The sequence below is a fragment of the Variovorax paradoxus genome, assembly GCF_030815975.1.
Taxonomy (GTDB): Bacteria; Pseudomonadota; Gammaproteobacteria; order Burkholderiales; family Burkholderiaceae_C; genus Variovorax; species Variovorax paradoxus_N.
Genome location: NZ_JAUSXL010000002.1, coordinates 2,758,474 through 2,816,144, shown reverse-complemented (window position 1 = coordinate 2,816,144; position 57,671 = coordinate 2,758,474). Strand labels below are relative to the sequence as shown.

Genomic DNA, 57,671 nt, shown 5'->3' with positions numbered 1-57,671 from the left:
CGCGCGAGATCGTCATCACGGTGGCGCCGGGCGAGCTCACCCGCGTGAGCAACGTGCAGATCAGCTACGGCGGCGCAATTGCCAACGACCCTACGGCCGAGGCCCAGCGCGATTCGATCCGCACCGCTTGGGCGCTGCGCGCGGGGCCAGCCTTTCACGCAGCAGGGCTGGGACAACGCCAAGACCATCGCCTTGCGCGGTCTCATCGCGAAGCGCTTTCCCACCGGCAGCATCGAGGTGAGCCGGGCCGAGGTCGATGCCGACCGGCAGGAGGCCCGGCTCAGCGTCACCTACCAGTCGGGCCCGGCCTACCGTTTCGGCCCCCTTGTGCTGCGCGGCACCGAGCGCTACGACGCCGACGGCGCACGCCGCATCGCGCAGCTTCCCACCGGCGCCGACTACGATCAACAAAAGCTGCTCGACGCCCAGCAGCGCCTGGCCAGCAGCGGCTACTACGACTCGGTGTTCCTCACGCTCGACACCGAAAGCGGCACGCCGCTGGCAGCCCCCGTGATCGCGCAGCTGCGCGAAGCCCCGATGCAGAAGGTGGTGCTGGGCGCCGGCTTCACCACCGACAACGGCCCGCGGCTGTCGGTGGACCACATCCACAACCGGCTGCCGCTGCTCGGCTGGCGCGCCGTGTCGCGCCTGTCGGTCGACCGCGACATCAAGTCGCTGAGCACCGAGTGGAACGCCATTCCCGATGACCGCGGATGGCGATGGTTCTCGGGCGCCGGGCTCAAGAGCGAAACCTCCGGCAGCTACGTGGTCGACAGCGGACGCCTGCGCGGCGGGCGCAGCAAGTCGAGCGGCCACATCGACCGCAGCTACTTCCTGCAGTACGACTACGCGCAGAACCGCGGCACCAACGCCCCGCCCTCGGCCTCCGCCGTGACCGCCAACTGGGGCTGGACCGGCCGCTATTTCGACGACAACGCCGCGCCCACGCGCGGCTTCGGCCTGGCGCTCGAGCTTGGCGCCGGCTACACGCTGACCGGCGAGCGCCTGCCCTTCACGCGCACCTATGCGCGCTGGCTCGCCGTGCTGCCGCTGGGCTTCGCCGAAGGCCGCGACGCCGCCACGCTGGCGCGCCGCAGCCGGCTCCAGCTGCGCGCCGAAGCCGGCGCGGTGGCCGCCAAGGACAGCGCGCAGATCCCCTCCACGCTGATGTTCCTGACCGGCGGCGACACCACCGTGCGCGGCTACAGCTACCGCCAGATCGGCACCGTGCGCAGCGACGGCCAGATCGTGGCGGGCCGCTACCTCGGCGTCGTCAGCCTCGAATGGCAGCGGCCCTTCGTCTACAAGGACAAGCTCACCGAATGGGAGAGCGTGGTGTTCGTCGACGCCGGCGCCGTGGCCGACAAGCCCGGCGAGCTCAAGCCGAAGGTCGGCGTGGGCGTGGGCGCGCGCTGGCGCAGCCCGGTCGGGCCGGTGCAGGCCGACCTTGCCTATGGCGTGGACACGCGCAAGTTCCGCCTGCACTTTCGCCTCGGCTTCACTTTCTGACCGCTCACCCATCGATGCAGACCGACGCCGAACCCCAGCCCAAGCCTCCTGTGCGCGCACGCCGCTCGCGCACGCGGCGCGCGCTGCGTGCGCTGGGCTGGACGGCAGCGGGCCTGCTCGCGCTGGTGCTCGTGATCGGCGCGGGCGCGTGGTGGTGGATCGGCTCCAACCAATCGCTGGCCTTCGCGATCGCCAAGGCCGCGCGCTACCTGCCGGCCGGCCAGACGCTCGAAAGCCGCGAAGTCACGGGCTCGCTGCGCACGGGCGGACGCATCGGCTGGCTGCGCTGGCAAAGCGAGAAACTGGCGGTCGAGGTGCAAGAAGCAAGCGTCGGCTGGCAGCTGGCGCCGCTGTTCCAACGCAAGCTGCAGCTTGGCGAGGTGCATGCGGCGCGGCTGCTGATCGAGCGCCGCGGCCCGCCGAGCGACACGCCCACCGAGCCGCTCGAACAGCTCGCGCTGCCGATCGAGGTCGAGCTGCCGTTCCGCATCGACGAGCTGCGCTGGGCCGGCCCGCCAGCGCTCCAGGCCCACCAGCTCAAGGGCAGCTACCGCTACACCGGCGCGGAGCACCAACTGGAGGTCAAGGGCGTCGACATTGCCGACGGCCACTACAGCGCGCGTGTGAAGCTGCAAGGGCCGGCGCCCATGGCGCTCGACGCCGCGCTGGACGGCCGCGTGAAGGCACCGCTGGCCGAAGGCCGCAGCATCGAGGTGCTGGCCCAAGCCGCCATCAAGGGCAAGCTCGCGGGCACCGAGGCGCGGCTGCAGGTGGCTGCCGAGCTGAAGCCGGCCGAGCCCGATGCCGAGGCCCCCATGGAAGCCAGGCTGCAGGCGAACATCGCACCCTGGCTGCCGCAGCCGGTCATCGATGCCAAGGCCGATCTGCGCAACGTCGACGCGGCCAGCCTCTGGCCCGGCGCGCCGCGCACCCGCCTGACCGGCACGGTCGAGCTGCAGCCCGACACGGCCACCGGCCCGGCCGCCTGGCAGGCCTCGGCCAGCATCCGCAACGCGCTGCCGGGGCCCTGGGACAAGGGCGCGCTGCCGCTCGAACAGGTCGAGGCGCGCGTGGGCTTCGACGGCACCAGCTGGACCGTGCCCGAAGCCACGCTGCGCGCGGGCGGCGGGCGCATCGAGGCCGAAGGCCGCTGGAGCCCCGCGCCCGCGCCGTGGCAGGCGCGCGCCACCGTGCGCGGCGTGCGGCCCGGCCTGCTGCACAGCGAGCTGTCGGGCGCGCCGATCAGCGGCACGGCCACGGCGCAGCAGCGCGAAGACACCATCGGCTTCGAACTGGCGCTGCGGGCCGAGGGCGGCGCCGGCAGCGCGGCCATGCCCGGCTTCGGCCTCGACCGCGTGCTCGCGCAGGGCCAGTGGAAAAACCAGGTGCTGGACCTGCGCACGCTGCGTGTCGAAGCCGAGCGCGCCAGCATCGAAGGCAAGCTCCAGGTGCGCGTGGCCGAGCAGGCCGCGAGCGGCAAGCTCGACCTGGCACTGCCGGGCGGCGGCGCGCAGTTCGAAGGCCGCATCGCGCCGGCCCAAGGGCGTGGCGACATCAAGGCACGCATCGACGATGCCGAAGCCGTGCAGCGCTGGATCGAAGGCCTGCCCGAGCTGTCGAAGCTGTTCGCGGGCAAGACCGCCAAGGGCTCCGCGCGGCTCGACGGCAGCTGGCAGGGCGGCTGGCAGACCATCCAGCGCCGGCTCGAGAACCCCGGAGCGCCGGCCCAGCGCGGCGCCGTGGAACCCAGCCTCAAGGCCACGCTGGGCGTGCCGCGCCTGGAGCTGCGCATGCCGGCTGCCAATGGCAATGGCAACGGCAATGCCGCGGCCACCACGGTCCAGCTGAAAGACCTGCGCGCAGACCTGGCCGGCAGCCTGGCCCAGGCCACGCTCGCGCTGCAGGGCGAAGCCGCCACCGGCACGCAGAAGCTCACGCTCGACGCACGCGCCAGCGGCGGCCTTGCGGGCACCAACCAGTGGCGCGCGGCGCTCGCCCGCCTGCACCTGCAGGCCCAGGACAGCGCGCGGCCCGCCACCGCCAGCGCGCCCTGGACACTGGAGCTCGGCCGCGAGGTCGCCGCCACCCTCAAGACCAGCGGGAGCGGCAGCACCAGCCGCCTCGACCTCGAAGCCTCGGCCGCCGCTGCCACGCTGCGTGGACCGGCGCCCGGCACGGTGCGCATCGAGTGGCAGCCGCTGCGCTTCACCCGAAGCGGCGTGGCGCCCAACCAGGCCTTTCGCGTGCAGTCGCAAGGCAAGCTGCAGGGCCTGCCGATGGCCTGGGCCGAAGCCTTCGGCGCCAGCGCCACCTTCAACGAGATCGGCGTGAGCGGCGACCTCATGTTCGACGGCGACTGGGACATCGACGCCGGCGACACCCTGCGTGCCCATGCGCGGCTCGCGCGCCAGAGCGGCGACATCCGCGTGCAGGCGGGCGAGGCCGCGCTGGTCACGCGCATCACGAGCCGCGGCACCGGCACGGCGAGCGAGCGCACGATGAACTCCGCCACCGCGCAGGGAACGGCCGCGCCCAGCACGCCGGCTGGCCTGCGCCAGGCCGAACTGCGCCTCGACGCCCAAGGCGAGGCGGTGCGCGCCACGCTGGCCTGGGACAGCGAACGCGCGGGCAAGATCAACGCCGAGCTCGACACGCGCATGCAGCAGCGCGCGGGCGGCTGGCAATGGGCGCCCGATGCGCCGCTGGCCGGCAACATCAAGGCCACGCTGCCGAACCTCGGCGTGTGGTCGATGCTCGCGCCGCCCGGCTGGCGCGTGGCGGGCACGCTGGATGCAAACGCCGCGCTCTCGGGCAACCGCGCGGCGCCGCGCTGGAACGGCACGCTGGGCGCCGACAAGCTCGCGCTGCGCGCGCCGGTCGAAGGGCTCGATCTGCGCGACGGCCGCCTGCGCGCCACGCTCACCGGAGAGCGCATCGAGATCACCGAATTCGCGCTCAAGGGCGGCACCGGCAGCACGGTGCGCATCGGGGGCCAGAGCGGCAACCGCAGCACCGCGGCCAGCCAGGCCGCGAGCGACGGCGGCTCGCTCTCGGCGCGCGGCGACATGTCCTGGGGCGCGGCGGGTGCATCGGGCACGGGCATCCGCATGGCGCTGCAGGCCGACCTGCGCGCGCTGCGCGTGCTGGTTCGCACCGACCGGCAGCTCACGCTCTCGGGCAACCTGCAGGCACGGCTCGACAGCGGCCAGTTCAACGTGCGCGGCAAGCTCAGGACCGACCGCGCGGTGATCATCCTGCCCGACGAGACCGCGCCGAGCCTCGGCACCGACGTGGTGGTGCGCTCCGCCGCCAAGGACCGCGAAATGGCCGAGCAGGCGCGGCGCGATGCCGAGCGCAACGAGGCGCAGGCCGCCAAGCCGCAGACCGCGAAGCCGCCCGACATCGTGGTGAACTTCGGCCTGGGCGACGACTTCGCAGTGCAGGGGCGCGGCATCACCACGCGGCTCGAGGGCGACCTGGAGATCCGCAGCACGCGCCTGGGCGCGCCGCCGCGCATCACCGGCGAAGTGAAGACCGTGAAGGGCCAGTACCGCGCCTACGGCCAGCAGCTCGACGTGGAAACCGGCGTGGCCCGCTTCAACGGCCCCTTCGACAATCCCGCGCTCGACATCCTGGCCATCCGGCCCAACATCTCGCAGCGCGCCGGCGTGCAGATCACGGGCACCGCGCAGTCGCCGCGCGTGAAGCTCTATTCCGAGCCCGCACTGTCCGATGCGGAGACGCTCTCGTGGGTGGTGCTCGGCCGCGCCTCGGCCACCAGCGGCGGCGAATCGGCGCTGCTGCAGCAGGCGGCGCTGGCATTGATCGGCCATGTCAGCAAGGGCACGAGCGGCGGCAGCCTGGCCAGCCGCTTCGGCCTCGACGAACTCGGCTTCAAGGGCCCCGGCAGCGGCGGCGACCTGCGCGAGTCGGCCGTCACGCTCGGCAAGCGGCTGTCGAAGGATTTCTATCTCACCTACGAACGCAGCCTGGGCGGCACCTTCGGCACCATCTTCATCTTCTACGACCTGACGCAGCGCCTCACGCTGCGCGGGCAGGCCGGCCAGACCAGCGGGCTCGACCTGATCTACACGCTCAAGTACGACTGAAGCTCCGGGTCTGCCGCCTTGACCGCGGAAATCCGCAGGGTTAAAAATCGTTAACGCCCTTCTAACAAGGAATGACGATGCACGAAGATGGAGACAAGGGCGAGTGTTCCATGCTGGACCGTCAGAAGTACGACCCACCGGGCTACTCGCGAACCACGTTCCTGCGCCACGCGCTCCAGTGCGTGATGGCGGTCATCGCCATCGGCGCCGCGGTGGCATCCGTTCCCTACTGGGGCGGCGATGACTTTCCGCTGATGAGCCTGATCATCTACGTGGCCGGCATGGTGTTCGTTGCCATGCCGCTGTGCCTTTATTACGAGTCGCGGCTCCAGTCGCACGAAGAGCGTGTGGAGCGTGCGAGGCACACGCTGGCAATCTGAAACCTAATCGGCCGGCTTGGCCTTGACCACCTGCCGCAGGCCCGCGAGCGCAGGGTCCACGATGGCGGCGTCCGCCCCCACCGCATACACCGCATAGGCCGGGTAAAGAAATTCCGGCGTGCCGGGCACGCGGCGCAGCCGGCCCGATTCGAGGTGGCTGCGCACCACGTCGAGCCGAAAGTAGCCGGTGCCGCCCGCGGCCAGCAGATACTCGCGGCCGAGCGGCCCCAGCCCGGCACTCACCGCGGCATTGGAGAGCTCGGGAAACGCAAGGCCATGCTGCGCCGCGAACTCCGGCCCCCAGTCCACATACACATAGTCCGCCGGCCGCGGCACGCGCGGGCGCTGCGCGGTCGTGACCATGACCAGCTTCTCCTCGATGAGCAGTTCCACGCGCAGGCCGGGCCGCTGCTGCGGCGCGTAGGCAATGGCAATGTCGAGCACGCCCGCAGCCACCTTGTCGAGCAGGTCGTGCGGAAAGCCGACCTCGGTGCGAAGGGCCAGCTGCGGCGCGGCCGTGCGCATCCACAGCAGCCATTGCAGCAGCAGCGGATCCCACAGGCTGATCTCGCATCCAATGGCAAGCACCGCGCGGCTTCCGCTGGGCACAGCGACCTGGTGGCGGGCGCGCTCCCACACCTGCACCAGCGTGGTGGCGTGCGGCAGGAACTGCTCGCCGGCCGCGGTGAGCACCGCACCCGCCTTGTTGCGGACGAAGAGCGGCCGGCCCAGCAGTTCTTCGAGCGTTCGCACGCGCGCGCTCACCGAGGTCTGCGTGACGTGCAGCCGCTCTGCGGCGCGCTGGAAGCTGCGCGTGTCCACGATCTCGAGGAAAGTCCGGGCCAGGTTGATGTCCATGCCGCGTCCAGTTTGAATGCATTAATTTTGCATTCAACTGGCAATTAATATCGTTTTACTTGATGCGAACGCAGGCCCAAGATGAAGGCATCCAAAGCAACCAGGAGTTGATCGATGCCCACTCTTCGCGAACCGTTCCATGCCGGCGCAGCCGAAGGTTTTCTTGACGCGTTCAAGGCGCTCGTCGACGAAACCCTGATGCTCGCCGAAGCCCTGCTGAGCCCGAACAGGATCATCGGCGAGGTGGAGCAGATGCGTGCGCTGCAAGTTGCGGCCGACGACATCGAGTCCACCGATCCGGCGCAGGCCGAGCTGCTGCGCTCGCGCGCCTCGCGCATCGGCCTTCGCTGAACGTGGTGGCCTGTTGCGAACTACGAGGAAAGCCGGCTCTGCTCGATGTGCTTGCGCCGCATCGGGCGCAGCACGAACCACGCCATCAGCGCCGCAGCCGCATTGACCACGCTGGCGGCAATGAACACGGCCTGCCAGCTGCCGGTGGCGGCCGCAAGCACGCTGGACAGCGGCACCAGCAGCGAGGCCGTGCCCTTGGCGGTGTAGAGCATGCCGGCATTGGATGCCGCGTACTTGGAGCCGAAGGTGTCGGCGCAGGTCGAAGGAAAGAGGCTGTAGATCTCGCCCCAGGCAAAGAACACGATGCCGGTGAGCACCACGAAGAGGATCGGGTTGTGGCCGTAGTGATAGAGCATCAGGATGCCCACCGACTCGAGCGCGAACGCAATGAACATCGTCTGCTCGCGCCCGATCTTGTCCGACACCCAGCCGAAGAAGGGCCGCGTGAGCCCGTTGAGCACGCGGTCGATCGCGAGCGCGAAGGTCAGCGCGGGCAGCACCAGGCCCATGATGTTGACCGGCACGTCCATGATCTTGAAGTCCTGCGCAATCGGCGCGAGCTGGGCCGTGGCCATGAGCCCGCCCGCGGCCACCATCACGAACATCGCGTACATCACCCAGAACACGGGCGAGCGCAGCACCTCGGAGGGCGCGTAGTCGCGGCCCGCCTGCTGCACGTTGCGGCTGTTCGATGCCTTGGAGTGGCTGGGCGCGCGGGCCAGCATCCATGCGAGCAGGAACACGATGAGTCCCTGCCCGATCCCAAAATACAGGAACGCCGATTCATAGCCGCTCGACTTGATCATCGCGGAGATCGGGATGATCGTGAGGGCCGAGCCGGCGCCGAAGCCCGCGGCGGTCATGCCCGCGGCAAGCCCGCGCCGGTCGGGGAACCACTTGAGCGCGTTGCCCACGCAAGTGCCGTAGACCGCCCCTGCGCCGATGCCGCCGACGGCCGCTGCGATGTACAGCAGCGGCAGCGTGTCGGCCACCGAGTTGATCACCCAGCCGAGCCCGCACAGCACGCCGCCCACCAGCACCACGGGACGCGGACCGAAGCGGTCGACCAGGTAGCCCTCGATGGGCACCAGCCACGTTTCAGTGAGCACGAAGATGGTGAACGCCACCTGGATCGCGGCGCGGCTCCAGCCGTGCTTCTCGGCAATCGGATTGACGAAGAGCGTCCATCCGTACTGCAGGTTGGCGATCATCGCCATGCAGACGATGCCGATCAGCAACTGTCCCCATCGAAACGCCTCGGATCGGGTCGCGGTGGCGCCATAGGTTTCGGGCGGGGGGTACATCGCGGGGCTGGAACCTGCGAGCGTGGAGGTGGGCCGAGTCATGGAGTTGTCCTAAGTGTTTTCGTTGAAATCCGACAGGCTTCGTATACGGAGCAATCAGTCGAGCGGTCGATGCGCATCGACAGGCGACGAGGCTTCTTTTGACATCGCTGAACGGCGTTGGGATCACCGGTTTCTGCGCGTGAATGAATGTCGGACCGAGCGGCTCAAAAACTCTTGACCGCAGTCAAGTTCGCACGAATCGCGCGCTCGCGGAACCCCCGTGGTATCCCTAGCGCGAGGCCTCGACACGCGCGCGCGCACTTCGCGTGTGTCGAGGCCGCTCGAAATGCACGGCGATGCGTGCGCGCATTGCGCTGCATGCGATGCGCGATGCGCGCCGCTCGCATCCCGCGCGAAGTGCTCCAGCAGCCGGCGCAATGCGAATACCCGTCTGCGGCCGAAAAAATTGACCTGGGTCAAGAAACGCAAAAATGGCGTTTGCGCTCGTCTAGGGTAAACCCTAAAATCAAGGGTAATCCCTTCGGTCTTTTCGATTCAATCTTCCTGGAGTCCCCATGAGCCACACCACCCTGAATTCCAGCGCCCTGCGCGCCCCCTCCTCGTCGTCGACCGCCAACGACGCCATGCGCGAGCTGTTCGCCGCCATGCCCATCGTGATCTTCTACAAGGCCGCACGCGCCGCGCTGATGCAGCGCCGTCCGGCGGCCGTGCAGCGTTGAGCCGCCGCACCGGATTCACTCTCTACAAAGAGCGCGCGCGAGTTACTCGCCGCGCTCTTTTTCATTGGGGCCTTCGAACGGCACGATCTGCGAGATGAGCGCCGCCCCATCGGCCAGCAGAAAGTCCTTGAAGGCCTGCGCCACCGGCGGCAGCCGCTTGCTGCGGCGATGCACCACGTACCAGTTGAGCATCAACGGAAAGCCCTGCACATCGAGCACGCGCAGGCTGCCGGCGCGCATCTCCTGGCTGATGGTGTGGGCCGACACGAAGCTCACGCCCATGCCCGCGATCACCGCCTGCTTGATGGTCTCGGTGCTGCGGATCTCCATCGCGATGTTGATGCCGCGCAGGTCGCCGCCAAAGCCCTCCTCCATCGAATGCCAGGTGTCCGAGGCCTTCTCGCGCACCACGAAGGGTTCGCGCATGAGCCGCGCCAGCGGGATGCGCGGCACGCCCACCAGCGGATGGCCGGGCGCGGCAACGATCACGTAGGGATGCGGCGCGAACGGCTGGTTGACGGTATCCAGGTCGGTCGGCGGGCGCACCATGATCGCCAGGTCGGTGAGGTTCTCCGCGATGTGGGTCATGAGCCCTTCGCGGTTGTGCACGGTGAAGTTCAGCGTCACGCCGCGATGCCGGCTCGCAAACTCCACCAAGAGGCGCGGAAAGAAATAGTCGCCCGCGCTGATCACGCCCACGTTGAGCTTGCCGCCCGAGACGCCGTTGAACTGCAGCATCGCGTTCTCGGCCGCCTCGAACTGCTGGATGATGGCGCGGCTGATCTGCAGCAGTTCGGTGCCCGCGGGCGTCAGGTAGATCTTCTTGCCGAACTGCTCGAACAGCGCATTGCCCGCATGCTCTTCGAGCTTGCGCACCTGCGTGGAAACGGCCGGCTGCGTCAGGTGAAGCTCTTCCGCCGCGCGCGAGAAGCTCAGCAACCGCGCGACCGCCTCGAACACTTTCAACTGGCGCAGGGTCGCGTGCTTCATTCGGGAAAGGATGGCTGCTGCAATCGAGCGGGCATCGTACTGCGCCCGAGGCCGCTCCCAGGAAGGGTCTAGGGTATGCGCGCGACGTGCAGCAGGTTGGTCGTTCCCGAAAGCCCGAACGGCAGGCCGGCGACAACCACCACGTCATTGCCGGCGCTCGCGAAGCCTTCGGTGCACGCGTTGCGGCAGGCGCACTCGATCATCTCGGCCACATCGTGCACGTCGTCGACCAGCACCGCATGCACGCCCCACACCATCGCCATGCGGCGGGCAGTGGCGACATCGGGCGTGAGGCTGATGATGGGCACGGCCGGCCGCTCGCGCGCGGCGCGCAGGCTGGTGAAGCCCGACGAGGTGTAGGTGACGGTGGCGGCAGGCGCCAGCAGCGCAGCCACCTGGCGCATCGACGCGCACACCGCATCGGCCGTGGTCGACAGCGACGCTTCGTGCGTGGCGTCGATGCCGATGCGGTAGGACGCATCGGCCTCCACGCGCGAGATGATGCGCTCCATCATGCTCACGGCCTCCAGCGGATACTTGCCGGAGGCGGATTCGGCCGACAGCATCACCGCGTCCACGCCGTCGTAGATGGCGGTTGCAACGTCGGACACCTCGGCGCGCGTGGGCACGGGTGCGGCAATCATCGATTCGAGCATCTGCGTGGCCACCACCACCGGCTTGCCGCGCTTGCGGCAGGCACGCACGATGAGGCGCTGCAGCTCGGGCACGCGCTCGGGCGGCAGCTCCACGCCGAGGTCGCCGCGCGCCACCATGACGCCGTCGCACAGGTCGACGATCGCGTCCAGGTGGTCGATGGCCGCGGGCTTCTCGAGCTTGGCCATGATCCATGCGCGCGTGCCGATGATGGCGCGCGCCTCCTCGATGTCCTCGGGCCGCTGCACGAAGGACAGCGCCACCCAGTCCACGCCCATGGCCAGGCCGCAGGCCAGGTCGTCGAGGTCCTTGGGTGTCAGCGGCGAGATCGGCAGCACCACGCTCGGCACGTTGACGCCCTTGCGGTCGGAGATCGGCCCGCCAACCAGCACCGTGGTCTCGGCAAAGTCGGCGCCGTAGCTGTCCACGCGCAGCCGCAGCTTGCCGTCGTCGAGCAGCAGGTCGGTGCCCACCTGCAGCGCCGCGAAGATCTCCGGGTGCAGCAGCGGCGCGCGGCGCGCATTGCCGCTGGTGGCGTCCATGTCGAGGCGAAATTGCGACCCCGCATCGAGCTGCGCGCGGCCGCCTTCGAAGGTGCCCAGCCGCAGCTTCGGCCCCTGCAGGTCGAGCAGCACGCCGATCGGTCGGCCGAACTCCTTCTCGAGCCGCCGGATGGTGTCGAGGCGGCGCGCATGGTCATGCTGCGTGCCATGGCTGAAGTTGAGCCTGAACACGTCCACGCCGCGCTCGAACAGCGCTCGAATGGCCGGCTCGTCGGTGGTGGCCGGGCCCAGCGTGGCAACAATTTTCGCGCTGCGTGTACGTCGCATCATCGGTTCCATTTCATCGATCGATCACAGCGCACGACCGGCGCACCCTCGGCGCAAAGAATTCGTCGCATGGGTGGCGCTAGCCCGCCATCTCGTGAAGGCAAACCCGGCCGCGCTGTTCTTCCATCGTACGCGCCAGCAGCTTGACGAGCGAATACACGGTGTCGATGTGCGGTGTTGGCGTGTCGGTGAGCCGGGCCAGTTCGACCACGGCGCCCACCAGTGCATCGATCTCCGGCGCACGTCCGGCTTCCACGTCCTGCAGCATCGAGGTCTTGTGCTTGCCGACCTTTTCGGCACCCGCAATGCGCTTGTCGAGCGTCACGCGGAACTCGATGCCCAGCTTGTGCGCCACCGCCTGCGCCTCGCGCATCATCGCGGCGGCCAGCTCGCGCGAGGGCGGGTACTGGCAGATGTCGACCAGCGTGGAGTGCGACAGGCTGCTGATCGGGTTGAAGGTCAGGTTGCCCCAGAGCTTGAGCCAGATCTCGGCGCGGATGTTGTCGAGCACCGGCGCCTTGAAGCCGGCCGCGCCCAGGCAGGCCGCCACGCGGTTCACGCGCTCGCTCGACGCGCCGTCGAGCTCGCCGACCGGAAAGCGGTCGCCTTCGATGTGCTTCACCACGCCGGGCGCCGTGAGCTCGGAGGCGGGATACACCACGCAGCCGATGACGCGCTCGGCCGGGATCTTCGCGGCCACCAGGCCGGTCGGGTCGACGCTGCGCACGGGCGTGCCCGCCAGTGCGCCGCCGTGCTTGTGGAAGTACCAGAACGGGATGCCGTTCTGCATGGTCACCACCACGGTCTCGGGCCCGAAGAGCCGGGGCACGTCGTTCGCCACCGCCTCGACCTGGTGCGCCTTCATCGCAAGGATCACGATGTCCTGCGGCCCGGCCTGGTCGTAGCGGTCGGTGGCCTTCACGTTGCGCGCGACCTGTTCCGTGCCGTCGGCCCCGATGAGCTTGAAGCCGTTGGTGGCGATGGCGTCGAGATTCTTCCCGCGCACGATGAACGTCACGTCCTCGCCGGCCAGGGCGAGCTTCGCGCCCACCAGGCCGCCGATGGCGCCCGCTCCGATGACTGCTATCTTCATGTCGATCCCCAAGGTTGTTGATTCTTTGCGCGGCCGGTTCAGCCGAAGCGGTTGCCGAGCCTGCCGATGCCGCCGATCTCCACTTCGACCAGGCTGCCGGGCTTCATCGAGCCGACGCCGATGGAGGTGCCGCACAGGATCACGTCGCCGGGGTGCAGGGTCATGTCCCGGGAGATCAGGCTCACGAGTTGCTGCACCGAAAAGCGCATGTCGCTGATCGGGTAGTTCTGCCGCACTTCGCCGTCGAGCCGCGTGGTGACGGTGAGCGTGGCGGGGTCGAGGCCGGTGGCCACCACCGGGCCCATCGGGCAGAAGGTGTCGAAGCCCTTGGCGCGCACCCACTGGGCGAACGAGGCGTCGCGGTTCAGGATGTCGGCCACGGTCACGTCGTTGGCGCAGGTGTAGCCGAACACATGGGCGAGCGCATCCGCCTCGGATACGGCCGTGCATGCCTTGCCGATGACGATGCCGAGCTCGCCCTCGAACACCACCTTGCCATCGCACAGCGGCTTGCGGATGGCCGCGCCGGGCGCGAGGTAGGAGTTGGGCGCCTTCAGCAGGTACAGCGGCTCGGCCGGCACCGGCAGTTTCAGCTTCTCGCCGAGCGCATGGAAGTTGTTCCACAGCGCGATGACCTTGGTCGGCTCGGTGGGCGTGAGCAGCCGCACGCCGGAGAGCACGAACACGCGGCCGGTCGGCTCGGGGCGGTCGAACATGTTGCCGCGGTGCTCGTGCACGGCGTCGCCCTCGAGCGTGCCGAAGCCCGTTTCGCCGCCGTGTTCGAAACGGACCCACCGTTGCTGTTGTTGCTGTTGCTGCTGCATGTCTCGCCTTCCTTGGTTGCTGTTGGAGTGGTTCTGTGTTCAGTCGAAGGGCAGGTAGTCGGGGATCACGAGTGACGCGAGCAGCTTTCCCATCTCGGCCGGGTTGTGCGTCACGTGAATGCCGCACTCCTTCATCACGGCCAGCTTTTGCTGCGCCGTTCCCCTGCCGCCCGAGACGATGGCGCCCGCGTGGCCCATGCGCTTGCCCGGCGGCGCGCTAGCACCGGCAATGAAGCCGACCACGGGCTTTCGCATGTGCTCGCTGATCCAGCGCGCGCAGACTTCCTCGTCGCTGCCGCCGATCTCGCCGACCATGATCACGGCGTCGGTGCGCGGGTCGTCGTTGAACATCTTCAGCACGTCGATGTGCCGCAGCCCGCCCACCGGATCGCCGCCGATGCCGACCACGGTCGACTGCCCGATGCCGAAGCTCGCGAGCTGGCTCGCGGCCTCGTAGGTCAGCGTGCCGGAGCGCGACACGACACCGATGCGGCCCTTCTGGTGGATGTGACCGGGCATGATGCCGATCTTGATTTCGTCGGGCGTGATGAGGCCCGGGCAATTGGGGCCGAGCAGCAGGGTCTTGCTGCCCTCCATGCGGTGCCGGGTGCGGATCATGTCGCGCACCGGAATGCCTTCGGTGATGCACACGACAAGCTCAAGCCCCGCGTCCACCGCCTCGTCGATTGCCGCGGCCGCGAAGGGCGGCGGCACGTAGATGACCGACACGGTGGCGCCGGTCTCGGCCTTGGCTTCTTTCACAGTGCCGAACACCGGAATGCCGTCGAAGGACTTGCCTGCCTTCCGGGGGTTCACGCCGGCGACGAAGCACTTCTGGCCGTTGGCGTAATCGCGGCACATGGCGGTGTGGAACTGGCCGGTCTTGCCCGTGATGCCCTGGGTGATGACGCGGGTGTGCTTGTTGATGAGGATCGACATTTCAGCCTCGCTGTTGTTCTTGTTCGGGGCGCGTGCACAGGGCACCGGGTACTCCCCTCCGCGAATGTCCCCCGGCTTCGCCTCCTCCTTTATTTCGCTGCGGGGAGCACCCGGTGCCCTGTGCACAAGAGGCGCGGCTGTCGTGCCGGGTGATCACCCCCCGCTCTGACCAACGATCACGTCGATGGGGTGCCTTGCGCAGCGAAATCAAGGAGGAGGCCGCAGGCCGGGGGACATTCGCGGAGCAGAGCACCCCGTCGGCGGGATTGCGCCCTGAATGCCCCAAGAAGCGACGAACGGAAAAGCAGAGTTCCATAGTCCTAGGCCCCCCGCCGCGCCGCAGCCACGACCAGCCCCGCCGCATCCGCCATGTCGTCCGCACTGATGATCCGAAGGCCCGACTGCCCGAGGATGGTCTTGCCGAGGCTCTCGTTGGTGCCCTTCATGCGCACCACCAGCGGCACAGCCAGTTGGACCTCGCGCGCGGCGGCAATCACGCCGCGTGCGATCACGTCGCACTTCATGATGCCGCCGAAGATGTTGACCAGAATCGCCCGCAGGTTCGGGTTGCGCAGCATCAGCTTGAAGGCCTCCGCCACCTTCTCGGCCGTGGCGCCGCCGCCCACGTCGAGAAAATTGGCGGGCGATCCGCCGTAGAGCTTGATCGCGTCCATCGTGGCCATCGCAAGGCCCGCGCCGTTCACCAGGCAACCGATGTCGCCGTCGAGCGCAATGTAGGAAAGATCGAACTTCGACGCCTCGACCTCGGCCGGGTCTTCCTCGTCGAGATCGCGCATCGCTGCGATCTCGGGCTGGCGGAACAGCGCGTTCGGATCGAAGTTGAACTTGGCGTCCAGCGCCATCACGCGGCCGTCGCGCGTGAGGCCCAGCGGGTTGATCTCGGCCAGCGATGCGTCAGATGCGTCGAAGGCCTGGTAGAGGTTCTGCACCAGCGTGCGCACCTGCGGCAGCAGCTTGCCCGAGAAGCCGATGTCGCGCGCCAGGCCGTCCGCCTCGGCCGCCTTCACGCCCGTGGCGGGGTCGATGAACAGCTTGCGGATTTTTTCCGGCGTGCGCGCCGCGACGTCCTCGATGTCCATGCCGCCTTCGCTCGAGGCCATCAAGGCCACGCGGCGCGATTCGCGGTCGACCGCCATGCCGAGGTAGAACTCCTTTTCGATCTCGACGCTCTCCTCCACCAGCAGCCGTCTCACCAGCCGGCCTTGCGGGCCCGTCTGGTGCGTTCGCAGGGTCATGCCGAGCAGTTCGTCAGCATGGCGCCGCACTTCGGCCGCCGACCATGCCAGCCGCACGCCGCCGGCCTTGCCGCGGCCGCCGGCATGGATCTGCGCCTTGACCACCCAGGCCCGGCCGCCGAGCCGCGCGGCGGCATCGGCCGCTTCGTCGGGCGAAAAGCATGCATATCCACGCGGCGTGGGAACGCCGTATTTGCGCAATACGTCCTTGCCCTGGTATTCGTGGATATTCATGGCGGCTTTCAGGCGCCGAGTTCGGCGCCGCGGGTTTCGGCCCAGTTGAAATAGCGCCTTCTCAGGACGCCGGCATCGAGTTCGCGCTTTTGATGCTCTTCCTTCTTCTGCTCGATCACCTCGGCCAGGAATTTGGCGTCGTAGGCACGCAGAAGATGCGGCTGATGGGTGTTCAGGTATTGGCAAACCCGCTCGACGCCATCCTGGCTTTCGCGCAGCAGCTGGCAATAGACTTCGCGGTCCCAGTGCCAGCGGAATCCCAATTCATAGAACGCCGCGTTGTAGGCATTGCGTTCGGTTTCGCTGCTCCAGTATTGAGCGGGCAAATCATCGATCATGAAATTTCTCCTAGAAATTGAATGCCGGGCGTCAAATGGTTTGCGGATCGGCATGATCAAAATGTAGATTCGATGATCGATAAATAATAGTTAAACTATTTTATTAAATGCATTCACGATAAGTTATACATAAAAGGCCGCAATTTTCCTTTTGCAGGCATTGCACTCCCGCACTCCGTTCTATTACCGCACCGCCCAAACGCCCCCCGACCCCATACCAGGAACACCGTGGAACCGGCTCCGCCGGGCCACCGGTGTTGCCCCCTCGCGGGGGAGGCGGCTACACGAAGTGAGCCGCTTCGGGGGTGGTCATATGACGCCCTCGGCGCGCAGCGCCGCCACGTCGCTGGCGGTGTAGCCCAGTTGCATCAGCACCTCGTCGGTGTGCTCGCCCAGCAGCGGCGATCGCGTGACCTCGGTCGGGCTGTCGGACATCTTGATGGGGTTGCCCACCGTCAGGTACTTGCCGCGCGTCGGGTGGTCGACCTCGACGATGGTGCCGGTCTCGCGCAGCGACGGGTCGGCGGCGATTTCCTTCATCGAGAGAATCGGCCCGCACGGAATGTCGTACTGGTTGAGGATGTCCATGGCCTCGAACTTGGTCTTGGTCATGGTCCATTGCTCGATGCGCGCGAAGATCGGCTTCAGGTGCAGCAATCGTGCGGCCGGCGTGGCGTAGGCCTCGTCGGTGATCCAGCCTTCCTCGCCGATGACCTTGCACACCGCGGGCCACACCGCCCCTTGCGTGATGAAGTAGATGTAGGCGTTGGGATCGGTCTCCCAGCCCTTGCACTTGAGGATCGAGCCCGGCTGGCCGCCGCCCGAGGCATTGCCCGCGCGCGGCACCGCATCGCCGAACTTGCCGTCGGGGTACTGCGGGTATTCGTGCATGGTGCCGGTGCGCTCGAGCCGCTGCTGGTCGCGCATCTTCACGCGGCACAGGTTGAGCACCGCGTCCTGCATGGGCGCGAGCACCTGCTGGCCGCGGCCCGTGCTGTTGCGCTGGTAGAGCGCCGCCACGATGCCCAGCGCCAGGTGCAGGCCGGTGCCGCTGTCGCCGATCTGCGCGCCCGTGACGACCGGGGGGCCGTCGTCGAAACCGGTGGTCGAGGCCGCGCCGCCGGCGCACTGGGCCACGTTCTCGTACACCTTGCAGTCCTCGTACTTGCCGGGGCCGAAGCCCTTGACCGACGCCACGATCATGCGCGGGTTGAGTTCCTGGATGTGAGCCCAGGTGATGCCCATGCGGTCGAGCGCGCCGGGCGCGAAGTTCTCCACCAGCACGTCGCAGGTCTTGATCAGCGAGTCGAGCACCTTCTTGCCCCTGGGTTTCTTGGTGTCGAGCGTGATCGAGCGCTTGTTGTGGTTCAGCATCGTGAAGTAGAGGCTGTCCACGCCGGGAATGTCGCGCAGCTGGCCGCGCGTTGCGTCGCCTTCGCCGGCGCGCTCCACCTTGATCACGTCGGCGCCGAACCACGCCAGCAGCTGGGTGCAGGTGGGGCCGGACTGCACATGGGTGAAATCGAGAATGCGAACGCCCTCAAGTGCCTTGCTCATCAGCTGTCTCCTTTGATCGTGGCCTCTGCTTCTTGCAGACGAGCGCGCAATTTACGCTCTTCGGCGAAACGGACGGTTTCGTCGCGCACGATGGCGACGATGCCCGTGACTTCACGACTCTGCGAGAACAGCATCGACACCGTGAAGGCGATCGACAGCGTGTGCCCGTCCTTGTGCAGCGCCGGCACGCGCAGCAGGTCGGCACCGTACTTGGTGATGCCGGTTTCCATGGTCTTCTGATAACCGTCCCAGTGCCGCTGGCGCTGCCGCTGGGGAATGATCATGTCGAGCGACTGGCCCAGCGCCTCGGCTTCGGTGAAGCCGAAGATGCGCTCGGCCGCGCGGTTCCAGAGCGTGATCGCCCCTTGCGCATCGCACACCATGATCGCGTCGCCGGCGCCTTCGACGAGCTGCTTGAAATCAACGTTCGCTTGCATGTTTACCTCTGGCGCTTCATGTCGATTTCCCGGCATCGCCCGCCTTCGAACGGGCGACGCCGGGGAGCCGCTACACGGCTTTTGCTTCTTTCAGGTTGTCGATCTGTTGCTTGGTATAGCCCAGTTCCGCCAGCACCTCGTCGGTGTGCTCGCCCAGCAGCGGCGAGGCGGTGACCTCCGGCTTGAGGTCCGAGAACTTGATCGGGCTGCCGATGGTCCAGTAGCTGCCGCGCTCCTTGTGCGGCACTTCGACGATGGAGCCGCTCTTGCGCAGCGACTCGTCGTGCAGCAGTTCCTTCATCGACAGCACCGGGGCACAGGGAATGTCGTGCTTGCGGAAGATGTCCACCGCTTCGAACTTGGTCTTGTCCTTGATGAAGTCCTCGATGGTGGCGAAGATCTGGTCGATGTGCGGCTGGCGCGCCTTGGGGGTCATGTAGTCCGGATCGGTCTTCCACTCGGGCTTGCCGAGCGCGTCGCAGATCGGGTCCCAGGCATGGCCCTGCACCGTGAAGTAGATGTAGGCATTGGGGTCGGTCTGCCAACCCTTGCACTTCAGGATCCAGCCCGGCTGGCCACCACCGCCCGCATTGCCGCCGCGCGGCACCACCTTGTCCTTGAAGGCCTCCATTTCGTGCGGGTACTGGGGGTATTCCTCCAGGTAGCCCACGCTGTCCAGGCGCTGCTGGTCACGCATCTTCACGCGGCACAGGTTGAGCACGGCGTCCTGCATCGAGCAGGCCACCCTCTGGCCCTTGCCGGTCTGCTGGCGGCCGATGATGGCCGTCAGGATGCCGATGGCCAGGTGCATGCCGGTGTTGGAGTCGCCCAGCGCGGCCGCCGAGATCGTCGGGGCGGAGTTCTCGCCCTTCCACCAGCCGGTGGTGGAGGCGGCGCCGCCGGCGCACTGCGCCACGTTCTCGTAGACCTTCAGGTCCTCGTAGTGGTGGCCGTCGCTGAAGCCCTTGACCGAGGCGACGATCATCTTGGGGTTCAGTTCCTGGATGCGCGCCCAGGTGAAGCCCATGCGGTCCAGTGCGCCGGGGCCGAAGTTCTCGACCAGCACGTCGGATTCGCGGATCATCTTTTCGAGCACGGCCTTGCCTTCGGGCTTCTTCGTGTCCAGCGTGATCGAGCGCTTGTTGCTGTTGAGCATGGTGAAGTACAGCGCGTCGACGTTCGGAATGTCGCGCAGCTGGCTGCGGGTGACGTCGCCGGCGCCGGGGCGCTCGACCTTGATCACGTCGGCGCCGAACCAGGCCAGCATCTGGGTGCAGGCCGGACCGGCTTGCACGTGCGTGAAGTCGATGATCTTGATGCCGTTGAGGGGTTTGTTGCTCATATGAGGTTCTCCTTGATGATGCTGGGTTACTTTTTCTTCGCCGTGCTGGGGTTCAGACTGGTGATGCGCCCGCTCTCGGTGCCGGCGGTCTCGTCGATGACGGCGTTGATCAGCGTGGGACGGCGCGAGGCGACGGCTTCGGCCAGCGCCTTCTGCAATTCATCCGCGGTGGTGGCGTTGACGCCCACGCCGCCGAAGGCTTCCATCAGCTTGTCGTAGCGCGCGTTCTTCACGAACACGGTGGGCGCCACGTCGGGCGTGCCGCTCGCGTTCACGTCGGTGCCGCGGTAGACGCCGTTGTTGTTGAACACGACGATGCAAATGGGCAGGTTGTAGCGGCAGATGGTTTCCACCTCCATGCCGCTGAAGCCGAAGGCGCTGTCGCCTTCGATGGCGATCACCGGCTTGTCGGTAACCACCGCGGCCGCCACGGCAAAGCCCATGCCGATGCCCATGATTCCCCAGGTGCCCACGTCCAGGCGCTTGCGCGGCTCGTACATGTCGACGATGCTGCGCGCGAAGTCGAGCGTGTTGGCGCCCTCGTTCACCACGATGGCATCGGGCCGCGCCTTCACCTGGTCGCGGATCACGCTGAGCGCGCTGTGGAAGTTCATCGGCGAAGGCCGCGCGGCCAGCGTCGCGGCCATCTTCGAGAGGTTCTTGTCCTTGCGCTCGGCGATGGCGCCGGTCCATTCGGCCGGCGGCTTGGCCCACTTGCCGTCGATGCCGCCCAGCAGCGCCGCCACGCATGAGCCGATGTCGCCGATCACCGGCGCGGCAATGGCCACGTTGCTGTCGATCTCGGTCGGCGCGATGTCGATCTGGATGAACTGCTTGGCGCCCTTGTCCTCTGCCCAGGTCTTGCCCTTGCCGTGCGAGAGCAGCCAGTTCAGGCGCGCGCCGATCAGCATCACGACGTCGGCTTCCTGCAGCACGTAGGAGCGGGCGGCGGCGGCCGACTGCACGTGCGTGTCGGGCAGGAGGCCCTTGGCCATCGACATCGGCAGGTAGGGAATGCCGGTCTTCTCGACCAGCGCGCGGATGTCGGCATCGGCCTGCGCGTAGGCCGCACCCTTGCCCAGCAGGATGAGCGGCTTCTTGGCGCCCTTGAGCAGGTCGAGCGCGCGCTTCACCGCGTCGGGCGCCGGAATCTGGCGCGGCGCCGGATCGACCACCTTGATCAGCGACCGGCGGCCGGCCTCCGCATTCATGGTCTGCGCGAACAGCTTGGCCGGCAGGTCGAGGTACACGCCGCCCGGGCGGCCCGACAGCGCCGAGCGGATCGCACGGGCGATGCCCACGCCGATGTCCTCGGCACGCAGCACGCGAAACGCCGCCTTGCACAGTGGCTTGGCGATCGCGAGCTGGTCCATCTCTTCGTAGTCGCCCTGCTGCAGGTCGACGATCTCGCGCTCGCTCGAGCCGCTGATGAGAATCATCGGGAAGCAGTTGGTGGTGGCATTGGCCAGCGCCGTGAGGCCGTTCAGGAAGCCGGGAGCCGACACCGTCAGGCAGATGCCGGGCTTCTGCGTGAGAAAGCCGGCCGCAGCAGCGGCGTTGCCCGCATGCTGCTCATGGCGGAACGAGATGACCCGCAGGCCCTCTGCCTGCGCCATGCGCGTGAGGTCGGTGATGGGAATGCCCGGCAGGCCGAAGATGGTGTCGATGTCGTTCAGCTTCAGCGCATCGATGACCAGGTGGAAGCCGTCGATCGTCGTTTCGTGCGCCGGTGCTGCTTCCTCCGTGGTCTGCTTGAGCGCGAGCACGACCGCATCGCCGTCGTTGGCCCGATTCTTGGGCTTGAGGGCGTCGTCCAGGGTGGTGGATGCCTCTTTGTCCGTTCTTACTGAAGACATGTCTCTCCTTCTTGCTTGGGTGAATGGCCGAGGCCCGAGCCGGGACTATGATTCGGGGGCATGCTTTCAGGCGTTGACCTCGGTCAACTTTCCGGAAAACGGCACCGGCCAGATGAACCTGAAGTTGTTGTAGTTGCGCATTCGAGCAAGACGGGACCCATGACGCTGTTGGAAAACCACCCGGAGAAGAACATCATTCGCGCGCAGCTCCGGCAGAACATCCTTCTCAAGGACCTGAGCGAGAGCGATCGCGCCGAACTGGAAACCCATCTCGTCATCGTGGACGGCAACAAGGGCGACTTCCTGCTGCACCAGGGCGTGCGCGAGATGGAGCAGTACTTCATCCTCGACGGCATCCTCAAGCGGGTGGTGAGCAACCCGGAAGGCAAGGAAATGATCCTGCGCTTTGCCGATGCGCACGACATGGAAACCAGCTATGCGGCGCTGCGCCTGGGCACGCCCACGCCTTACGGCATCGTGTGCGTCACCAAGGCCCGCGTGGCCAGCCTGCCGCTGAAGGAGTGGATCGCGTTCCTGAACCGCCACCCCGAGACCAAGGAGCTGTTCGAGTACTGCGTGATGCGCGGCATGAGCGAGATCATGGCGCACACCATCACGCTTCACTTGCTCGACGCGCCGGGCCGCGTGCACCGCTTCATGCGCAAGCACCCCGAGCTGGAAGACCGCATTCCCAGCAAGGAACTGGCGTCGTATCTCAATCTCTCCGCAGAAACCCTGAGTCGCCTGCGCAAGCGCGGAAAGATTTAGCTCGCCTGCTCTTTTTCAGGTCTGCTTGGCCGACGCGAAGCGGCGCGGAACGGTCATCAGGCGCAACGCGTTGTCGATGCCGCTCACGCCGTCGACCCTGGACGCCACATCCTCCGTGAGCAGGCGCTCCTGGGCATCGAGCACGATGCCGCGCAGCGTGACCCTGCCCTGGTCGGCCTCGACGGTCACGCGGATGTCGGCGGTCGCATGCTCGTCCTTGAGCGCCGACTTCACCCGCGCCGCGAGCGCCATGTTGGCCAGGAGCGCGCGCGAGGCCGGTGTCTCGGCGAACTCCGGGCGCTCCACCAGCGCGCGGATCTGCGCCACGCAGCTGTTCACCGAAAGGCGGTCCGTGTTGAGCACCAGGTCGTAGAGCACCGGGTCGCCCCATGTCACACCGAACTGCGCATGCATGCGCGCCGCGTGCGCATCGTCGCTGCGCCGGATCTCGGCTTCGGCGAACTCGGCATCGTCGGTTTCCAGGTGCGCCATCAGCCATTCGACCCGCTTCTTCATCGAGCGCGTGATGCGCACGCACACCACGTGCGGCACCGGCCGCAGCAGGCAGGTCGCGCCCCAGCCGCGCAGCACCACGTTGCCGCGGTCGGCCAGCGCGAAGAGTTCCTCGGCCGTGTAGAGCGCGAGGCTGCGCCGGTCGGCCGTGAGCCGTTCGACGAAGCCGGCCTTGCCGTCGCGCAGGCGGCCGATGAAGCTGGTCGGCACCTGCATGCGGTCGGCCACGCGCTCGATCGTCTCGTGGCGCATGACCTCGAGGCCGAGCGTTTCGGCAAGCCGAAGCGATACATCCTTGGCAAGGGAACCCATCTCCTGGGTGAGTGCAATCACTGGCATGGTGTTGTTCTCCGTTCAGTCGACCGGCCGCTCGACAGCGAACTCGTCGTGCTTCTTGGGCTTGACGAGCGCCACCGCCTTGGCGATCAGCGGCCAGAACAGCAGCAAGAGTGCGAGGGTGGTGATGCCGCCGACCAGCGGGTTCGAGAACATGATCATCACGTCGCCCTGCGAAACCAGCATGGCCTGGCGGAACGAGTCTTCCGCCTTGTCGCCGAGCACCAGCGCCAGCACCAGCGGCGCCAGCGGGAAGTCGAGCTTCTTGAACAGGTAGCCCACCACGCCGAAGCCGAGCATGAACCAGATGTCGAGCATCGCGTTGTGCACCGTGTAGGCGCCAATGGCGCAGATCACGATGATCACCGGCGCAATGATCGAGAACGGAATGCGCAGGATCGAGGCGAACAGCGGCACCGTGCTCAGCACCACGATCAGGCCCACGATGTTGCCCAGGTACATGCTGGCGATCAGCCCCCAGACGAAGTCCTTCTGCTCGACGAACAGCAGCGGGCCGGGCTGCAGGCCCCAGATCAAGAGGCCGCCCAGCAGCACCGCGGCGGTGGGCGAACCCGGGATGCCGAGTGCCAGCATGGGCAGCAGCGCGCTGGTGCCGGCCGCATGCGCCGCCGTTTCGGGCGCTACCACGCCTTCCATCTGGCCGGTGCCGAACTTGGAACCGCGCTTGGACATCTTCTTGGCCAGGCCGTAGGCCATGAACGAGGCCGGCGTGGCGCCGCCGGGCGTGATGCCCATCCAGATGCCGATCAGCGAGCTGCGCAGCGAGGTCACCCAGTACTGCGGCAGCTGCTTCCAGGTCTGCAGCACCACCTTGGGATCGATCTTCGCGCTCTTGCCCGAGAACTTCAGGCCCTCTTCCATCGACAGCAGGATTTCGCCGATGCCGAACAGGCCGATCACCGCAATCAGGAAGTCGAACCCGCGCATCAGCTCCGACTGGCCGAAGGTGAGCCGCAGCTGGCCCGTGACCGTGTCCATGCCCACGCTGGCCAGCGCGAAGCCGAGCGCCATCGACGCCAGTATCTTGAACGGCGACCCCTTGCCCATGCCCACGAAGCTGCAGAAGGTCAGCAAATACACCGCAAAGAATTCGGGCGACCCGAACTTGAGCGCGAACTTGGCCACCAGCGGCGCCAGGAAGGTGATCATGATCACCGCCAGCAGCGCACCGACGAACGACGAGGTGAAGGCCGTGGTCAGCGCGGCGCCCGCATTGCCCTGCTGCGCCATCGGATAGCCGTCGAAGGTGGTGGCCACCGACCACGGCTCGCCCGGGATGTTGAACAGGATGGAGGTGATGGCTCCACCGAACAGCGCACCCCAGTAGATGCACGACAGCATGATGATCGCCGAGGTCGGCGACATCGTGAACGTGAGCGGCAGCAGGATCGCCACCCCGTTGGCGCCGCCCAACCCGGGGAGCACGCCGATCAGCACCCCCAGGATGATGCCGACGAACATCAGGCCGATGTTCATCGGCGTGAGGATTACCGAGAAGCCCTGCATCAGGGCACTGATTTCATCCATTTCGCATTTGCTCCGTGAGATTCAGTAGCCGAGAAAGCGGAGGGGATCGAGTGCGCCCTTGAACAGCGGCACCTTGAACCACACCTCGAACATGCAGAAGAACACCGTGTTGACCGCCAGCGCCGCAATGACGCTCTTCACCCACGAGTACTTGCCCAGGAACACCATGAACAGTGCGATGTAGATCGCCGATGCCACATAGAGGCCGAGCAATGAAATCGCCCCCACGTAGACCGTGGCCGGCACCAGCACCGACAGCACGCGCTTGAGCTGCACCGAGTCGACGAAGACCTCGGTCTTCCTGTTCTTGCCCAGCAATGCCTGGTACAGGATGCCGGCGCCGGAAATGGTGATGATCACGCCGATGTAGAAGGGAAAGTACCCCGCGCCAGGACCGTCGCTGGTCCAGCCGGAGCCCAGCCTCTGGCTCTCGTAGATCACCACCAGCCCTATTGCCACCAGGACCAGTGCCACCACCGCCTCGACCACATGGGTCGCTACGCCCGTGCGTGCCGGACCGTCTGCTGAATTCTCGTCGTGCTCCATGGAGTCCCCATCGTTCGTGTGTATGCCGTGAAAACCAAAATGCAGCGCTCCGCCCGCCGCCCCTGCGGGCGGCCGTCATCTCTTCAGGCAAGGAGCGCCGCGCGACGCTCGATGATTGCTACTTGTTGCTCGCCAGGAAGCCAGCTTCCGTCATCAGCGTGCGGTGCGTGGCTTCCGCTTCCGTGAGCCATTTGGTGAACGCGTCGCCGCTCATGAAGCTCGGGTTGAAAGCACCCTTCTCCATGTATTCCTTCCAGTCCGGCGTGGCGGCGATCTTGGTCAGCAGGTCCACGTAGAACGCAAGCTGGTCGGGCGTCACGCCGGCGGGCATGAAGATGCCGCGCAGCATGGTGTACTTGGTGGGAACGCCTGCTTCCTTGCAGGTGGGGATATCGTTCCACGACTGCGTCTCGGTCACCTTGGCCTTGAACGGCATGCGGTGGTCGTCGAACACGCACAGGGCGCGCAGCTTGCCCGCGCGCCACTGGGCCACCGCCTCGATCGGGTTGTTGACCGTCGATTGCACATGGCCGCCCACCAGCTGCACCGCCACCTCGCCGCCGCCCTTGAACGGCACGTAGATGAACTTGGTGCCGGTGGCCTTCTCGAGCGCCACCGTGATGATCTGGTCTTCCTGCTTGGAGCCGGTGCCGGCCATCTTGAACTTGCTCGGGCCCGCCGCCTTGGCCGCCGCAATGAACTCGGAGGCGTTCTTGTACGGCTGCTCGGCGTTGGTCCACAGCACGAACTGGTCGAGCGCCATCATCGCGACCGGTGTCATGTCCTTCCAGTTGAAGGGCACGCCGGTGGCCATGGGCGTGGTGAACAGGTTGGACAGCGAGATGATGATCTTGTGCGGATCGCCCTTGGCTTCTTTCACCGCAAGGAAGCCCTCGGCGCCCGCGCCGCCCGACTTGTTGACGACGATCAGCGGCTCCTTCATCAGCTTGTACTTGATGACGATGCCCTGCAGCAGCCGGCCCATCTGGTCGGCGCCGCCGCCGGTGCCCGCCGGAATCACGAACTCCACCGGCTTGGTGGGTTCCCATGCGAAAGCCGGCGTGGCAACCGCGAGCGCCAACATGGCCGCGGTGAAGACCTTGGCCCGACAAGCGCGGGGGCGCGAAAAGAAGTTCTTCATCATGTTGTCTCCTGTGTAAGGTGCGCTCTTTTTTTTGATCGATCTGAGCCGAGATGCGAACAGGGGCGATGGTGCGCGCAGGAAGAACTCAGCCTGCTTGACCATGGTCAACTTTTCAAAGATTTTGTCTTGGGGTTAGCCCGCGCCGAGCGACGGGCGAGCGAGGCTTTGCCCTGAGAACCGTCGAGGGGAACGGCACGCAAACGAACGCATGCAACAGCACCGATGGCGTGCACCTTTCCCTTGCATCCAGGGAGGATTCGGGTAAACCCTAGAATGGCGGTTATTTCCCGATCAACCCCATCCCAGGAGTTTCCGTATGTCTACCCTTGACCGATCGTCCGGCACGAGCGCATCCGGTGGCTTGGCTGGCGCGCTCAAGGCGCTTGCCGAAGAGGCCAGCGTGCTCGTTCAGGCCCTGCTGCGTCCGGGCAAGGTGATCGACGAAGTCGAACAGATGCGCGCGCTGCAGCTGCGCGCCAACCGCATCGAGGCCTCCGACCCGCTGCGCGCCGACGTGCTGCGCTGGCACGCCTCGCGCATCGGCCTGCGCTGAGCAGCAGCAACAGCAGGCTGCGCGGCGGCACTCCGAACTGGTAAAGTCCGGGCCGCCCTCCGTCTTCGTAGTTCAATGGATAGAACGGGGTCCTCCTAAGACTCAGATACAGGTTCGATTCCTGTCGAAGGCACCAAGAGACCGAATCACCCTGTCTCACCCAGCATCAAAACCCGCACGTTTCCCCAGCGTAGCGGGTTTTTCTTTGCCTCAGGCCGTCGCACGGCGTAGCAGGTCATCGCAGAGAAATACCAACATTTTTGTTGGTATCTCCAGAAGCTCGAAAGCCAGATACCAACAGTAAGGCGGCGATGGAACTCAACGACACCCGCGTGCGGCAACTCAAGCCCCTGGGCGCGATGAGCGGGGAGAAGTACGCGGACGGGCGCGGCCTGTACCTGCACGTCACCGCTACCGGAAAGTACTGGCGGCTGAGCTATCGTTTCGCTGGACGGCAGAAGACCCTGGCTCTCGGGGTCTACCCCGATGTCACCCTTGCCAAGGCTCGCGCTCGGCGCGACGAGGCCAGGATCCGGCTGGCCGACGGCATCGATCCCGTCGCCGCCAAGCGAGAGGACAAGGAGCGCAAGGCCGACGCCGCCGCGAACACCTTCGAGAAGGTCGCCCGCGATTGGCTCGCCAAGACGGCGAACAAGCGCGTCGCCATCACCCAGGCCAAGGTCACCAGCTGGCTCGCAGGGGGTAGGTCATCCATGACGAGGCAGACGTTCAGTGCGCAGCTGTGTCTTGACATTCGCTCTGGCACTTTGGGCACGCGCGATCAATGCATCGCCGCGCTCGAGGTGCTGGTCGAGCTGGGCGAGTGCTTCGCCCTTGCGCGCCGTCCTGCCACCCTCGCGAGATCACCAGCGCATCTTCACCCCCACGCTCGCATTGACCCCGCTCTTGATGCGTGCGTCGCCGCCAGAGCCCCACAGCTTGCCCAGCTCCGCATACACGCTCATGTTCTCGGCCAGCTGCAGCGTGGCCCCTCCTGCCAGCTCGGTGCTGGTGCCACCGGTGCGCGTGGCGATGTCCGTGAAACCGGCTGGGCCGATGAAGCGAGTGACGTCGGTACCGCTGCTGCTGCGGTAGACGTTGACCCGCACATAGGGCTGCAGCAGCCCGACGCCGGTGGCGATCTCGCCCTTCACGCGCACGCCGGCGCGTGCCAGCCAGCCGTTGTGGCTGTCCTGCTGCACGAGGGCGCCGGGGATGCCCACGTCATCCAGGCTCACCCGCTGGTGCACCAGTTGCACCTGCGGCTCGATGGTCCAGTGCTCCGCAATGGCGAACGACTGGCCCACCTCGATGGACGCCAGCAGGCTGTTGCCCTTGCCGCGGCTGGAGATGCCCAGCGTGGGCGATGCCGTGTCGCGGTGGCGGCCGGCCTGCAGCACGCCGTCGACGTACAGGCCGCCGTCGTTCTTCCAGGTGGCATAGGCGCCCAGGTACTGGCTCTTCAGGTTGTTGGTGCCCACCGCGAGGTTCGGCAGGCCGCTGGCGAAGCCGTTCACGCGCATGTCGCCCTCGAGCTCGCCAACGTACAGGCCCGCGCGCCAGTTGGGGTCGGCCCACAGGTCGGTGCCGGCCTGGAAGCCTGTGAGGCGGCCCTTGCTGGTGGGGCTCACTGTGCCGCCCTGCGAGATGGTGCGGTCGGTGCTGATGATGCGGCCCCAGGCCTGGCGATAGCCTTGCGCCGGCGTGGAAGTGTTGTTGACGCCGGCCGCAAAGTCGTCGCCCGTGCGCTGGTGCATGTTGCCGAGCATCGCCAGGCTGGACTGGCGCAACTGCTCTGGCAGCGCCGCGTACAGCGGCACTTCGGCGCGATAGGTGGGAACGAGCACGCCGCCGGTGCCGCCACCGGCCGGCGGAACGGCTGGCGGGACGGCCGGAGGAACGGCCGCGGCGGTCGAGCGCAGGTACCAGTTCTCGCCCGCGCCGCTGGCGTCGGCGGCGTACAGCCGGTACTCGTAGGCGCCCGCGTCGACATGGGCGCCGGCCAGGCTGAACGCGCTTCGGGTGGTCTGCGCGGTGGTGGTCGCGCCGTTGATGGCGCTGATCACCTCGATGCCGTTGCCCGCGGTGAGCGCGCCCAGGCCGCCCAGGTTGGTGATCTGCACGTTGGTCGTGCCGCTGGCGACGGCGGTGGCGCCGCTCAGAATGAGCCGGTCGCTCGCGCTGGCGCTGCCGCCCAGCGCGGTGCCCAGGCGCAGCGTGCCGCCGTTGCCCACCCAGGGACCGTTGACGGTCAGCGTGGTGCCGGGCACCGTGCCCACCAGCGACACGGTGCCGCTGTTGGCCATCGACGCGATGGCCTGGCTGTTGCCGGCCAAGTCGAGCGTCGCGCCCGAAGCCACGGTGAAGGCGCTGGCAGCGCTGAGGACGTTGGCAGCGCCGGCGCGCAGGGTACCCGCCGCCACGTTGGTGCCGCCCGCATGGGTGTCGGCGCCGCTCAGCGTCAGCACGCCCGCGCCGGCTTTCACGAGATTGCTGGCGCCGGAGATCGGGCCCGACCAGGCCAGGTCATGCCCATTGGTGTCGATGGTGCCCGTGCCGCCCAGCAGCAGGGCGTTGTTGACGCCAAGGCCGTCGGCGCCGGCGATCACGCTGGCGGTGGCACTCGTGCCGATGGCAATGGCGCCCGACATCGACGAGCCGGTGTTCAGCGTGAGGCTGTTGGCACCGCCGGTGAACGCGACCGCCGCGGCGCGGGTGACACCGTCGCCGCCCAGCCCGCCGGAGATCGTTCCGCCGTTGGTCAGCGCGAGGTTGGCGCCCGTCACGCCGGCGCCGCCCACGCCGTTGGCGCCGCTCGCGCCACCGTTGCTGTTGGTCCCGCCGGCACCGCCCGCCCCGCCGGTGATGGCGCCGGTGTTGGTGAGGGTCGCGCCCGCGCCGGTCGATGCGAGACCGGCCCCGCCGTCGCCGCCGCTGCCCGGTGAACCGGTGCCACCCGCGCCGCCGCCGGCCGCGCCGCCAGCGCCCCCGGCGCCGCCCACGATCGAGCCGGTGTTGCTGACGGTGACGGCAACGCCGGCCAGCGTCGCGCCGATGCCCCCTGCGCCGCCACCGCCGCCTGAGGCGTTGGTGCGGGCCCCTGGCAGCTCGGCCCCACCGACGCCGCCCGCCCCGCCCGCGAGGGTGCCGGTGTTGGTGAAGCCGAGCCCCGGGTTGGTCGCGTTGAGGTAGAACCCGCCGCCCCCGCTGCCCCCGCCGCCGGCCTGCGAGAAGGCGTCGCCACCCTTGCCGCCCGCGCCGCCAGTTGAAGACCCCGTGGCCGCGTAGTTGCCGAGCGGGCCGTTGAGGATCGCGCCGTAGCCGCCGGCGCCGCCGCCGCCGGCCGCCCAATAGCCGTTGCCGCCCGCGCCACCGCTGCCACCGGTGTAGCTGTCGGGCGAGTTGGTGACGGTGTTGGCGAGCGATGCGCCCTGGAAGCCGCCGCCGCCGCCACCGCCGTAGCCGTCGCCGGCGCCCGGGCCGCCGGTCTGCGCTTGGCCCGCGCCACCGGCGTCACCCTGGAACGCACCAGGGCCGGTGGGCGTGCTGGCGGCGCCAGCCGCGCCGCCCGTGCCCGGCGTCGCACCGCCGAAGCCGCCGATGTTGGCGTTGGCTCCCGCCGTCACGCCGCTGGGCGTCGACGATCCGCCAGCGCCGCCGAACGCATTGACCGAGGTGTCGTTGAGCCCGCCGCTGCCCCCCGCGCCGTCGCTGCCGCCGGCGCCCGCATTCAGCGTCGTATCGCCGACAGGCTGGCCGCCCGCGCCGCCGGCCGCGAGCACCGGCGCGGCACAGACAAGCAGGGCCGCCGCAGCCGCAACCGCGCGCGCGCCGCCCCCGCTGGAAGAAGAGCGCCCAGGGCCGCGCGCGATTTCCGGCGCGGCCACCCAGGTGCCGACGGTTGGACTCCAAAGGCTTCGGAAGATCTTGTTCATGGTTTTTCCCACTTGTTCTTCATTCACTGATCGGGCGGCGCCCTGTGCGGCAGCCATTGCCTGCTCCTCCACGCGACGACGATTTCGGATTTGCAAGTCCAAAATGTAAGCACGCGTGCCAAAGCTGCATGGCAGGCGAAGGGTACTCCGAGATGGGAACGATCTGCCAGGGGTTTCAACCCGAACCGCCGCGGCACCAAATTCACTCGGAGCACCTCGCGGCGCCCGCCCCTCGCGCTGCCGCACGCCGTCGAATCCGCCATCTGGCGCGGCGACGCGCTCGGCACCCCGGTCATCGAGTGCGTTGAGCTTGGTCCACTCCCCGCATGATTTCCGGAGGCGGAGGAACCTCAGGCCGTCAGAACTTCCAGTTCAGGCTTGCCTTGAAGCCATGGTCCTTGAGCCCGTTGCCGAACTGCCCCGAGTAGGAGGCCCCCAGCGTCAGGTTCGGGCGCAGCTGCATGTCCACGCCCGCCTCCACCACCGCGACGTTCTTCACCAGTGGCACGCCTGCGAGCGTGAACGGGATGCTGCCCGCGAAGGCATGCGTGCTGGTGGGCGTCGTGTCGCCGAAGGCATGGCGCCAGCCGAGCATGCCGCGCAGTCGCGTGGTGGTGCCAAGCTGGGTGCTGGCGCGCAGGCCCAGCGTCGTGAAGGCGGCATCGGCGCTGCCGCCCTCGCCGTAGAGCGCGGCCAGCCCGCCGCGCTCGAGGAAGGCGTCGCTGCGCAGCCGCACGTAGGCCAGGCGCGCGAAGGGCTCCAGCGCCACGCCTCCCGCGTCGATGCGGTGGCCCGCTTCGCCGAAGAGCTGCGTGGTGGTGCTGTCGTAGTCTGCCGAGAGGCTGTCGGCGAAGCCTGCGAAGCGGACCGAGTGGCTGGTCTCGGTCTTGTTCCAACTCTGGCTGGCACCCAGGCGCACCGAGGTGGCGCCCCACTGCGTGGCACCGTAGAGGCCCAGGTGGTGGCTGTCGGTCTTGGCGCTGCTGCTGCGCGCGTCGGTGCTGGCGCTGGTGCGGCTGTAGCCACCGAAGGCGCCCACGCGCCAGCCACCGCCTACGCCCGTGTCGGCACCGACGACGAAGCCGCCGATGTCGCGCTTGAGCTTGGCCGCGTTGCCGTCGCCGTCGACTTGGCCCCAGGAGCCGAAGACCTGGCCCCAGGCGGTGCGCGCCTGATTGTCTGCAGGTGTGCAGCCGTCTCGTTCCCTGCCCTCTTGCGTCGGCTGCGCTGGCTGCTGCTGCGGCGCGCTGCCCGGCGCGCAGCTGGCGGTGCGCAGGCGGTCGATGGCCGCCTCGCGCACGAAGCGGCTGTCTTCCAGCATGGCGCTCTTGTTGGAGGCATGGAGGTCCATCGACAGCTGGTTCAGTGCGTCGCGCGCAGCGAAGTCGCTGGGCAGGAACGCCACGGCATTGGCAAGCGCGTTGCTCTGGGGCAGGCTGTCCAGCGCCGTGGCCACGGCCGCCTGGTTGGGCGTGCCTGCCACCTCCGTGAAGCTGCGCACCTTCTCGGCACTCAGGTAGACGTTGTTGGCGTCATAGGTGTCGCGCAGCTGCACGAATGCGGTGCGGGTGTCGCCGCCCAGGCTGTAGGTGCCGGTCACGCCGCCATCGGCCTTCAGAACGGTGTATCGGTTGCCCACCACGAAGTCGCTGCTGCTGATGCGCACGACGTTGAGCTTCGCGCCACCTGTGATGCTGGCGGCGCCGCCGGCATGGATGAGGTCCGAGGCATTGGATGCCGGGTCGACTTCGACCTCGTAGGTCGAGCCGGCGGCTTGCGTGAAGTTGCCGTTGACCGTCAGCGTGCCGATCGAGTTGCCCGGGGCGATGGTGCCCGCGACCGCCAGGCTGCCGACCGTGCCCGAGCCCTGCAGGCGGCCTGCCGCGAGCACGTTGACGCTGCCGCCGAGCACGCCGTTGACCGCGAGCGTGCCGGCTTCCACCGCCGTGCTGCCGGTGAATGTGTTGCTGCCGTTCAGCACCAGCGTGCCCAGATCGGTTTTGGTCAATGCGCCCGTGCCGGCCAGCACCGAATCGATGGTGGCCGTCATGCCGGCGCCGGCGGCGGTGCCATCGCCCACGCGAATGATCGGCGTGCTGCCCGTCAGCGCAAGCGTGCCCCCCGTGAGGCGATAGCCATCGGTCGCGAACTGCAGGCCCGATGCCTCGATCTGGCCGTTGCCGTTGTCGATCGTCACCGTGCCCGGCGTGCCAGCCAGGATGGCGAATGCACCGTTGGAGTACGGCGCATTCACCGCGCCGCTGGCTTCGGTCCACCTGTCGTTGTCGGCAAGGCGCCACGTGCCGTTGCCGCCGTTGATCACACCGTTGCCCGAGGTGTTCGGGCCGTCCCAGAAGTTCAGCGTGAGACCGGTGGTGTTCACCAGGTTCACCTGCTGCGCGATCGAGGTCTGCACGAACAGGTCGCCCGCGGGAACCGTGCCAAGCGCGAGGCCGTTGTCGGTCAGGGCACCGTCGTAGCTGAACACGCGATACACGCCCGGCCCGGAGCTGCCGCCCGGCGTGATGCTGACGTTGAGCGTTCCGTCCAGCGCGAGATTGCCGTGCACCACCGTGAGATCGTTGAGGGCGCCTCCCAGCGTGCCGGCCTGGCCAAAGCGGTAGTTCAGCGTGGCGCCACTGTCCAGTGACAGGCTGCCATTGACGGTCAGTGTGCCGGGGGCACTCGCATCACCCGGGCTCAGCGTGGCGCCGTTCGCGATGGCCACGTCGCCGCCGACAGTGCCTCTGCCCCCCAGGGTGGCGCCACCCTGGACGGTGGTGCGCCCGGTCGCGCCGGACTGATCGCCGTTGACGAGCAAGGTGCCTGCCTGCACGGTCGTGGCGCCGAGGTATGCGTTGGTGCCGGTGAGCACCGTGGTACCGGCACCCGCCTGCGTGACGCTGCCGCTGCCGGAAATGGCGCCGCTGAACGTCGTGCTGTCCGAGCGGTTGAAGACCAGCGCGCCATTGTTGGCCACGTCGCCGACGATCGAACCGCCGGCTCCGCCGTCGCCCAGTTGCAGCGTGCCTGCCGTGATGGTCGTGCCGCCGCCGTAGGTGTTGGTGCCGGTCAGCACCAGCGTGCCGAGGTCCGTCTTCTGCACACCGCCCGCGCCCGTGAGCGCGGAGCCGATCGTCGCGGTCATGGCCGTACCGTCGGCCGTGCCATCGCCCACGCGCAAGATGTTCGTCGCGCCGGTCAGCGCGATCGGGTTGCCCTGGATCGTGTAGCCATCCACGGCAAACTGCATGCCGCTGCTCCTGACCGCGCCGAGGCTGTTGTCGACCGTGACGGTTCCCGGTGCGGCGGCGAAGACCGCGAAGCTGCCATCCGGGAACGGCGCGTTGACGCTGCCGTCGCCCAGCGTCCAGTTGGCGTTGCCGGTGGCGTTTTGCCAGACGCCGGTGCCACCCTGGATGACACCGTCGTTCTGGCTGCCGGGGCCGTCCCAGAAGTCCACCGGCAACCCGGCTGTGTTCACCAGGTTCACCTGGTTGTTCACCGAGGTCTGCACGTAGAAACTCGGCGAAGGCATCGTGCCGGCGACAAGACCGTTGTTGGTCAGCGTGCCGCCGTAGCTGATGACGCGGTAGATGCCGGGGTCGAACGCAGCGCCCGACGTGGTCGTGACATTCAGGGTGCCGCCCAGCGTGAGGTTGCCTGCCACCCTCGTCAGGTCGTTGTAGGCGCCGCCGATCACGTTGGCCTGGCCGAAGTTGTAGCTCAGCGTGGAGGCATTGGCCAGCGCCAGGTTTCCGTTGACGGTCAGCGTGCCCGGCACGCTGCCGAGGTTGCCCGGGCTCAGCGTGGCGCCATCGGCCACCGACACGTTGCCGCCGATCGTGCCGGCGCCGCCCAGCGTGGCGCCGGCTGCCACCGAAGTGGCTCCGGCAGCCGCCGACTGGTTGCCATTGACGATCAGCGTGCCGGCATTCACGGCGGTACTGCCGCCATAGTTGTTGTTGCCGGTCAGCACGGTGATGCCGGTGCCTTGCTGCGTGACGTCGCCGCTGCCGGAGATCGTGCCGCCGAAGTTGTACGTATCCGACCGGTTGAAGACCAGCGCGCCGTTGTTGGTGACATTGCCCGCGATGGAACCCGTGGTGCCGCCATTGCCCAGTTGCAGCGTGCCCGCCGAGATCGTGGTGCCGCCGGCGTAGGTGTTGTTCGCCGTGAGCAGCAGAGTGCCGGCATCGGTCTTGGTCAGCGCGCCGGAGCCGCCGACCTCACCGGTCAGCGTGAGGTCGTCGGTGGTCTGGAACGTGCCGCTGCCCGCATTCAGCGTGACCGCCCGCGCGGACGTGAAGGCGGCCGTGCTCTGCAGCGTGCCGCCATCGAGCGAGAGTGCGCCGCTCGCATCGCCGAGGTTGGCATCGTCGGATACCGCCACCGTGCCACCGTTGATGGACGTGCCGCCCGTATACGTGTTGCTGCCGGTGAGCGTCAGCGTGTCGCCGCCGGTCTTGGTCAAGGAGCCCGCGCCGCCGACCGTGCCGGACAGCGTGAGGTTCGCCTGCGTATCGAAGGTGCCGCCGTTGGTGCCGAGCGTGACGCCACGCGCGGACGTGAACGCAGCCGTGTTGCGCAGCGCTCCGCCACTGAGCGTGAGCCCGCCGCTGGCGTCGCCCAGGTTGGCATCGCTGGACACTTGCAGCACGCCGCCGTCGACGGTCGTGCCGCCGGTGTAGGTGTTCGTGCCACTGAGCACCAGCGTGCCGAGGTCGGATTTCTGCAACCCGCCCGCGCCAACCAGCGCGGCGCCGATGGTGGCTGTCATGCCGGCGCCAGCACCGGTGCCGTCGCCCACGCGAATGATCGAAGGCCCGCCGTTCAGCGTGAGGGGACCGCCGTTGAGGGTGTAGCCATCCACCGTGAACTGCATGCCCGACGCGCGGACCGCACCGAGGCTGTTGTCGACGGTGACGGTGCCCGCCGTGCCGCCGAAGATGGCGAAGGCGCCATCGGCAAAGGTCCCGTTGATCGCGGCCGTCTGATCGGTCCAGCTGTCGCTGCCGGCGGCGTTTTGCCACAGGCCGCTGCCGCCCTGGATGGTGCCGTCGTTCTGGTTGCCGGGGCCATCCCAGAAGTTGAGAGTGACACCGGTGCTGTTGAGCAGGTTCACCTGGTTGGCGATCGAGGTCTGCACGACGTAGCTGCCTGCCGGCGCACTGCCGATGGACAGGCCGGTGCCGCTCAGGGTGCCGTCGTAGCTCATGATGCGGTACACGCCGGGCGTGAAGCTGCCGCCAGCGGTGGGGGTGACGTTGAGCAGGCCGCCGTTCAGGGTCAGGTTGCCTGTCACATTGGTGAGGTCGTTGAGTGCGCCGCCGGGCACGTTGGCCTGGCCGAACTGGTAGTTCAGGGCCGTGCCGCTGTTCAGGGTCAGGTTGCCGTTGACAGTCAATGTGCCCACGGCGCCGGTGTTCCCCGGGCTCAGCGTGGCGCCGCTGGCAATGCTCACGTCGCCGGCGACGGTGCCAGTGCCGCCGAGCGTGGCGCCGCTCTGCACGGTGGTGGGGCCGCCGGCGCCGGCCTGGGTGCCGTTGACCAGCAGCGTGCCGGCCTGCACGGTGGTGCCCGTAGCATAGGCCTGCGCGCCGGTGAGGGTGAGCGTGCCGCTGCCCTGCTTGACGAGGGCCTCGAAGCCGGAGGTGCTGGTGCCGTCGAGCGTGCGCGCGGCGGTGTTGGTCACCTGCAGGGTGTCGACGGCGCCGATTTCGTTGCCGATGCCGGTGTCGCCATTGACGATGCCGGTGATGGTGCCGCCGTCGTTGAGCGCGAGGATGTCGTTGCCAGTGCCCAGGTTGAGCGCGCCGGCGCCGGTGTTCAGCGTGCCCGCCAGGGTGGCGGTGTCCGTTCCGGCGCCCAGGTCGCCGCTGGCGCGCAAGGTGCCGCCGGCGTTCACGTTGAGGGTGCTGGCACCGCCGTCGCCGGTGATCGCCGAGGCCGTTCCGCCGGCCGCCTGCACGGTGCCGTTCACCGTGAGGGCGGAAGTGCCGGTCATCGAGATGCCCGCCGTGACCAGGGCGCCGTTCACCTGCAGCGTGCCGGCGCTGATCGAGGTGGCGCCGGCGACCGCGTTGCCCGCGGCCGTCAGCACAGTGGTGCCGGTGCCGATCTGCGCCAGATTGCCTGCGCCCGTGATGGTGCCGTTGAAGTTGAAGGTGTCGCTGCGGTTCAGCGACAGCGTCGAGGTCGAATTGACGACGAACACATTGCCCGCGCCGGCATTGCCGCTGGTGCCGCCGTTGCCGATCGTCAGGTTGCCGTCGTTGATGACGGTGTTGCCCGTGAAGGTGTTGTTGCCGGTCAGCACCCAGTTGCCGCCGTCGTTCTTGGCCAGCGTGGTGGGCCCGCCGGGGCCGTCGATGATGGTGCCGCCCATCGTGTTGGCGCTGGTGTTGGTGCCGCCTAGCGCCAGGGTGCGGGCGCCGCTGCCGGTATAGGCGGCCGATCCGGTGTTGCTGAACACCACAGCGCCGGTACCCGAAGACTCGATGATGCTGACGCCGGTGGACAGTGTGAACAGGCGATTGGTGGTGTCGCCCGTGCCGGTATAGCGCAGGGTCGATCCGCTCCCGATCACCAGATTGGTCGCCGCGCTGGACGACTGGCCGATGCTGCTGGCCGCGCCGCCATCGCTGAGCTTGTCCACGCCGAGCACGCCGCCGCTGATGGTGGTGATCCCGGTATAGGTGCTGTTCGGATTGTTGAGGATCCAGGTGCCAGTGCCGGTTTTGGTCAGCGAGGTGGTGCCGGTGCCGTTGTTGGTGAGCTGCGCGGCCAGGCTGTTGTTGCCGGTGTTGACGCCGGTCAGTGTCAACTGGCTGGCGGTATTGGGAGCGACAAACGCAATGGCGCCAGTGTTCGTAAAGCTGACCGGACCGCTGCCCGAAGCGGCGAGCGCGCCCGTGGCGCCGAGCGTGAACAGCCGGTCGGTGCTGGTCGCGGCACCGTTGTACTGCAAGGTGCCGCCATTCAATACCAGATTGCTCGCGGCCGCGCCCGAGGCGCCGATGGAACTGTTGCTGCTGCCGTTTGCAAGGCAAGTCACGGCGAGGATGCCGGAATTGACCACGGTGGATCCCGTGTAGCTGCTGGCGCAGCCTGACAGGCTCTGGAAGGCCCCCGGCCCGCCGCTCTTGCGCACGCCGCCCGTGCCGCTGATGGCTCCGGCGTAGGTCAGGTTGCTGCCGTTGGTGATCGTCAGCGTGGCCGAGCCCAGGGTGATGTTGCCGCCGAGCGCGCCGCCCCCTTCGAGATTCAGGACCGAGTTGTTGTTGTCGGCGAGATCAAGGGTTGCGCCGGCGACGTTCAAAAAGGTCACACCGCCCGTGCCAAAGGCGGTGGTCGAGCCGGCGCGCAAAATCCCTCCCTGGACGGTCGTACCGCCGGTATAAGTATTGGTTCCGGACAGGACCAACGTACCCCCGGCACGTTTGACGAGGCCGCCTCCACCCACCACTGCTCCATTGAAGCCCAGCGTCGTGGCGGCACTGCTCACGTCGATATAACCCCAACCGCCGCTCAGATTGATACCGCGATCGATCGTGACGCTGGCGCCGGTGTATTGCAGTAGCCCGCCATTCGCCAACACCAGGTTGGACGAAGCGGCGGACGAGGCGCCGATGCCGCTGGCCAAACCGCCATTGGCCAGGCAGTCGGTGCTGATCACGCCGCCGTTGATCGTGGTGGCGCCGGCATAGGTGTTGTTGCAGCCCGTGAACGTCTGCGTGCCGCCGATGGTGCGCGTCAGCCCGCCCGTGCCGCTGATCGCCCCGGTGAATGTGCCATTGGCACCACCCATCGTCAGCATGGCCGTTCCAATATCCACAAGTCCCGCGCCGGCAAGCGCGCCCACTGTGGTGTTGAACGTGCCAAGTTGCAGGGTTCCGCCAGCGTTCACCGTCATCAGCCCTATCGTGCTGCCGAAGGCGGTGGTGGAACCCGCACGGAGCACGCCGGCGTTGACGATCGTGCCGCCCGTATAGGTGTTGGTCCCGGGCAGAACCAGCGTGCCCGCGCCTTCCTTGCGCAGAGCGCCGGCTCCGGTCGCCACACCGCTCATGGTCAGCGTGGTGGGGGCGCTGTCCACGTCGATGCCGCCGCCGGCCGCGCCGGTGCCCAGCGTGAAGCCGCGATCGGTGCTCGTCGTTGCGCCCGTGTATTCCAGATTGGCCCCGGCATTGACGACCAGGTTGGCGGGGGCGCTGCTGGCGGCACCGATGCCGCTGGCAACACCACCATCGGCGAGCGTGCCGACAGACAGCGTGCCGCCGCTGACCGTCGTCGCGCCGACATAGTCGTTGCCGGCATTGCCCAGCGTCAGCGTGCCCGCGCCGGTCTTGGTGAAACCGGCGTCGTCGGGGCTGGTGACCACTCCGTTGAAAGCCAGGTTGGCGGCGCCGCTGGTCACCTCGATCGTCCGCGACGGGCCGCCGTTGACCAGCGTGAAGCCGCGGTCAGTGGTGGCGGTGGCACCGGTGTAGCTCAGCGTGCCGTTCTCCAACACCAGGTTGGACGAAGCCGCCGACGATGCGCCGATGCTGCTCGCCGCGCCCGCGTTGGCGACGGTGTTGATGGACAGCGTGCCGCCGCTCAGCGTCGTGGCGCCGGTATAGGTGTTGGCGCCGGTCAGCGTGACCTGCGCGGTGCCGCCCTTGCTGAAACCGATGGCACCGCCGTTGTCGACAATCGTCGAGGCGATGGTGAAGTTGCTGCTGGCGCCGCCGTTCTGCAAGACACCCAGCGTGCCGCCGCCTGAGGCACCGGTCAGGTTGCCGCCCTGGATGGTCTTGGCGGTGTTGCCCACCGTGCTCGTCACGATGATGGTGCCGTCGATGGCCAGGGTCTGGCCGGGGCTCACGTTCACGGTGGAATTGGCCGCCGCGGTGTATTGCAGGCCGCCTAGCTGCTGACTGCCGGCCACCGTCCCGAAGAACGGCGTATTGATCGCACCGCCGGCGTCGCTGATGAACTCGTTGTTCAGCCAGGCGCCTGCATCGTCCTTGTTGGTGTAGTCGGTAGCGGTGAAGGCGACGATGCTGCCGCCCTGCACCTTGGCGTAGTCGCTGCCGTTGACGGTGGCCCAGCCGCCGAGCGTGCCGTCGGCGTTGGCGGTGCTGATGATGCCGTTGGCGGAGGTGCCGAAATCGACCAGGCCGCCGCCGCGGGTGATGCCGCCGAGGCTGACCGTGACAGTGCCGCCGGCACCCGGCGCCGTGCCGATCCTGTTGCTGCCGGCGGTCACGTTCAAGCCGTTGAAGGCCTGCGTGTTGGCCTCGCCCGCGGCGCCCGTCACCGTCAACGTACCGCCGCTCATGTTGAGCGTCGAGGCGCCGGAAACGATGTTGCTGGCCGGCCCGCCCGCGCCGGCGAAGTTGAGCGCCAGCGTGCCGGCACCGATGTTGGTTGCGCCGGTATAGGTGTTGGCGCCGGTCAGGGTCAGAGTGCTGAGACCGAGTTTGGTCAGGCTGCCGCTGCCGGTGATGCTGCCCGCATAGGTGGTGCTGCCCGATGCCGCGTTCAGCGTCAGGTTGCCGCTGCCCAGGTCCACGCTGCCGCCGGTGCCCGACAGCGATGCCGCGGTGATGGCGAAATCGTTGAGGTCCAGCGTGCCGCCGTTGACAGTCACTGCATTGGGCGCGCCGAAGGCCTGGTTGCTGCCGGCTTGCAAGGTGCCCGATGTCACGGTGGTGGTCCCGCTGAACGTGTTGGCCCCACTGAGCAGCCAGGCATTGCCTGCGCCGCCGTTCATGACGAGATTGCCGGCGCCGGAGATCACGCCGGACACCGTGCTGGTGCCCGCGAAGCTGCCGCCAAGCGTCAAGCCATCGGCCGGCGCGGCCGCGTTGAATGCGACCGCTCCGCTGAGTGTGAGCGCGCCCGTGCCATCGTTGAGCACGCTGCTGCCGCCGTTGATCGACAGCCCGCGATTGCTGCTGCTTCCGGAACCGGTATAGGACAGCGCGCCGTTGCTCAGCGAGATGGTCCCGGCGCCGGCACCGGTGCCCAGCGAACTGATGGTGCCCTGGTCGGCCAGCGAGTTCGCCCTTACCGTGACGTTCTGAATCGCGACCGGACCGCCAAAGATGTTGGCGCCGTTCAATGTAATGCTGCGGTTTGTCCCGCCGCCGGTGAATGTAAACGGCCGATCTGCAAGGTTGCTGCTGATGACGCCCAGCAGCGCCAGGTCGGCGGTCTGCGCGTCCAGGATGACGGATGCTAAATACCCCCCCGACGCGGTGATGTCTCCGGTGACCGTCAGCGTGCCGGTTCCCTGATTTCTCAGAATGGAGGAGTAGAGGTGGGGCGCCATACTCCAGCCGCGATTTGAGGTATCGCCGCTGCCCAGATAGATGGCGGCGGCGTTGCGGACGTACACGGCGCCATCGGTCGCCGTGGTCGCTGCCCCCAGGGCGCTCGTCTCGCCCAGATTGCGGATCGACGTGAACGACAGGTTGTAGCCGTCGGTGCCTACCCCCCCGGTGAAATTGTTGGTGTTGTCATTCAGCGTTGTGTGCGCGGCCAGCGAAAAGCCACCGGCCCCGGTGATGTGGGCCGAGCCCACGCCAGCGCCGATGCCGGCGGAGCCGGAGAGCAGCGTCACAACACGGCCAGCGCTCAGCGCGCCGGTGCTGACCAGCGTCGTGCCTGCCGACAAAGCGATGCCATTGCTGGCAGCGCCAAGCGACGAATCGCCACTGACGTTCAACCTGCCTTGGACAACATTGATGCCGCCGCTGAAGATGTTGGCACCGGTGAGGAGCAGGGTGCCCGTACCCGTCTTGGTCAGCCCTGCATTGCCAGCAAGAATCGAGTTGATGGTGGTGGCGCCATTGGTGGCGATGGTCGGCGTGGTGCCGGTGAGCGTCAGCGTGCTGCCGTTGAGCGTATAGGTGGTGCTGGCGTCGAAGGTCAGGTTGTGCGCGGTGATCGGCGCGCCCAGCGTCACCGTGCCTGAGAAGCCCCCGAAGATCGCGTTGTCACCGCCAGGCGCGGCGTTGTTCCAGGGATTGACGAAGGGCCCGCTCACCCCGTCGCTGCTGTCGCTCCAGGAACCGGGCGCCGTATTCCAGGTACCGGTGCCGCCAAGGCCCGCGGCCGTGCCGTTGACGTCCCAGTACCGGTCCGCCGCCTGCGCCGGCGCGTACAAGGCGAGCAACGCCGCCAGCGCGACCAGCCGCAAGGCCCAGGGGCTGCGCGTGCCCGCGGCAGCAGACCGCTCCATCGCATCCGCCGGGCGCGGCCGCTTGTCTGCCCCGCCGCTCTTGCCATGCTGCGTGGCCAATTCCGAGGCGACCACCCAAGCGCCCAGCGTCTTGGACCAGATAGTGCAGAACACGTGGTTCATTTGAGTTGTTCCTTCAGGGACCGACTTGAAAAGATGACTTGCGCGCCTGCGCACGAGCAGGCGAGTTCCGGGAATGCCCGGAAATGTTTGTTCTGCCTCACTGGAGGCTGGCTGCCGGGGCGTTCACGGTTCTGCCCGGTTTCGTGAGGTGGTCGAGGTTCAGCCCGCCGCTGTTCATGGGGATGGTCCTGCTGCTTGCGTCGCTGCAGGTGACCGGACTGGCGCCGGCAGTGCCCCGCACCGCGCACATTCGTTGCGGCCAGGGAGAAGGAGAAGGCCGCCGGCCGCGCGATGGCCGAAGCGGGGAGGAAAGCCCTTGGGGTTTGCGGTTGCCTGAGGGCTCAGATCCATGAGCTGAGCGCTCGTGTTGGGGAATTCGCTGTCGCGAATTGCCTGCGGCACTGGCTCGAATTCATCGGATTGCTCCTCACGGCTTGTGACCTGTGAGGGTACAGCCAGGAAACAATTTGTACAAATTCGTTACTAAAACCTAACTACTCAAACCTGAACATAACCTGACTTTGTGTTGCGTCACCAAGACAACTCGGCCGGGCCGGAACCGGCGTGTTGTCGTGCAGAGCCAGCCGCACTCCCCCTTGTTGCCCTCGGGGAGACAGTGCGAGAAGACCATGAACGCAGAATCACCGCAGAACCGAGAACGGGGAACAGGTGAGCCACTGCGGCATCGTGACCTTGCGTCAGCAGCCGTTGCCTTGCTGCGCTCCTCGGTCGTCGATCGCCATTCATCAAGGCGACCTGTCTCAGCGCCCTTGCGGAACGGGTCAGAGGTCGGTGGAATTCAACACCCGCGACCCGTTCTGCCGCCAAACCCCTGGTGACATCCCGTACTCGCGCTTGAATGCGCGATTGAAGGCGGCTTCCGACTCGTAGCCGACACCTTCGGCAATGCGCGCCAGGTTGCCTTGGTCCTTGCGCAGCATGCCGGCGGCCAGGATCATGCGCCAGCGCGCCAGGTAGTGCATGGGCGGCGCACCCACCAGCTCGGCGAAGCGGTCCGCCAGCACGCTGCGCGAGACGTGAACTTCCTGCGCCAGTTCGTCGACCGTCCAGTTGCGTGCGGGCTCGCCGTGCATCAGCGCCAGGCAGCGGCTCACGTGAGGGTCACGCAGGCCCGCTAACCAGCCAGGGTTGTTGGCGGGCATGGATTCGATGTAGCCGCGCAGCACTTCAGCGAACAGCACCTCCGCCACCTTGGCGGCCACCATCTCCGAACCCGGCGTGCGCGATGCCGCATCGCCCAGCACGTAATTGACGGACTGCTCGATCCACGGACCCGCCGGTCTGCTGCGCAGCGATGTGGTGAACAGGCGCGGAATGTTCGCCATCAGGGGATTGGGCACATCGCCTTCGTACGCGAACCAGCTGCACACCAGCACGGTGCGGTCGCCGTTGCCGCCGTAGCGGATTCGCTCCAGTTCGGGCGCCCGCGGACTCACCACATGCTCCACGTCCACCGCCGCATGGTGCAGGCCGCTGCCCAGCACATGCGAGTCGCCATGCGGCACGGCGATCACTTCGCCGGCGTACGCGCGAACCGGCTCCCCGCCATCGACCTGGGCCCAGCATTCGCCTTGCAGCACCAGGTGGCAGATGGCCAGCCGCTGCGCGCCGGGTTTGAGCAGTTGCGCGATGTCCGCGCCCTTGGGCACCTTGAAGCACCAGGGCGCATGCATGTCCCCGTTCAGGAACAGCGCGCCCTCCAGGCGGATGGTCCGCAGCACGGCCGACAAGACATCCATGGTCACCTCCCGGGCAAGCGAGGGCGGGGTTTCGGTCAATAAGTCCGGCGCAGCGGGCAATACAACGGTGCTTCGCGTCGGCACCATGGGTCTTGGTCGCTCCGACCGATTCTATCCAGACAGGAGTATCGCCATGCCCAAATTCCTCATCGAACGGCACATCCCCGGCGCCGGCAAGTTCACGCCGGCAGACCTGAAAGCCATCTCGCAGAAGTCTTGCGGCGTGCTGGGCAGCATGGGCCCCGAGATCCAGTGGGTCCACAGCTACGTGACCGACGACCGGATCTACTGCATCTACCAGGCCACCGACGAGGCGCTGGTGCGCAGGCATGCGGAGCTCGGCGGCTTTCCGGCCGACCGGGTGGACCGGGTGTACAGCGTGATCGACCCGGCCACGGCCGAGTGAAGCGAGCGCGGCGGCGAGGACGATCTGCCATCCTCCTCTGCCGCGCCCCGATTCAAGCGTTGCGCTCGGGCGATGCCGCAGACAGGGCGTCGTCCAGGCGAAGGAAGCCCCAGGACATCGGGCCGTCCTTCGCATAGTCGAGCGAAAGGCCCACCGCCACCTTGTAGGGCTGGCCCTCGTCAGCGGCACCGATCACGGCGGGGACCACGGAGTCGGGGTTGCTGTACTCGCTCAAGGTGAGCTGGGCCTTGCACTGGATGAACCACCATCCGATGTCTTCCGTCGAGATCAGGCTCCACAGCTGACGCGCCTTGGCCGCCTCCGACTTGGCTTGCATGTTCAGCTGCGGCGCGGCGCCGACCGAATCTCCGAGGGTCAGCACCAAATCGCCTTGCATGGCGGTCTGCAGGTACCACCAGCCCGGCTCCCCGGCCGCGGGAACGAACTCCCACTGCTGGTTTGCCCGTGTCATGTCGTCCACCGGCTTCTTGTCCCATAGGATCACCGGCGTCCCCGGCGCCGCGGACTGGCCACGTATGTCGAGCACCTTCCTTGTGTCCTTGTGCTGGATGTAGAAAAACTCTCCATGGCCGGGCGTGGGCGGCGGCGGTTCGTTCGCTGCGGCCGCCGCGGCAGCGCGCGCCTTCGCGATGGCCGCGGCCACGGCGCTGTTCGGGCCCAGCGGCGGGACCAGCGGAGGCGGGGCAATGGGGGTCAGCGGGCCGGTGATCTGGTGCCAGTACTTTCCGATGAGGGCGACGGCTTCATCGATGTTCACCTCGTTGCCATGGCGCTGGAGCAATTCGATCGCCTGCGCATTGGTCGAGTTTTCGGGGATGAAGCAGGGCAGCCGGGGGTTGATGTTCACATACCGGTCGCCGAGCAGCATCTTGGCCAGGCGCGGCATCGTCTCGGCGGACGTTCCGCTCAGGCACATGTCGAGCACCGGCGACGACCGCGCCTGGTTCATGAGAAAAGGCGGGGTGTTGTCGAACGGATTGTCATCGCCATCCATCCACTGTTTCGCGCCCCATTCGGCCGTGTCGCTGGCGATCCAGTCAGGCATCAGGCCCGTGCCGATCGTGATGGCCACGATCTTCTCGAGTGGCACGCCGTTGCGCACCGCCAGGCAGATGGCTGCGACCGTCGGGTCGTGGTTGAAGAAGGCGCCGTCGACGTTGCCGAGCACCGAGCCCAGCTGCCCGGGCATCGCGCCGCTGGACGATGCCGCGATCGCGATCGGCGTGTCGGCATTTCCCTGGAGGCCGTCGATCTTGTCCTGCTCGGTACCGAGCATGTTGGTGAACATGAGCGTGTCCCATGGCTTGGGAACCACACGGCCGTCGTCCCTGGTTTCCAGGCCGCCAACGTTGAACGAAACCAGCAGCACGCTGCGCGGCGCTTTCGACACGGGCGCATCGCCGTGCAGTTTGGCCTGGGAGGCGAGCACGTCCGCAATGGGATACGCGGGCTTGTCCGGCTGATCGTTCATGTCGTTGTAGAACGCGATCTCGCCTTTCGGGGAAGTGAATAGTCCGATGAGATCTCCCGGCGTCTTGCCGGCCAGCAACTCGCTCGCGATGATGGCGCCGGTGGAGCAGCCCGCGAGCATCAGCGTGTTCTTCAGCACGTGGTCATGCTTTTCGGCCAGGCGCTGGAGGATGGTCGCGGACAGAAGGCCGCGAATGCCTCCTCCCACGAATGAGAGGATGGTGAAAACAGGTTGATTCGAATCCACGAAACACTCCTTGGTTGCCCCCGAATTAGGGGAGCGGAGTGTCTGTTGGCGGATTAAATATTGTCTACAAGTGAAATCCCGCTGAATTAGAAGGACCTCATTTGAACTCTATTGGAAATAACAGGACCTGCCGGACGCACCTACCAAATTCCGTGGCAGCCAAAAGATATAAAAGGTGAATAAATTGCGCACCCTAAAAATCCCGGATTTCCATCGAATACGGCCCCACCCGATTTCAAATAGCCTTCATTCGACCTGAAGCTTGTTCGCGATTCCTGCCGGCGCAGCCCTTGTCTGCATCTCCTGCGGCGACGACGCCTGTTGCTGGCTTTGCACCGGCCCGACCAGCAAGCCCGGTCCGGATTCGCCCAGCCCCCTGCGCCCGGTGCCTCTCACGAGGTGGCGGGGCAAGTGGTGTGTTCTTCGTATCAGTTCCAGGGCCTCGCTGCGCGCTGGTTCGGACGCCGGTAGAAACATCTGCAATACGCTCATGATGTCATCCCGTGAAAGCCAGAAAAATGTGGCTGGCTCGTCTCGAATGGAGGGGAGCCTCGCGTATCCGATGCGGCCTCTGGCGCGGGTCGCAGGCGGATTATGGGCGCCGAATGCCGGTGCGGTTGCACGGCCCCTCGGGCAGTAGTGTTGCTGTGCGCCTATCTGGAAACCATAGTATTCATGCGGCCGGCGCGGCGAGTGCGCCCCCGCTTTCCGAGGCCCTGTAGGCACTCGCCCACGCGCATGAATTGATTTCTCCCGCAAGCAGCGGCCGCGAGCACAGCCAATGTCGAAACCTGCCCGGGCCACGAGACCCGGGCACCATCGGCCCGAAGGTCTTCGGCATCCATTCCACGAGAGAACGACGAATTCCGGTTCCTCCTCACGACGCCTCCGTGCGTCGTTAAGCGCTCCCTCGGGAGCGCTTTTTTTGTCGGCGCCTGTCCGTAGAGCTAGTGTGTCTCGCGGCGCAGCTGCTGCACGTCTTCATGCAGCGCCTGGGCCCAGGCGCGGCGGTCGCGCCCATGCGAGGACTGCGGCTCGCCGAAGCGCACGATGGCCAAGAGCGGCGGCGCGCGCAGCGTGTTCCAGAGCGAGGTCAGCAGGTTGTCGTCGTCGATGTAGCGCGGCGCCTGGCTGGTTTCGCCGGTGGCCGCATCGGCAAAGCGCAGTGCGGCCGGCAGCACCGGTGCATCCGACGAAATTGCCGCCTGCAGCAGGTTGGCATGAAAGGGCAGCAGCCCGCGCCCGTCGCTGGTCGTGCCCTCAGGAAATACGCCGATCAGGTCGCCGCCACGCAGCGCCTCGGTCATGTGATGCACCACGCGCAGCGCATCGCGGCGGCGTTCGCGTTCGATGTAGAGCGAGCCCGCGCCGGTGGAGAGCGTGCCGATCAGCGGCCAGTGCTTCACGCCCGCCTTCGAGACAAAGCGCACATGGCAGGCGGCGTGGATGGCCGTGATGTCGAGCCACGAGAGGTGATTGCTGATGAGCAGCACCGGCCCCTCTGCGGGCGGCGTGCCCTGCACCCTGAGCGTGATGCCCATGATCCCGAGCAGGCGCAGCGACCATTGCTGCACGCGCAGGTTGCGCTCCGCCGGCGAAAGGCCGGGAAAGGTGAAGCGGATCGTCCACCAGCCCCCCAGCGCGTGCCCCACCGCATGCAGCAGGCGCCAGCAGGCCTTCAGTGAATGGAGCATGTAGCGCGCAGCCTCTCAGCTTTCAATGCATGTTCGTGGAACACCGCGGAACCGGCTCTGCCGGGCCGCTGGTGTTGCCCCCTGCAAGGGGGTTGGCATAGCGACACGAAGTGCGCGAAGACTGGGGGTGTGCTCATTTCTAGCCGTGGACCACGCGGCCTGCAACCAGCGTGTGGCGCGCGCGCCCCTGCAGCGGATAGCCCGCGAACGGCGTGTGCTTGCCCTGGCTCTTGAGCGCTTCGGGCAGCACCTGCCATTCGAGCGCCGGATCGAAGACGCACAGGTCGGCCACGCCGCCCTCGGCCAGCCGGCCGATGCCGGTGCCTGCGTCGGCGGCCGTCAGCAGCCGCGCCGGGGCGGAAGTGATCACTTCCAGCGCGCGCACGATGCCCGCGCCGCTGCGGTCGCCCCACTGCAGCGCGAGCGGCAGCAGCAGCTCGAGCCCGGTCGCGCCGGGTTCGGCTTCGGCAAAGGGCAGCGTCTTGGCATCGGCCTCGACCGGCGTGTGGTCGGACACCAGCGCATCGATGGTGCCATCGGCCAGCGCGCCCGAGAGCGCATCGCGGTCGCCCTGCTGGCGCAGCGGCGGATTCAGGCGCGCGCGGCTGTCGAAGAAGCCGATGTCGGTGTCGGCCAGGTGCAGCGAATTGATGCTGACGTCGCAGGTGAGCGGCAGGCCCTGCGCCTTGGCCGCGCGCACCAGCGCCACGCCCGCGGCGCTGGAGATGCGGCACAGGTGCACGCGCGCACCGGTGCTCTTCATGAGCTCGACGATGGTGAAGATCGCAATGGTCTCCGCCGACACCGGCACGCCCGAGAGGCCCAGGCGCGTGGCCAGCGGGCCGCTGGCCGCCACGCCCTTGCCCAGGTCGCGGTCCTGCGGGCGCAGCCACACCGTGTAGCCGAAAGTGCTGGCGTAGAGCAGCGCGCGCTGCAGCACCTGGGTGTCTGCCAATGGCACGTCGGCCTGGCTGAAGCCGATGCAGCCGGCCTCGGTGAGTTCGGCCATCTCGGTGAGCACGCCGCCCGCGAGGCTGCGCGTGAGCGCGCCGAGCGGAAAGAGCCGGGCGCCCTGCAGCTTCTCGGCGCGGAACTTGAGCATCTCGACCAGGCCGGGCTCGTCGAGCACGGGGTCGGTGTCGGGCGGGCACACGAGGCTGGTGACGCCGCCCGCAATGGCCGCGGCCATTTCGCTTTCGAGCATGCCTTCGTGTTCGTAGCCGGGCTCGCGCAGGCGCGCGGCCAGGTCGACGAAGCCGGGCGCGACGACGCAGCCCGCGGCGTCGATGGTGCGCTCGGCCTTGAAGCCGGCCGGCGTGTTACCGATGCCGGCGATCTTGCCGTCGGCAATGGCGATGTCAGCTTTCCTGTCGGTGCCCGAGGCGGGGTCGACCACGCGGCCGTTGGTGATATGGATGTTCATGCTTCGTTACCTGCGACGATGCTCATGACCGCCATGCGGACCGCGATGCCGAAGGTGACCTGCGGGAGGATCACGCTCTGCTTTCCGTCGACCACGGCGGAGTCGATTTCCACGCCGCGGTTGATGGGCCCCGGATGCATCACGATCGCATCGGGCCTGGCCAGCTGCAGCTTCTCGGGCGTGAGGCCGTAGGTCTTGAAGAACTCCTGCGACGAGGGCAGCAGCGCACCGCTCATGCGTTCGTTCTGCAGGCGCAGCATGATGATCACGTCGCAGTCCCTGATGCCCTCTTCGAGCGTGTGGCACACGCGCACGCCCATGCCGGCCATGTCGGCGGGCACCAGCGTCTTGGGGCCGACCACGCGCACCTCGGCGCAGCCGAGCGTGGTGAGCGCATGGATGTCGGAGCGCGCCACGCGCGAGTGCAGCACGTCGCCGACGATCGCAACCGTGAGGTTCGCAAAATCCTTCTTGTAGTGGCGGATCGTGTACATGTCGAGCAGCCCCTGCGTCGGGTGCGCATGGCGGCCGTCGCCGGCATTCACCACGTGCACGTGCGGCGCCACGTGCTGCGCGATCAGGTAGGGCGCGCCCGACTCGCTGTGGCGCACCACGAACAGGTCGGCCGCCATCGCGCTCAGGTTGGCAATGGTGTCGAGCAGCGACTCGCCCTTGGTGGCCGAGGAGCGCGCGATGTCCAGGTTGATGACGTCGGCCGACAGCCGCTTGGCCGCGATCTCGAAGGTGGTGCGGGTGCGCGTCGAGTTCTCGAAGAACAGGTTGAACACGCTCTTGCCGCGCAAGAGCGGCACCTTCTTCACCTCGCGGTCGCTCACGCTCGTGAAGTTGGCGGCGGTGTCGAGGATGTGCGTGACGATGTCCTTGGGCAGGCCCTCGATCGACAGCAGGTGGATCAGTTCGCCGTTCTTGTTGAGCTGGGGATTTCGCTTATAGAGCATTACTTGTTTTCCTCCACCTTGAGGCTGAAGGCACCGTCGTCTGCACGGGCCAATGCGAGCAGCTGCGTATCCGGCAGCGTGAGCTTTGCGGCCGCGAAATCGGCCGCCACCGGCAGCTCGCGTCCGCCGCGGTCCACCAGCACCGCGAGCCGCACGCAGGCTGGGCGGCCGAAGTCGAACAGCTCGTTGAGCACTGCGCGGATGGTGCGGCCGGTGTAGAGCACGTCGTCGAGCAGCAGCACATCGGTGCCGTTCACGTCGAAGGGCAGCGCGGTCTGCGCGCTGGCCGAGAGGCCGCGGCGCGCGAAGTCGTCGCGGTGCATGGCCGACGAAATGATGCCGGGCGCGCCAGGCAGGCCCAGGTCCTTCTGCAGCCGCTCGACCAGCCAGGCGCCGCCGGAGGTGATGCCCACCAGCTTGGTGTCGGGGCGCATCAGCGTCTTCACGCCAGCCAGCAGCTTCGTGTAGAGCACTTCGGCATCGGGTATTGAACTCACGGAAGACTCCTTAGGAATTGCTCCAGGATGATGCAGGCGGAAGCGGCATCGGCATCTCGCGCACCGGAGGCCAGCGCCTCGGTGGTGCTGTAGCGCTCGTCGACCTCGAACACCTGGAGATTGAAACGGCCACGCAATTGCCGCGCGAACTTCTGCGCGCGGCGGGTGTTCTCGTGCGGGGCGCCGTCGGGGTGCCAGGGTACGCCCACCACCAGCGCATCGGGCTGCCATTCCTTGATGCGGGCCTCGACCTGCGCGAAGCGGGCATCGCCCTCGGCCTTGATGGTGGCCTGCGGGGTGGCGGCGCCGAGCAGGCGGTTGCCGCTGGCGACGCCGGTGCGCTTCAGGCCGAAGTCGAAGGCCAGGAAGCTCTGGAAGTGGGAAGGAACGGCAACGGGAGCAGCAGGGGGAACGGGAGCGCCTGGCATGGCAGCGGCCATCACGCGTGTCCCGCTTCCGGCGACAGTTTCCAGGCTTCCAGGCCCAGCAGCAGCAGCGCCCTGTCGTAGCGCTGCTCGACCGGCGTATCGAAGATCACGGCCGGGTCAGCGCTCACGGTGAGCCAGCTGTTCTCGGCCAGCTCCGATTCGAGTTGCCCCTCGCCCCAGGCCGAATAGCCGAGAGAAACCAGCACCTTGCGCGGCCCGGCGCCGGTGGCCAGCGCTTCGAGCACGTCCTTGGAGGTGGTCATTTCGAGGCCGCCGGGAATGGTCATGGTCGAGGCGTAGACCGATTCCTCGGGCTTCTCGGCATGGGTGAACACCGGCTCGTGCAGCACGAAGCCGCGCTCGGTCTGCACCGGCCCGCCCTGGAAAACGGGTGCGTCGCCGAGTTCGGGACGCGACAGGTGGAGTTCGATCTTCTCGAACAGCACCTTCAGGTTGATGTCGCTGGGCTTGTTGATCACCAGCCCGAGCGCGCCGCGCTCGCTGTGTTCGCAGAGGTAGACGACGCTGCGGTTGAAAGTTTTATCTTCCATCCCCGGCATCGCGATCAGAAAGTGATGCGTGAGGTTCATCGGGGCAGAATCGGCAGCCATATGCCGCCGATTTTACTGGCCGTCGACAAGACCTATCCCAAAGGGCTCATGTGGTTTCGCCGCGACCTGCGCGTGGACGACAACGCGGCCCTCTATCACGCGCTTCGGGCCTGCCGGCAGGTGGTGTGCGTTTTCGTGTTCGACCGGGCGATCCTGGACCCGCTGCCCCGGGTCGACCGGCGCGTGGAGTTCATCCGCGAATCGCTGGCGGAGCTCGACGAAGAACTGCGGGCGCTGAGCGGCGGGCTCATCGTGCGGCACGCCGCCGCCATCGAGGAGATCCCCGCGCTTGCGCAGGCGCTGGATGTGCAGGCCGTTTTCGCCAACCGCGACGACGAGCCCGATTCGCTGGCGCGCGACGCCCAGGTGCTGGGTGCGCTGGCCAACGCGGGCGTGAGCTTCCATACCTGCAAGGACTCCACTGTCTTCGAGCGCGACGAGGTGCTCACAAAAACAGGCCAGCCTTACACGGTGTTCACACCCTACAAGCGGGCCTGGCTCGCCAAGGTCGACGCCTTCTTTCTGAAGCCCTACCCGGTTCGCAGCCATGCCGACGCGCTGGCGCCGCCACCCGAGGCTTATAGGGCGCCGGTGCCTTCGCTCGAGGACATCGGCTTTGGCAGGAGCAATCTCTCCGAGCTCGACATTCCCACCGGCAGCCAGGGCGCCGCCGCGCTGTTCGAGGATTTTTTCCAGCGCATCGACCGCTACGACGTGGCGCGCAATTTTCCGGCGGTGCGGGGCCCGAGCTACCTGGGCGTGCACCTGCGCTTCGGCACGGTGTCGATCCGGCAGCTGGCGGGAATCGCGCACCAGCTCTTCCTGCAGGGCGATGCGGGCGCGGCCAGCTGGCTTGGCGAGCTGATCTGGCGCGAGTTCCATTTCCAGATCCTCGCGCACTTTCCGCACGTGCATTCGGGCGGCGAATCGAAGAGCTTCCGCCCCGAGTACGACAAGATCCAATGGCACCACGGCAAGCATGCCGACCAGCTGTTCGAGGCCTGGTGCCAGGGCCGCACGGGCTACCCGCTGGTGGACGCCGCCATGCTGCAGATCAACCAGAGCGGCTACATGCACAACCGCCTTCGCATGGTGGTGGCCAGCTTCCTCTGCAAGGACCTGGGGCTGGACTGGCGGCGCGGCGAGCGCTACTTTGCGCTGCACCTGAACGACTTCGAGCTGGCTTCGAACAACGGCAACTGGCAATGGGCCAGCTCCAGTGGCTGCGACGCGCAGCCCTGGTTCCGCATCTTCAACCCGGTGACGCAGAGCGAGCGCTTCGACCCGGAAGGCAAGTTCATCCGGCGCTACCTGCCGCAGCTCGCAGGGCTGTCGAATGCCGCGATCCACGCGCCCTGGATGGCCTCGCCGGTGGAACTGGAGGCCGCCGGCATCAAGCTCGGCGAGACCTACCCCAGGCCGGTGGTCGACCATGCCGAGGCGCGCGAGCAGACGCTGCGGCGCTACGCGGCGGTGCGCAGCGCGGACCAGCCTGCGCTCAGCGGCGCGTCAGCACGATCTCCGCGCCGGCGTCGGAGCGCCCCTTGAGTGTGCCCCGGCCTCATCCGCGTCATACCCCGCTCCTGATGCCCAACTGGGGCTTCATCGCCTCCCAGGCCACGCCGTTGATGCGGCGCGCGGTGTTGGCGTTGTATCGGGCGTCGGACTTGGTTCCGCGCACGACATAGACCTTGCCGTCGTACTCGCCATAGGTGCGCAGCGATCCCACGCCGCTCGGCGGATGGCCGCCGCTGAAGGCCAGCACGCGCGCCCCGCCCTCGGTGCGGATCTCTACCGTGCCGGTTTCGGCGGCCGCGCAGGTGTCGTACGCGCTGGTGACGGAATCGAAGTTGCAGGCGTAGTACTGCACCGTGCCGGCGCCGGTGAAGGCCGCACGCAAGAGGCGCGTCTGCTGTTCGTTCAGCACTCCCAGGCTGATGGTGCCCGTTCCGGCCGGAAGAGTGGCGCCCGAGGCCGGGAAGGCCGCGATCAACGCCTCCAGCGTCGTGAAGCTTGTCGTCTGGCCGGGATTGGCCAGATTGATCGAGTAGGGCTGCGCCAGGTCCACGCCGCGGCGGTAGCGCAGCTGCGAGCCGGCCGGGAAGGTGGCATCCGGGTTGGCGAACGCGACCGCTGGCACCACGCCGAAGATGCTGTTGCCGTCGGCGGCCTGCATCTCGGCCACCACCTCGGCCATCTTGCGGCCGGAGATGTCGGTGACCGCGGAATGGCCGAGGCTGCGCGAGGTGCTGCCGCAATAGTCGCTGCGGCTCGGCGTGCCAAGGGTGCTGGTGAAGGCCGCGTTCTCGTCGCAGCGCACCCAGCCGTTGGCGCCCAGCTGCACAACGCCGTAGAGCGCGTCGTGTGCGGTCGGCACGCCATTGGTCAGGCCTTCGCGCCGGTCGGTGAGCTTCAGCTTGCCGGTGGCGGAGTCGGGCACGCCATCGGTTGGATAAGTCCGCGCGGTGTAGTGGTCGGCGCGCGTGAAATCCAGCCGGGCCAGCTGGTCCGAGGCCACCGGCGTGACGGTGGCCGGATCGACCAGGCGCAACGCCACCCCGCTGTGCAGCGCATCGGCCGTGACCAGCGCGGCGGTGAAGGCGTTGTCCTCGAGCCGGCCGGCGTCGGCCACGGCCACGCCCTGGTAGTCGTACAGCTGGGCGGCCTCGGGCAGGCCCAGCTGCAGCAGCACCAGCGCCTCGGCCCGCTCGGGCGCCAGGCCCGCCGCCACGCCGGCCTGCAGCAGCGTGGTCAGCGGATTGACCTGTGCGCGGTGGCCGGCAGGCGCGCTCATGGTGAAGGGCTTGGAGAAGGCCGGTAGCGAGGGATTGCCGCCGTCCACCTGCGCCAGCAGCGGTGCGGCGGCAAGCTCGGCCGCAGCGGCTGTGTCGGCCGGCGTGTAGGCGAAGCTGTAGGCGCCGTCCTCGCCGGTCTTGTTGGCGGCCGCGGGCTCGCCTTCGTCGCAGGCGCCGTTGCGGTTGCGGTCCACGCAGACCAGCGCCCCGCTCACCGGGCCGCGCACCATCACCTTGCCGGACACGGTGACCGGCGCCGGCGATGACGGCGGGTTGGCCCCGGGCCCGGCGCCGCCCGGGCCGAACGGCGGAAAGCCGCCACCGCCACCGCCGCCACCACCACCACCGCCGCCGCCGCCACAGGCGGACAGCGCCAACAGAAGGCCTGCGCAGGCCGAGGGGACGGCCGCTTTTGTCAATCGGATGTGCATGGTTTTCTCCCTGGTTGTGTCGAATACCGAGGCCGCTCGACAAGCGAACCTTCGTTCTCAACAGTGTGGAAGGGCGGTCTGCACGGCACATCACGCAAATGCACGATGCGCGGCGGCCAGCGAGCCGCTAGGAGCTACCCCTACCCGCGTTGACACCCCGCAACGCGGGCGCGCATCATGGCAGCGGGAAAAAACCGGCAGGCCAGGGAGGCATACATGAACCGGAATCTCGCACTGCGTCGCACGCTCGATGCCATCGCGCACCTGGACGATCCGCAGCCGCCATGGACCGACCTGCTGCAGGGCATGCAGCAGCTGGTCGGCGGCGACAGCGCCACCTTCATCCTGCTGGAACGCGGCAGCGAGCTGCTGAGTTTTCAGCAGGTCAACATTTCACCGGCCACCGAGCGCGAATATGTGCAGCATTTCTGCGCGCACGACATCCTGATTCCGCCGACCCTCGGCGCGACGCCGGGAAGCTGGTTCGACACGCACGAGATGTTCTCGCCGGCCTTTCTCTCGAAGAATCTCTATTACGCCGACTTCATGTGCCGCCATGGCGCACGCCAGATGCTGGCATGTGTCGTCGACCAAGGCCCCCAGCGCCGCGGCGGCCTGACGGTGCAGCGCGGCACGGCCACGCATGCGCGCCGGCTGCTCGACAGCACGCGCATCCGCCGCGTCACCCAGGCGCTGCGCCAGGCGCTCGCGCGCCGCGATGCACGCGCCCAGTTGTGGCTCGGTGGCGCCGAATCGGCATTCGACGCTTTCGGCGAGGCGGTCTTGCTGGTGACGCCCACGGGCACCCGTGCTGCGCGCATCGGCCAGGGCGCAGGAATTCTTCGGCACGGGCCGCTCGCTGCGCCTGCGCGGCCAGCGGCTCTGGCATCCGGATGCGCAGGTGCAGCAGGCGCTGGCAGCCGGCCTGCGTCTGGCGGCGCAATCGCGCGAGCGGGTGTGCCTGCCCATTCGCGGTGGACCGGTGGGACGGCAAGAACTGGAGCTGGCACGCGCCGCGCCGCAGCTGAGCCTGGGCGAGGAGGTGCTGGTGCTGGCACGCATCCGCCTCGGGCGTTCGCAGGCGGCGCCCTCGATCGACAGCCTCTGCAGCGCCTTCGGCATCACCCCTGCCGAGGCGCGCGTGCTGGCCGCGCTCATCGCGGGCCAGTCGCCCAAGCAGCATGCCGGCGCGCAGGGCGTGTCGGTGCACACGGTGCGCAGCCAGCTCGGCTCGCTGATGGCCAAGATGGGCTGCACGCGGCAGGTCGACCTGGTGCGCAAGGCGCTGCTCGCGCCGTAGGCTTCAAGACGCCGGCCGCTCGCTACCCCGGCTCAGGCCGCCGCCAGCGCGGCGGGCTCGCTGGTGTAGCTGCGCACCAGGCGCAGCAGTTCTTCTTCCGAGTATGGCTTGCCGAGGTAGTGGTTCACGCCCAGCGTGCGCGCGTAGTCGCGGTGCTTCTCGGCGATGCGCGAGGTGATCATGATGATCGGGAGGCCCGCCATCGAGTCGTCCGCGCGGATGTTGCGCGCCAGGTCGAAGCCGTCCATGCGCGGCATCTCGATGTCCGACAGCACCACCGCCGGGCGCTCCTGCTGCAGGCGTTCGAGCGCCTGCAGGCCGTCGGCCGCGAGCGACACGCGATAGCCTTCGCGCTGCAGCAGGCGCTGCGTCACGCGGCGCACGGTGATGGAGTCGTCGACCACCAGCACCAGCGGCACCTGCGGCGCCACGGGGGCCAGCATCGGCAACGGCTCCCGCGGCGCGCCCTGGTCGGCGCCGGCGACATGCGCCGGTGCCACCAGCGCGGCGGCCTGGCGCTCGCGCGCCTGGTCGCCATGCACCGCAGCCACGGCCACCGGGTTGTAGATGAGCGCCACCGCGCCCGAAGCCAGCACCGAGATGCCCGCCAGGCCCGGCAGCCGAGCCAGCTGCGGCCCGAGGTTCTTGACCACGACTTCCTGGTTGCCCAGCACTTCGTCCACGTGCAGGGCCACCCGCTGCGCCGCGCTGCGCACGATCACGACGGTGTTGTTCCTGCTCGTGGCATGCTCGCTGCGCGCGGAGGCCTGCAGCAATGCGCCGGCCCAGTAGAACGGCACCTGCTCGCTGCCGAACGGATGGCTGTTGTGCAGGTAGGCGGCTTCGAGCTCGGTGCTGCTCACGCGCTGCACCAGCTCGACCAGGTTCGACGGCACGCCGATCGACACCTCGCCGGCGCGCAGCATCACCACGTGCGTCACCGCGGTGGTGAGCGGCAGCACCAGCTTGAAGGTGGTGCCCTGGCCTGCAGCGCTGTGCGTCTCGATGCGGCCGCCGAGCGCCGCGATCTGCGCGCGCACCACGTCCATGCCGATGCCGCGGCCGGCCAGCTCGGACACCTGTCCGGCGGTCGAGAAGCCGGGCTTGAAGATCAGCTCGGTGGCTTCCTCGGGCGTCAGTTCCTGGCCGGGCGCGAGCAGACCGAGCGTGCGGGCGCGCTCGGCGATGCGGCCGTGGTCGAGGCCCGCGCCGTCGTCGCGGAAGCTCACCGAGACGTCGTTGCCCTCGTGGTGCAGGTCGATCACGATCAGGCCGTTGGCGTCCTTGCCGGCTTTTTCACGCGCGGCCGGGTCCTCGATGCCGTGCGCCACGCAATTGCGCAGCAGG

General features: G+C 67.7%; 40 protein-coding genes, 1 tRNA gene and 2 pseudogenes (2 of these 43 only partly in view). 12 read left to right on the top strand and 31 right to left on the bottom strand.

What is annotated here, in order from left to right:
• The 3 genes and pseudogenes from QFZ47_RS16845 to QFZ47_RS16835 form a co-directional block, all read left to right on the top strand.
• A pseudogene (locus tag QFZ47_RS16845) lies at window positions 1-1,509 on the top strand (autotransporter assembly complex protein TamA); it begins 424 nt to the left of the window's first position.
• A gap of 14 nt (window positions 1,510-1,523) precedes the next feature.
• Entirely contained in the window at window positions 1,524-5,618 is a 4,095-nt protein-coding gene (locus QFZ47_RS16840; RefSeq protein WP_307656707.1) for a translocation/assembly module TamB domain-containing protein, read from the top strand.
• 110 nt (window positions 5,619-5,728) lie between these two features.
• A complete protein-coding gene (locus QFZ47_RS16835) occupies window positions 5,729-5,998 on the top strand; it encodes a hypothetical protein (RefSeq protein WP_307656706.1) in 270 nt (89 codons plus the stop codon).
• A gap of 3 nt (window positions 5,999-6,001) precedes the next feature.
• Here QFZ47_RS16835 and QFZ47_RS16830 read toward each other — a convergent pair whose 3' ends face one another.
• Window positions 6,002-6,856, bottom strand: coding sequence for a LysR family transcriptional regulator (locus tag QFZ47_RS16830; RefSeq protein ID WP_307656705.1), 855 nt, complete (start codon window positions 6,854-6,856; stop codon window positions 6,002-6,004).
• A 114-nt stretch (window positions 6,857-6,970) separates the two neighbouring features.
• On the opposite strand from QFZ47_RS16830, the gene QFZ47_RS16825 reads away from it, so the two are divergent.
• The gene (locus QFZ47_RS16825) at window positions 6,971-7,207 is read left to right on the top strand and encodes a hypothetical protein (protein WP_307656704.1); all 237 of its coding nucleotides are present in this window, start codon (window positions 6,971-6,973) and stop codon (window positions 7,205-7,207) included.
• A 20-nt stretch (window positions 7,208-7,227) separates the two neighbouring features.
• Here QFZ47_RS16825 and oxlT read toward each other — a convergent pair whose 3' ends face one another.
• Window positions 7,228-8,511: an oxalate/formate MFS antiporter gene (gene oxlT / locus QFZ47_RS16820; RefSeq protein ID WP_370880640.1), complete on the bottom strand. Its 1,284-nt coding sequence runs from the start codon at window positions 8,509-8,511 to the stop codon at window positions 7,228-7,230.
• A gap of 557 nt (window positions 8,512-9,068) precedes the next feature.
• On the opposite strand from oxlT, the gene QFZ47_RS16815 reads away from it, so the two are divergent.
• Window positions 9,069-9,233, top strand: a complete 165-nt coding sequence (locus tag QFZ47_RS16815; protein ID WP_307656702.1) for a hypothetical protein — start codon at window positions 9,069-9,071, stop codon at window positions 9,231-9,233.
• 42 nt (window positions 9,234-9,275) lie between these two features.
• On the opposite strand, the gene QFZ47_RS16810 is transcribed toward QFZ47_RS16815, so the two are convergent.
• The 11 genes from QFZ47_RS16810 to oxc form a co-directional block, all read right to left on the bottom strand.
• On the bottom strand, window positions 9,276-10,223 hold the full coding sequence (locus QFZ47_RS16810; protein ID WP_307656701.1) for a LysR family transcriptional regulator: 948 nt from the start codon (window positions 10,221-10,223) through the stop codon (window positions 9,276-9,278).
• Between the two features lie 68 nt (window positions 10,224-10,291).
• The gene (pyk, locus tag QFZ47_RS16805) at window positions 10,292-11,707 is read right to left on the bottom strand and encodes a pyruvate kinase (RefSeq protein ID WP_307656700.1); all 1,416 of its coding nucleotides are present in this window, start codon (window positions 11,705-11,707) and stop codon (window positions 10,292-10,294) included.
• Window positions 11,708-11,786: 79 nt separating this feature from the next.
• Entirely contained in the window at window positions 11,787-12,800 is a 1,014-nt protein-coding gene (locus tag QFZ47_RS16800) for a 2-dehydropantoate 2-reductase (protein ID WP_307656699.1), read from the bottom strand.
• A 38-nt stretch (window positions 12,801-12,838) separates the two neighbouring features.
• Complete coding sequence (locus QFZ47_RS16795) at window positions 12,839-13,624, bottom strand: fumarylacetoacetate hydrolase family protein (RefSeq protein WP_307656698.1); 786 nt, start codon at window positions 13,622-13,624, stop codon at window positions 12,839-12,841.
• A 39-nt stretch (window positions 13,625-13,663) separates the two neighbouring features.
• Window positions 13,664-14,563: a succinate--CoA ligase subunit alpha gene (gene sucD / locus QFZ47_RS16790; RefSeq protein ID WP_307656697.1), complete on the bottom strand. Its 900-nt coding sequence runs from the start codon at window positions 14,561-14,563 to the stop codon at window positions 13,664-13,666.
• A gap of 320 nt (window positions 14,564-14,883) precedes the next feature.
• Window positions 14,884-16,053, bottom strand: coding sequence for an ADP-forming succinate--CoA ligase subunit beta (gene sucC / locus QFZ47_RS16785; RefSeq protein WP_307656696.1), 1,170 nt, complete (start codon window positions 16,051-16,053; stop codon window positions 14,884-14,886).
• 8 nt (window positions 16,054-16,061) lie between these two features.
• Window positions 16,062-16,445, bottom strand: a complete 384-nt coding sequence (locus QFZ47_RS16780; protein ID WP_307656695.1) for an HAD family hydrolase — start codon at window positions 16,443-16,445, stop codon at window positions 16,062-16,064.
• 255 nt (window positions 16,446-16,700) lie between these two features.
• The gene (gene frc, locus QFZ47_RS16775; protein WP_307656694.1) at window positions 16,701-17,948 is read right to left on the bottom strand and encodes a formyl-CoA transferase; all 1,248 of its coding nucleotides are present in this window, start codon (window positions 17,946-17,948) and stop codon (window positions 16,701-16,703) included.
• Window positions 17,948-18,385, bottom strand: coding sequence for a PAS domain-containing protein (locus QFZ47_RS16770; RefSeq protein ID WP_307656693.1), 438 nt, complete (start codon window positions 18,383-18,385; stop codon window positions 17,948-17,950). Before QFZ47_RS16770 ends, frc (QFZ47_RS16775) begins: the two co-directional genes overlap by 1 nt.
• A gap of 70 nt (window positions 18,386-18,455) precedes the next feature.
• Window positions 18,456-19,727, bottom strand: coding sequence for a formyl-CoA transferase (gene frc, locus QFZ47_RS16765; protein WP_307656692.1), 1,272 nt, complete (start codon window positions 19,725-19,727; stop codon window positions 18,456-18,458).
• A 26-nt stretch (window positions 19,728-19,753) separates the two neighbouring features.
• Entirely contained in the window at window positions 19,754-21,583 is a 1,830-nt protein-coding gene (oxc, locus tag QFZ47_RS16760; RefSeq protein ID WP_307656691.1) for an oxalyl-CoA decarboxylase, read from the bottom strand.
• Between the two features lie 159 nt (window positions 21,584-21,742).
• On the opposite strand from oxc, the gene QFZ47_RS16755 reads away from it, so the two are divergent.
• A complete protein-coding gene (locus QFZ47_RS16755; protein ID WP_021009173.1) occupies window positions 21,743-22,351 on the top strand; it encodes a Crp/Fnr family transcriptional regulator in 609 nt (202 codons plus the stop codon).
• Between the two features lie 15 nt (window positions 22,352-22,366).
• Here the strand turns inward: QFZ47_RS16755 and QFZ47_RS16750 are convergent, their stop codons facing one another.
• The 4 genes from QFZ47_RS16750 to QFZ47_RS16735 all read right to left on the bottom strand — a co-directional run bounded on the left by QFZ47_RS16750 (window position 22,367) and on the right by QFZ47_RS16735 (window position 26,438).
• A complete protein-coding gene (locus QFZ47_RS16750; protein WP_307656690.1) occupies window positions 22,367-23,203 on the bottom strand; it encodes a cytidylate kinase family protein in 837 nt (278 codons plus the stop codon).
• A 15-nt stretch (window positions 23,204-23,218) separates the two neighbouring features.
• Window positions 23,219-24,748 (bottom strand): tripartite tricarboxylate transporter permease, encoded by a 1,530-nt coding sequence (locus tag QFZ47_RS16745; RefSeq protein ID WP_307656689.1) that lies wholly within the window; start codon window positions 24,746-24,748, stop codon window positions 23,219-23,221.
• A 21-nt stretch (window positions 24,749-24,769) separates the two neighbouring features.
• Window positions 24,770-25,294: a tripartite tricarboxylate transporter TctB family protein gene (locus QFZ47_RS16740; RefSeq protein WP_307656688.1), complete on the bottom strand. Its 525-nt coding sequence runs from the start codon at window positions 25,292-25,294 to the stop codon at window positions 24,770-24,772.
• A gap of 118 nt (window positions 25,295-25,412) precedes the next feature.
• A complete protein-coding gene (locus tag QFZ47_RS16735; protein ID WP_307656687.1) occupies window positions 25,413-26,438 on the bottom strand; it encodes a Bug family tripartite tricarboxylate transporter substrate binding protein in 1,026 nt (341 codons plus the stop codon).
• A 316-nt stretch (window positions 26,439-26,754) separates the two neighbouring features.
• Here QFZ47_RS16735 and QFZ47_RS16730 point away from each other — a divergent pair, with 316 nt between their 5' ends.
• The 3 genes and pseudogenes from QFZ47_RS16730 to QFZ47_RS16720 all read left to right on the top strand — a co-directional run.
• Window positions 26,755-26,991: a hypothetical protein gene (locus QFZ47_RS16730; protein ID WP_307656686.1), complete on the top strand. Its 237-nt coding sequence runs from the start codon at window positions 26,755-26,757 to the stop codon at window positions 26,989-26,991.
• 61 nt (window positions 26,992-27,052) lie between these two features.
• Window positions 27,053-27,127: transfer RNA gene (locus tag QFZ47_RS16725), tRNA-Arg, on the top strand.
• A gap of 175 nt (window positions 27,128-27,302) precedes the next feature.
• Window positions 27,303-27,554 (top strand): annotated as a pseudogene (locus QFZ47_RS16720) (Arm DNA-binding domain-containing protein); the annotation flags it as partial.
• 300 nt (window positions 27,555-27,854) lie between these two features.
• On the opposite strand, the gene QFZ47_RS16715 reads toward QFZ47_RS16720, so the two are convergent.
• The 3 genes from QFZ47_RS16715 to QFZ47_RS16705 form a co-directional block, all read right to left on the bottom strand.
• Window positions 27,855-30,926, bottom strand: coding sequence for an autotransporter outer membrane beta-barrel domain-containing protein (locus tag QFZ47_RS16715; protein WP_307656685.1), 3,072 nt, complete (start codon window positions 30,924-30,926; stop codon window positions 27,855-27,857).
• 358 nt (window positions 30,927-31,284) lie between these two features.
• Complete coding sequence (locus QFZ47_RS16710; RefSeq protein ID WP_307656684.1) at window positions 31,285-42,282, bottom strand: autotransporter-associated beta strand repeat-containing protein; 10,998 nt, start codon at window positions 42,280-42,282, stop codon at window positions 31,285-31,287.
• 782 nt (window positions 42,283-43,064) lie between these two features.
• Window positions 43,065-44,042, bottom strand: a complete 978-nt coding sequence (locus QFZ47_RS16705; protein WP_307656683.1) for an AraC family transcriptional regulator — start codon at window positions 44,040-44,042, stop codon at window positions 43,065-43,067.
• A gap of 133 nt (window positions 44,043-44,175) precedes the next feature.
• Between QFZ47_RS16705 and QFZ47_RS16700 the strand changes: the two genes are divergently transcribed.
• Window positions 44,176-44,448 (top strand): DUF4242 domain-containing protein, encoded by a 273-nt coding sequence (locus QFZ47_RS16700; RefSeq protein WP_307656682.1) that lies wholly within the window; start codon window positions 44,176-44,178, stop codon window positions 44,446-44,448.
• A gap of 52 nt (window positions 44,449-44,500) precedes the next feature.
• Here QFZ47_RS16700 and QFZ47_RS16695 read toward each other — a convergent pair whose 3' ends face one another.
• From QFZ47_RS16695 to QFZ47_RS16660, 8 genes are all read right to left on the bottom strand, one after another.
• The gene (locus QFZ47_RS16695; protein WP_307656681.1) at window positions 44,501-46,186 is read right to left on the bottom strand and encodes a patatin-like phospholipase family protein; all 1,686 of its coding nucleotides are present in this window, start codon (window positions 46,184-46,186) and stop codon (window positions 44,501-44,503) included.
• 246 nt (window positions 46,187-46,432) lie between these two features.
• Complete coding sequence (locus QFZ47_RS16690; RefSeq protein WP_307656680.1) at window positions 46,433-46,678, bottom strand: hypothetical protein; 246 nt, start codon at window positions 46,676-46,678, stop codon at window positions 46,433-46,435.
• Between the two features lie 455 nt (window positions 46,679-47,133).
• Entirely contained in the window at window positions 47,134-47,880 is a 747-nt protein-coding gene (locus QFZ47_RS16685; protein WP_307656679.1) for a lysophospholipid acyltransferase family protein, read from the bottom strand.
• A 139-nt stretch (window positions 47,881-48,019) separates the two neighbouring features.
• Window positions 48,020-49,303: a dihydroorotase gene (locus tag QFZ47_RS16680; RefSeq protein ID WP_307656678.1), complete on the bottom strand. Its 1,284-nt coding sequence runs from the start codon at window positions 49,301-49,303 to the stop codon at window positions 48,020-48,022.
• The gene (locus tag QFZ47_RS16675) at window positions 49,300-50,262 is read right to left on the bottom strand and encodes an aspartate carbamoyltransferase catalytic subunit (RefSeq protein WP_307656677.1); all 963 of its coding nucleotides are present in this window, start codon (window positions 50,260-50,262) and stop codon (window positions 49,300-49,302) included. Before QFZ47_RS16675 ends, QFZ47_RS16680 begins: the two co-directional genes overlap by 4 nt.
• Window positions 50,262-50,759 (bottom strand): bifunctional pyr operon transcriptional regulator/uracil phosphoribosyltransferase PyrR, encoded by a 498-nt coding sequence (pyrR, locus tag QFZ47_RS16670; RefSeq protein WP_307656676.1) that lies wholly within the window; start codon window positions 50,757-50,759, stop codon window positions 50,262-50,264. The genes QFZ47_RS16675 and pyrR overlap by 1 nt, the downstream gene beginning before the upstream one ends.
• The gene (gene ruvX, locus QFZ47_RS16665; RefSeq protein WP_370880584.1) at window positions 50,756-51,187 is read right to left on the bottom strand and encodes a Holliday junction resolvase RuvX; all 432 of its coding nucleotides are present in this window, start codon (window positions 51,185-51,187) and stop codon (window positions 50,756-50,758) included. The genes pyrR and ruvX overlap by 4 nt, the downstream gene beginning before the upstream one ends.
• 11 nt (window positions 51,188-51,198) lie before the next feature.
• Window positions 51,199-51,798, bottom strand: coding sequence for a YqgE/AlgH family protein (locus QFZ47_RS16660; protein WP_307656674.1), 600 nt, complete (start codon window positions 51,796-51,798; stop codon window positions 51,199-51,201).
• Here QFZ47_RS16660 and QFZ47_RS16655 point away from each other — a divergent pair, their 5' ends adjacent.
• The gene (locus QFZ47_RS16655; RefSeq protein ID WP_307656673.1) at window positions 51,799-53,346 is read left to right on the top strand and encodes a cryptochrome/photolyase family protein; all 1,548 of its coding nucleotides are present in this window, start codon (window positions 51,799-51,801) and stop codon (window positions 53,344-53,346) included.
• A 22-nt stretch (window positions 53,347-53,368) separates the two neighbouring features.
• On the opposite strand, the gene QFZ47_RS16650 is transcribed toward QFZ47_RS16655, so the two are convergent.
• Window positions 53,369-55,024 carry a hypothetical protein gene (locus tag QFZ47_RS16650; RefSeq protein ID WP_307656671.1) on the bottom strand — a complete coding sequence of 552 codons (1,656 nt, stop codon included), beginning with the start codon at window positions 55,022-55,024 and terminating at the stop codon, window positions 53,369-53,371.
• A gap of 393 nt (window positions 55,025-55,417) precedes the next feature.
• A complete protein-coding gene (locus QFZ47_RS16645) occupies window positions 55,418-55,873 on the bottom strand; it encodes a hypothetical protein (RefSeq protein ID WP_307656670.1) in 456 nt (151 codons plus the stop codon).
• On the opposite strand from QFZ47_RS16645, the gene QFZ47_RS16640 reads away from it, so the two are divergent.
• Window positions 55,833-56,324, top strand: a complete 492-nt coding sequence (locus QFZ47_RS16640; protein ID WP_307656669.1) for a helix-turn-helix transcriptional regulator — start codon at window positions 55,833-55,835, stop codon at window positions 56,322-56,324. The genes QFZ47_RS16645 and QFZ47_RS16640 overlap by 41 nt on opposite strands.
• A gap of 32 nt (window positions 56,325-56,356) precedes the next feature.
• Here QFZ47_RS16640 and QFZ47_RS16635 read toward each other — a convergent pair whose 3' ends face one another.
• Window positions 56,357-57,671, bottom strand: partial view of a hybrid sensor histidine kinase/response regulator gene (locus QFZ47_RS16635; RefSeq protein WP_307656668.1) — the 3' portion only. 4,697 nt of this gene lie beyond the right edge of the window; the window shows 1,315 of its 6,012 coding nt (coding positions 4,698-6,012); its start codon lies beyond the right edge, outside the window; its stop codon occupies window positions 56,357-56,359.

Bases quoted from the DNA above. Each gene is read 5' to 3' on its own strand.
- QFZ47_RS16795 (WP_307656698.1), bottom strand. From the start codon at position 13,624: ATGCAGCAGCAACAGCAACAACAGCAACGGTGGGTCCGTTTCGAACAC.
- QFZ47_RS16660 (WP_307656674.1), bottom strand. From the start codon at position 51,798: ATGGCTGCCGATTCTGCCCCGATGAACCTCACGCATCACTTTCTGATC.
- QFZ47_RS16685 (WP_307656679.1), bottom strand. From the start codon at position 47,880: ATGCTCCATTCACTGAAGGCCTGCTGGCGCCTGCTGCATGCGGTGGGG.
- QFZ47_RS16745 (WP_307656689.1), bottom strand. From the start codon at position 24,748: ATGGATGAAATCAGTGCCCTGATGCAGGGCTTCTCGGTAATCCTCACG.
- QFZ47_RS16700 (WP_307656682.1), top strand. From the start codon at position 44,176: ATGCCCAAATTCCTCATCGAACGGCACATCCCCGGCGCCGGCAAGTTC.
- QFZ47_RS16655 (WP_307656673.1), top strand. From the start codon at position 51,799: ATGCCGCCGATTTTACTGGCCGTCGACAAGACCTATCCCAAAGGGCTC.
- QFZ47_RS16780 (WP_307656695.1), bottom strand. From the start codon at position 16,445: ATGCCGATCCGCAAACCATTTGACGCCCGGCATTCAATTTCTAGGAGA.
- QFZ47_RS16770 (WP_307656693.1), bottom strand. From the start codon at position 18,385: ATGCAAGCGAACGTTGATTTCAAGCAGCTCGTCGAAGGCGCCGGCGAC.
- QFZ47_RS16715 (WP_307656685.1), bottom strand. From the start codon at position 30,926: ATGAACAAGATCTTCCGAAGCCTTTGGAGTCCAACCGTCGGCACCTGG.
- QFZ47_RS16755 (WP_021009173.1), top strand. From the start codon at position 21,743: ATGACGCTGTTGGAAAACCACCCGGAGAAGAACATCATTCGCGCGCAG.
- QFZ47_RS16830 (WP_307656705.1), bottom strand. From the start codon at position 6,856: ATGGACATCAACCTGGCCCGGACTTTCCTCGAGATCGTGGACACGCGC.
- QFZ47_RS16690 (WP_307656680.1), bottom strand. From the start codon at position 46,678: ATGAGCGTATTGCAGATGTTTCTACCGGCGTCCGAACCAGCGCGCAGC.
- QFZ47_RS16750 (WP_307656690.1), bottom strand. From the start codon at position 23,203: ATGCCAGTGATTGCACTCACCCAGGAGATGGGTTCCCTTGCCAAGGAT.
- QFZ47_RS16675 (WP_307656677.1), bottom strand. From the start codon at position 50,262: ATGCTCTATAAGCGAAATCCCCAGCTCAACAAGAACGGCGAACTGATC.
- ruvX (WP_370880584.1), bottom strand. From the start codon at position 51,187: ATGCCAGGCGCTCCCGTTCCCCCTGCTGCTCCCGTTGCCGTTCCTTCC.
- frc (WP_307656692.1), bottom strand. From the start codon at position 19,727: ATGAGCAACAAACCCCTCAACGGCATCAAGATCATCGACTTCACGCAC.
- QFZ47_RS16705 (WP_307656683.1), bottom strand. From the start codon at position 44,042: ATGGATGTCTTGTCGGCCGTGCTGCGGACCATCCGCCTGGAGGGCGCG.
- QFZ47_RS16810 (WP_307656701.1), bottom strand. From the start codon at position 10,223: ATGAAGCACGCGACCCTGCGCCAGTTGAAAGTGTTCGAGGCGGTCGCG.
- sucC (WP_307656696.1), bottom strand. From the start codon at position 16,053: ATGAATATCCACGAATACCAGGGCAAGGACGTATTGCGCAAATACGGC.
- pyk (WP_307656700.1), bottom strand. From the start codon at position 11,707: ATGCGACGTACACGCAGCGCGAAAATTGTTGCCACGCTGGGCCCGGCC.
- oxc (WP_307656691.1), bottom strand. From the start codon at position 21,583: ATGTCTTCAGTAAGAACGGACAAAGAGGCATCCACCACCCTGGACGAC.
- QFZ47_RS16835 (WP_307656706.1), top strand. From the start codon at position 5,729: ATGCTGGACCGTCAGAAGTACGACCCACCGGGCTACTCGCGAACCACG.
- QFZ47_RS16840 (WP_307656707.1), top strand. From the start codon at position 1,524: ATGCAGACCGACGCCGAACCCCAGCCCAAGCCTCCTGTGCGCGCACGC.
- oxlT (WP_370880640.1), bottom strand. From the start codon at position 8,511: ATGTACCCCCCGCCCGAAACCTATGGCGCCACCGCGACCCGATCCGAG.
- QFZ47_RS16710 (WP_307656684.1), bottom strand. From the start codon at position 42,282: ATGAACCACGTGTTCTGCACTATCTGGTCCAAGACGCTGGGCGCTTGG.
- QFZ47_RS16730 (WP_307656686.1), top strand. From the start codon at position 26,755: ATGTCTACCCTTGACCGATCGTCCGGCACGAGCGCATCCGGTGGCTTG.
- frc (WP_307656694.1), bottom strand. From the start codon at position 17,948: ATGAGCAAGGCACTTGAGGGCGTTCGCATTCTCGATTTCACCCATGTG.
- QFZ47_RS16740 (WP_307656688.1), bottom strand. From the start codon at position 25,294: ATGGAGCACGACGAGAATTCAGCAGACGGTCCGGCACGCACGGGCGTA.
- QFZ47_RS16680 (WP_307656678.1), bottom strand. From the start codon at position 49,303: ATGAACATCCATATCACCAACGGCCGCGTGGTCGACCCCGCCTCGGGC.
- QFZ47_RS16825 (WP_307656704.1), top strand. From the start codon at position 6,971: ATGCCCACTCTTCGCGAACCGTTCCATGCCGGCGCAGCCGAAGGTTTT.
- QFZ47_RS16815 (WP_307656702.1), top strand. From the start codon at position 9,069: ATGAGCCACACCACCCTGAATTCCAGCGCCCTGCGCGCCCCCTCCTCG.
- QFZ47_RS16800 (WP_307656699.1), bottom strand. From the start codon at position 12,800: ATGAAGATAGCAGTCATCGGAGCGGGCGCCATCGGCGGCCTGGTGGGC.
- QFZ47_RS16650 (WP_307656671.1), bottom strand. From the start codon at position 55,024: ATGCACATCCGATTGACAAAAGCGGCCGTCCCCTCGGCCTGCGCAGGC.
- QFZ47_RS16735 (WP_307656687.1), bottom strand. From the start codon at position 26,438: ATGATGAAGAACTTCTTTTCGCGCCCCCGCGCTTGTCGGGCCAAGGTC.
- sucD (WP_307656697.1), bottom strand. From the start codon at position 14,563: ATGTCGATCCTCATCAACAAGCACACCCGCGTCATCACCCAGGGCATC.